At 45.5% G+C, this 51667-nt stretch carries 50 protein-coding genes, 1 tRNA gene, 2 other RNA genes, 4 pseudogenes and 1 other annotated feature; of the genes and pseudogenes, 5 read left to right on the top strand and 52 right to left on the bottom strand.

The features are described from left to right. Window positions 1-168: 168 nt before the first annotated feature. From CI597_RS14445 to CI597_RS14420, 6 genes are all read right to left on the bottom strand, one after another. Window positions 169-606: an RrF2 family transcriptional regulator gene (locus tag CI597_RS14445; RefSeq protein WP_024727866.1), complete on the bottom strand. Its 438-nt coding sequence runs from the start codon at window positions 604-606 to the stop codon at window positions 169-171. Window positions 607-939: 333 nt separating this feature from the next. Continuing rightward, window positions 940-1023, bottom strand: a tRNA-Leu gene (locus CI597_RS14440). 79 nt (window positions 1024-1102) lie between these two features. Then, window positions 1103-2827 (bottom strand): biosynthetic-type acetolactate synthase large subunit, encoded by a 1725-nt coding sequence (ilvB, locus tag CI597_RS14435; RefSeq protein ID WP_024727867.1) that lies wholly within the window; start codon window positions 2825-2827, stop codon window positions 1103-1105. 91 nt (window positions 2828-2918) lie between these two features. Next, entirely contained in the window at window positions 2919-3497 is a 579-nt protein-coding gene (locus tag CI597_RS14430) for a TetR/AcrR family transcriptional regulator (RefSeq protein ID WP_024727868.1), read from the bottom strand. 185 nt (window positions 3498-3682) lie between these two features. Continuing rightward, a complete protein-coding gene (locus CI597_RS14425) occupies window positions 3683-3862 on the bottom strand; it encodes a (2Fe-2S)-binding protein (RefSeq protein ID WP_024727869.1) in 180 nt (59 codons plus the stop codon). 60 nt (window positions 3863-3922) lie between these two features. Continuing rightward, window positions 3923-5062, bottom strand: coding sequence for an AI-2E family transporter (locus tag CI597_RS14420; protein WP_024727870.1), 1140 nt, complete (start codon window positions 5060-5062; stop codon window positions 3923-3925). A 156-nt stretch (window positions 5063-5218) separates the two neighbouring features. Here CI597_RS14420 and CI597_RS14415 point away from each other — a divergent pair, with 156 nt between their 5' ends. Together CI597_RS14415 and CI597_RS14410 are read left to right on the top strand one after the other, a co-directional pair. Beyond that, complete coding sequence (locus tag CI597_RS14415; RefSeq protein ID WP_024727871.1) at window positions 5219-5947, top strand: LytR/AlgR family response regulator transcription factor; 729 nt, start codon at window positions 5219-5221, stop codon at window positions 5945-5947. A gap of 19 nt (window positions 5948-5966) precedes the next feature. Beyond that, window positions 5967-6710, top strand: a complete 744-nt coding sequence (locus tag CI597_RS14410; RefSeq protein WP_024727872.1) for a LytR/AlgR family response regulator transcription factor — start codon at window positions 5967-5969, stop codon at window positions 6708-6710. A gap of 129 nt (window positions 6711-6839) precedes the next feature. On the opposite strand, the pseudogene CI597_RS14405 reads toward CI597_RS14410, so the two are convergent. The 18 genes and pseudogenes from CI597_RS14405 to CI597_RS14325 all read right to left on the bottom strand — a co-directional run. Further along, window positions 6840-7079: pseudogene (locus CI597_RS14405) on the bottom strand (group II intron reverse transcriptase/maturase); the annotation flags it as partial. Window positions 7080-7727: 648 nt separating this feature from the next. Then, window positions 7728-7906: non-coding RNA, 6S RNA (ssrS, locus tag CI597_RS14400), on the bottom strand. Between the two features lie 69 nt (window positions 7907-7975). Continuing rightward, on the bottom strand, window positions 7976-8566 hold the full coding sequence (locus CI597_RS14395; protein ID WP_024727874.1) for a DUF5662 family protein: 591 nt from the start codon (window positions 8564-8566) through the stop codon (window positions 7976-7978). A gap of 2 nt (window positions 8567-8568) precedes the next feature. After that, the gene (locus CI597_RS14390; protein WP_024727875.1) at window positions 8569-9147 is read right to left on the bottom strand and encodes a chromate transporter; all 579 of its coding nucleotides are present in this window, start codon (window positions 9145-9147) and stop codon (window positions 8569-8571) included. Beyond that, the gene (locus tag CI597_RS14385; RefSeq protein WP_024727876.1) at window positions 9144-9695 is read right to left on the bottom strand and encodes a chromate transporter; all 552 of its coding nucleotides are present in this window, start codon (window positions 9693-9695) and stop codon (window positions 9144-9146) included. Before CI597_RS14385 ends, CI597_RS14390 begins: the two co-directional genes overlap by 4 nt. Window positions 9696-9804: 109 nt before the next feature. Beyond that, window positions 9805-11289, bottom strand: coding sequence for a glutamate synthase subunit beta (locus CI597_RS14380; protein WP_024727877.1), 1485 nt, complete (start codon window positions 11287-11289; stop codon window positions 9805-9807). Between the two features lie 12 nt (window positions 11290-11301). Then, window positions 11302-15834 (bottom strand): glutamate synthase large subunit, encoded by a 4533-nt coding sequence (gene gltB, locus CI597_RS14375; RefSeq protein WP_024727878.1) that lies wholly within the window; start codon window positions 15832-15834, stop codon window positions 11302-11304. A gap of 253 nt (window positions 15835-16087) precedes the next feature. Next, on the bottom strand, window positions 16088-16315 hold the full coding sequence (locus tag CI597_RS19775; protein WP_328514493.1) for an NAD(P)H-dependent oxidoreductase: 228 nt from the start codon (window positions 16313-16315) through the stop codon (window positions 16088-16090). Window positions 16316-16396: 81 nt separating this feature from the next. Then, window positions 16397-17572, bottom strand: a complete 1176-nt coding sequence (locus CI597_RS14365) for an iron-containing alcohol dehydrogenase (RefSeq protein ID WP_024727879.1) — start codon at window positions 17570-17572, stop codon at window positions 16397-16399. A 163-nt stretch (window positions 17573-17735) separates the two neighbouring features. After that, on the bottom strand, window positions 17736-18398 hold the full coding sequence (gene queC, locus CI597_RS14360) for a 7-cyano-7-deazaguanine synthase QueC (RefSeq protein ID WP_024727880.1): 663 nt from the start codon (window positions 18396-18398) through the stop codon (window positions 17736-17738). A 17-nt stretch (window positions 18399-18415) separates the two neighbouring features. After that, window positions 18416-19003 (bottom strand): GTP cyclohydrolase I FolE, encoded by a 588-nt coding sequence (gene folE / locus CI597_RS14355; protein ID WP_024727881.1) that lies wholly within the window; start codon window positions 19001-19003, stop codon window positions 18416-18418. A 6-nt stretch (window positions 19004-19009) separates the two neighbouring features. Next, window positions 19010-19678: a putative 7-carboxy-7-deazaguanine synthase QueE gene (queE, locus tag CI597_RS14350; RefSeq protein ID WP_024727882.1), complete on the bottom strand. Its 669-nt coding sequence runs from the start codon at window positions 19676-19678 to the stop codon at window positions 19010-19012. A 2-nt stretch (window positions 19679-19680) separates the two neighbouring features. After that, window positions 19681-20100, bottom strand: coding sequence for a 6-carboxytetrahydropterin synthase QueD (gene queD, locus CI597_RS14345; RefSeq protein ID WP_024727883.1), 420 nt, complete (start codon window positions 20098-20100; stop codon window positions 19681-19683). Between the two features lie 287 nt (window positions 20101-20387). Then, window positions 20388-20681, bottom strand: a complete 294-nt coding sequence (locus CI597_RS14340; RefSeq protein ID WP_051405227.1) for a hypothetical protein — start codon at window positions 20679-20681, stop codon at window positions 20388-20390. A gap of 167 nt (window positions 20682-20848) precedes the next feature. Beyond that, a pseudogene (locus CI597_RS14335) lies at window positions 20849-21061 on the bottom strand (DUF4368 domain-containing protein); the annotation flags it as partial. Beyond that, window positions 21052-21195 (bottom strand): annotated as a pseudogene (locus tag CI597_RS14330) (replication initiation factor domain-containing protein); the annotation flags it as partial. The pseudogenes CI597_RS14330 and CI597_RS14335, both read right to left, overlap by 10 nt. Window positions 21196-21350: 155 nt before the next feature. Next, window positions 21351-21518 (bottom strand): hypothetical protein, encoded by a 168-nt coding sequence (locus CI597_RS18010; protein WP_158221722.1) that lies wholly within the window; start codon window positions 21516-21518, stop codon window positions 21351-21353. A 266-nt stretch (window positions 21519-21784) separates the two neighbouring features. Beyond that, a complete protein-coding gene (locus CI597_RS14325) occupies window positions 21785-22312 on the bottom strand; it encodes a GNAT family N-acetyltransferase (RefSeq protein ID WP_024727885.1) in 528 nt (175 codons plus the stop codon). Between the two features lie 374 nt (window positions 22313-22686). Between CI597_RS14325 and CI597_RS14320 the strand changes: the two genes are divergently transcribed. Both CI597_RS14320 and CI597_RS14315 read left to right on the top strand, forming a co-directional pair. Next, window positions 22687-23538, top strand: coding sequence for a tyrosine-type recombinase/integrase (locus tag CI597_RS14320; RefSeq protein WP_095142995.1), 852 nt, complete (start codon window positions 22687-22689; stop codon window positions 23536-23538). Then, window positions 23531-24682: an IS91 family transposase gene (locus CI597_RS14315; RefSeq protein ID WP_024727887.1), complete on the top strand. Its 1152-nt coding sequence runs from the start codon at window positions 23531-23533 to the stop codon at window positions 24680-24682. The genes CI597_RS14320 and CI597_RS14315 overlap by 8 nt, the downstream gene beginning before the upstream one ends. A 563-nt stretch (window positions 24683-25245) precedes the next feature. On the opposite strand, the pseudogene CI597_RS18740 reads toward CI597_RS14315, so the two are convergent. Beyond that, window positions 25246-25347, bottom strand: a pseudogene (locus CI597_RS18740) (helix-turn-helix transcriptional regulator); the annotation flags it as partial. Between the two features lie 140 nt (window positions 25348-25487). Between CI597_RS18740 and CI597_RS19550 the strand changes: the two are divergent. After that, window positions 25488-25652: an EamA family transporter gene (locus CI597_RS19550; RefSeq protein WP_334293353.1), complete on the top strand. Its 165-nt coding sequence runs from the start codon at window positions 25488-25490 to the stop codon at window positions 25650-25652. A 71-nt stretch (window positions 25653-25723) separates the two neighbouring features. On the opposite strand, the gene CI597_RS14300 is transcribed toward CI597_RS19550, so the two are convergent. From CI597_RS14300 to CI597_RS14160, 27 genes are all read right to left on the bottom strand, one after another. Continuing rightward, a complete protein-coding gene (locus tag CI597_RS14300) occupies window positions 25724-26497 on the bottom strand; it encodes an ABC transporter ATP-binding protein (RefSeq protein ID WP_024727888.1) in 774 nt (257 codons plus the stop codon). After that, window positions 26494-27375 carry an ABC transporter permease gene (locus tag CI597_RS14295; RefSeq protein WP_024727889.1) on the bottom strand — a complete coding sequence of 294 codons (882 nt, stop codon included), beginning with the start codon at window positions 27373-27375 and terminating at the stop codon, window positions 26494-26496. Before CI597_RS14295 ends, CI597_RS14300 begins: the two co-directional genes overlap by 4 nt. Window positions 27376-27388: 13 nt before the next feature. After that, window positions 27389-28396, bottom strand: coding sequence for an ABC transporter substrate-binding protein (locus CI597_RS14290; RefSeq protein ID WP_024727890.1), 1008 nt, complete (start codon window positions 28394-28396; stop codon window positions 27389-27391). Between the two features lie 135 nt (window positions 28397-28531). Next, window positions 28532-28769 (bottom strand) — a binding site (T-box leader). A gap of 58 nt (window positions 28770-28827) precedes the next feature. Beyond that, a complete protein-coding gene (locus CI597_RS14285; protein ID WP_024727891.1) occupies window positions 28828-29463 on the bottom strand; it encodes a cell wall hydrolase in 636 nt (211 codons plus the stop codon). Between the two features lie 479 nt (window positions 29464-29942). After that, window positions 29943-30280: RNase P RNA component class A (gene rnpB, locus CI597_RS14270), an RNA gene on the bottom strand. 47 nt (window positions 30281-30327) lie between these two features. Beyond that, on the bottom strand, window positions 30328-30528 hold the full coding sequence (locus tag CI597_RS17820) for a hypothetical protein (RefSeq protein ID WP_024727893.1): 201 nt from the start codon (window positions 30526-30528) through the stop codon (window positions 30328-30330). Window positions 30529-31066: 538 nt separating this feature from the next. Beyond that, window positions 31067-32722 carry a nucleoside kinase gene (locus tag CI597_RS14260; protein ID WP_024727894.1) on the bottom strand — a complete coding sequence of 552 codons (1656 nt, stop codon included), beginning with the start codon at window positions 32720-32722 and terminating at the stop codon, window positions 31067-31069. A 25-nt stretch (window positions 32723-32747) separates the two neighbouring features. Next, entirely contained in the window at window positions 32748-33530 is a 783-nt protein-coding gene (locus CI597_RS14255; RefSeq protein WP_024727895.1) for a Nif3-like dinuclear metal center hexameric protein, read from the bottom strand. Further along, window positions 33517-34212, bottom strand: coding sequence for a tRNA (adenine(22)-N(1))-methyltransferase (locus tag CI597_RS14250; RefSeq protein ID WP_024727896.1), 696 nt, complete (start codon window positions 34210-34212; stop codon window positions 33517-33519). Before CI597_RS14250 ends, CI597_RS14255 begins: the two co-directional genes overlap by 14 nt. A gap of 11 nt (window positions 34213-34223) precedes the next feature. Further along, window positions 34224-35318, bottom strand: a complete 1095-nt coding sequence (gene rpoD, locus CI597_RS14245; RefSeq protein WP_009291195.1) for an RNA polymerase sigma factor RpoD — start codon at window positions 35316-35318, stop codon at window positions 34224-34226. Between the two features lie 34 nt (window positions 35319-35352). Further along, window positions 35353-37110 carry a DNA primase gene (dnaG, locus tag CI597_RS14240; RefSeq protein ID WP_024727897.1) on the bottom strand — a complete coding sequence of 586 codons (1758 nt, stop codon included), beginning with the start codon at window positions 37108-37110 and terminating at the stop codon, window positions 35353-35355. Window positions 37111-37191: 81 nt separating this feature from the next. Then, window positions 37192-38199, bottom strand: coding sequence for a deoxyguanosinetriphosphate triphosphohydrolase (locus tag CI597_RS14235; RefSeq protein WP_024727898.1), 1008 nt, complete (start codon window positions 38197-38199; stop codon window positions 37192-37194). A gap of 42 nt (window positions 38200-38241) precedes the next feature. Beyond that, window positions 38242-38991, bottom strand: a complete 750-nt coding sequence (locus CI597_RS14230; protein WP_024727899.1) for a sigma-70 domain-containing protein — start codon at window positions 38989-38991, stop codon at window positions 38242-38244. A gap of 9 nt (window positions 38992-39000) precedes the next feature. Further along, entirely contained in the window at window positions 39001-39828 is an 828-nt protein-coding gene (locus CI597_RS14225) for an undecaprenyl-diphosphate phosphatase (protein WP_024727900.1), read from the bottom strand. A 70-nt stretch (window positions 39829-39898) separates the two neighbouring features. Beyond that, on the bottom strand, window positions 39899-40138 hold the full coding sequence (rpoZ, locus tag CI597_RS14220; RefSeq protein ID WP_009291193.1) for a DNA-directed RNA polymerase subunit omega: 240 nt from the start codon (window positions 40136-40138) through the stop codon (window positions 39899-39901). Between the two features lie 14 nt (window positions 40139-40152). Next, window positions 40153-40767 (bottom strand): guanylate kinase, encoded by a 615-nt coding sequence (gene gmk / locus CI597_RS14215; RefSeq protein ID WP_024727901.1) that lies wholly within the window; start codon window positions 40765-40767, stop codon window positions 40153-40155. Between the two features lie 13 nt (window positions 40768-40780). Further along, window positions 40781-41662, bottom strand: a complete 882-nt coding sequence (locus CI597_RS14210; RefSeq protein WP_024727902.1) for a YicC/YloC family endoribonuclease — start codon at window positions 41660-41662, stop codon at window positions 40781-40783. 83 nt (window positions 41663-41745) lie between these two features. Then, window positions 41746-42279: a Holliday junction resolvase RecU gene (locus CI597_RS14205; protein ID WP_024727903.1), complete on the bottom strand. Its 534-nt coding sequence runs from the start codon at window positions 42277-42279 to the stop codon at window positions 41746-41748. Continuing rightward, a complete protein-coding gene (locus CI597_RS14200; protein WP_024727904.1) occupies window positions 42261-43250 on the bottom strand; it encodes an RluA family pseudouridine synthase in 990 nt (329 codons plus the stop codon). The genes CI597_RS14205 and CI597_RS14200 overlap by 19 nt, the downstream gene beginning before the upstream one ends. Before the next feature lie 12 nt (window positions 43251-43262). Continuing rightward, entirely contained in the window at window positions 43263-44021 is a 759-nt protein-coding gene (locus CI597_RS14195) for an SDR family NAD(P)-dependent oxidoreductase (RefSeq protein ID WP_095142994.1), read from the bottom strand. Between the two features lie 20 nt (window positions 44022-44041). Next, window positions 44042-44707, bottom strand: a complete 666-nt coding sequence (locus CI597_RS14190; protein ID WP_095142993.1) for an HAD family hydrolase — start codon at window positions 44705-44707, stop codon at window positions 44042-44044. Next, entirely contained in the window at window positions 44701-45423 is a 723-nt protein-coding gene (locus tag CI597_RS14185; protein WP_186992535.1) for a pseudouridine synthase, read from the bottom strand. Before CI597_RS14185 ends, CI597_RS14190 begins: the two co-directional genes overlap by 7 nt. Then, window positions 45423-46784, bottom strand: a complete 1362-nt coding sequence (locus CI597_RS14180) for an RsmF rRNA methyltransferase first C-terminal domain-containing protein (protein WP_095142992.1) — start codon at window positions 46782-46784, stop codon at window positions 45423-45425. The genes CI597_RS14185 and CI597_RS14180 overlap by 1 nt, the downstream gene beginning before the upstream one ends. 8 nt (window positions 46785-46792) lie before the next feature. Beyond that, window positions 46793-47596: a GTP pyrophosphokinase gene (locus CI597_RS14175; protein WP_006567368.1), complete on the bottom strand. Its 804-nt coding sequence runs from the start codon at window positions 47594-47596 to the stop codon at window positions 46793-46795. A gap of 205 nt (window positions 47597-47801) precedes the next feature. After that, the gene (locus CI597_RS14170) at window positions 47802-48764 is read right to left on the bottom strand and encodes a beta-ketoacyl-ACP synthase III (protein WP_095142991.1); all 963 of its coding nucleotides are present in this window, start codon (window positions 48762-48764) and stop codon (window positions 47802-47804) included. An 87-nt stretch (window positions 48765-48851) separates the two neighbouring features. Next, entirely contained in the window at window positions 48852-50324 is a 1473-nt protein-coding gene (gene spoIVA, locus CI597_RS14165; protein WP_095142990.1) for a stage IV sporulation protein A, read from the bottom strand. A gap of 128 nt (window positions 50325-50452) precedes the next feature. Continuing rightward, window positions 50453-51322, bottom strand: a complete 870-nt coding sequence (locus CI597_RS14160; protein ID WP_095142989.1) for a shikimate dehydrogenase — start codon at window positions 51320-51322, stop codon at window positions 50453-50455. Between the last annotated feature and the right edge of the window lie 345 nt (window positions 51323-51667).

Genomic DNA, 51667 nt, shown 5'->3' with positions numbered 1-51667 from the left:
TATTGGCTTGAACAACCTCATTATAACGGAAAGGTGATTTTTTTGTATAACTATCACCGCGCACCCGCATAGCGGGTGGTTTCTATTTCGCACGCTTTGCGTGCTCAACAGGGTCACGACCCATAATTGAAAGGCTTCCCGAAATTCCGGGAAGCCTGCTGAATCTATCTATATTACAAAATCATTTCCGCCTTTTGAAGCGGCACGGTCCAAAATATCCTGTATCGTCACACTGCCCAGATAATCCCTCACAACTTTATCCAGTCCTTCCCATACAAAAATTGTCGGACAATCATAATAACGTTCGCACTGATTGGTCTCATCGTCCAGACACGCAACCGGGGCAATGCTACCTTCTGTAATCTCCAGTACATCTCCGATCGTATATTCCGAAGGTTTTTTAGAAAGCTGATATCCTCCTCTCGGACCTCTCAGGCTTTTTAAATATCCGCATATACTCAGCTGTCTTACGATCTGCTCCAGATATTTTATGGAAATACCCTGTCTCTTTGACACATCCTTCAGTGAAATCCATTCTCCCGTATTGTGCTGTGCCAGATCATATAATAAGCGGACCGCATATCTCCCTTTGGTTGAAATCTTCACGGGTTCCCTCCTCATTCCTACTTTTTCACTATGTTATATCACTATTGTAAAGAATCCGGCTCTTTCTGTCAAACCCCTTTAACAGGAATATAAAAAACAAACTATTTAAGCAAGGAACAAAGTGGGCAAGCCCACTTCAACGCCCCAACCCCTCCCTCACTCTTTGAGGGGCTTGACAACTTTGCGTGCCTGATGCAATTTGCCGCAGGCAAATAATTTCCTTACGCATCTGTGCACAACCCGCGGAGCGTTTTTATTTCATAGGGAAGGTCGTGAACTTTCCTATGAAATAAAAAAACAGCTGAATTTATTGGTTTCAGCTGTTCTTTACTATGCCGGCAATGGGACTCGAACCCATACGCCCGTAAGGACAACAGATTTTGAGTCTGTCTCGTCTGCCAATTCCGACACGCCGGCTTGTCTTGACGACCTTGAATATAATATCATCTCTGTCATGGAATGTCAACAAGAAAACCCAAGTTTTTCATCTCTCCCCTTATTCTCCGCCGATCATATTTTCCAGTGAATTTCCCGGAGGTACAATTGGAAGTACATTCTGTTCTCTGCCTATTATAAACTCAATAACCGTAGGGACATTCTTGCTCTCTTTGGCTTTCAGGAGAGCGCTCCGAATGTCTTTCACTTCCCGGACACGAATCCCTTCTGCCCCGTAACTCTGTGCCAAATGGACAAAATCAGGGATATAACCGGATAGACAGTGTGCAGACGCACTTTTGCATTCTTTCATACAGCTTTCTCTGCGGCAGGTACATGTGGCAGAATAACGCCTGTCATAAAACATCTCCTGCCACTGCCGGACATTGCCCAGATAACCGTTGTTGAAGATGCAGATGATAATGGGGAGTTCATAGAGCGCTGCCGTGGCAAGTTCCTGAATATTCATCTGAAATCCGCCGTCTCCGCAGATGGCTATAACATCTTTTCGGGGTACTCCTAATTTAGCACCTATGGCAGCAGGGAAACCATAGCCCATTGTTCCCATACCTCCGGAGGTGAGCATTTTTCTCTTCTCCGACAGTTTCAAAAACTGTGACGCCCACATCTGATTTTGTCCCACATCCGTTGTGATCACGGCACTGTCAAACAGATCATTGATGTATTCTATCACATTCTGTGCGCTCATTTCTCCAGATGTGCTTTTCTTTAAAGTGACCGGATGCCGCTGTTTCCACAGTTTCAGACGGCTGACCCACTCCCCGGCCGCAGACGGCTTTGCTCTTTCAAGAAGAATTCTGATCAGTTTCCCTGCATCTGCGGCAACCGATATATCTGCCGGTACATTTCGCGAGATCACATCCGGCTCGATGTCTGCATGGATAATAACTGCCTTGTCTGCAAAGCTGTCCGTTTTTCCTGTTATGCGGTCGTTAAACCGGGTGCCGATGGCAAACAGAACATCACACTCACTGGTGGCCATATTTGCAGCGAAACTTCCGTGAATACCCAGATTCCCCATATACAGCGGATGATCTGAGGGAAGGACCCCTTTCCCCATAATGGTCGTGACAACCGGTATCCCGGTCTTTTCTGCCAGACTGGCCATTTCTTTTTCCGCCCCTGCAATATGTACACCTCCTCCCAGCAAAAAAAGAGGTTTTCGGGCTGCCCTTAAAGCTTCCAGACAGCGGTCTATTACTTCCTGTGGCACAGGCACTTCAGGTTTATCGTCTGTGCACAGCGGATAAAAGTCAGAACCCATTTCCTGCTGAATGTCTTTCGGCAGATCAACGACTGCCGCTCCGGGCCTTCCTGACCGGACTGCCTGAAAGGCACTGCGGATCGCTTTCCCCAGTTCACTGCGGTCACGTACAGTCACTACATATTTACATATACTCTTCATGATCTTAATCGTATTTACTTCCTGAAAAGATTCTCTCCCGATCAGCCCTGAAGAAACCTGTCCCGTAAAACAAACAAGTGGAACACTGTCTATATTTGCAGTGGCAATGCCGGTCACAAGATTGGTCGTCCCAGGTCCGCTGGTCACAATACAGACTCCTGTTTTTCCCGAAGCCCTGGCATATCCGTCTGCCGCATGCACTAGTCCCTGTTCATGGCGCGGCGTAATGACTCTGATCTCCTTCTCATCATAAAGCTCGTTAAATAAATCAATTACCTGACCTCCCGGATACGCAAACAAAGTATCTGTTTTTTCCGCCTTTAACGCTTTCACAACCAGCTGTGCTCCTGTAATCTCCATGTAATATTCCTCCATTCACTTCATAAAGCAAGTAAATACTTGCATATTAGTTATATTTATACGGCACCGTCAAAAGACAATGCCGCCTTCTTCACTCTGCCGTAATTCCATACAGGAATGCGGCAACTGTTTTTTTAATAAAGTCTTCTCTCCCAACCTCCGTAAGCTTTTCTTCAAACGACGCATTTAAAAACGTATAACCAAAAGCGCTGGAAAAAAGCGTCATAGCCAAAATCTCAAAATCCGACCTGGGAAGCTTACCTCTCTGCGCCATCTGTTCAAAGTAAGAAATCAACGATGAGAGGAACGCCTGAGGGATTTTCATAATAAACGGCGCTGTTTCCTCATAAATCTGCGGAGCCCGCAGGCCGATGGAGAGTCTCACAAAGTCAGGGGTAATCCTCTTCATATACTCTCTCATATACATTTCCAGATCATACTGCAGCTCCCACCGGACATCCTGAAATACATCCGGCGTAAAATCCGCCCGCCACTTTTCCTGCTCGATACCGCTCATAACGATACTTTTCTTATTCTGAAACTTCCGAAACAGGGTGCATTCATTCACCCCTGCGGAATTTGCGATATCTTTTGTAGTCGTTGCCACGTAGCCTTTATCCCTTACCAGAGACATAGTCGCATCTATAATTTTTTGACCGGTCTCGTCCATATGTATCATCCCTCTCTGTAATGCAAGTATTTACTTTCATTTTAGAATCTCCCATAAAAAAAGTCAAGGCCGGAGAAGTGATATCTCATCAATTCTCCGGCCTTTTGTTATTTCATAGGAAAGTTCTACGACCTTCCCTATGAAATAAAAACGCTCCGCGGGTTGTACACAGATGCGTAAGGAAATTATTTGGATTTTAACTCTGTAAGTAATTCTTCAATATTGTCAAGACAAGCCCCGCAGATGCTTCCTGCGCCGGTTGCGTCTTTGACTGCATCCACTGTTGTGGCACCTTCTTCATAGGCATCCATAATTTCTCCCACGGTCACATCGACACATGGACAGATAATATCGTCACGGTCCATTCCTTCCACCTCCATAAATAATATAGGAGTATTATGGACCTAAATTCCGCGGAATATACACTATTTATTCTGAACTTTCTCAAGCAGCCCTTTTTTCCTCAGTCTTTCGTTGGCTGCATCCCTTAAAAGCGCATAAATAACGGAACAGGCCGGGATACTGATAAACATTCCGGCTACTCCGGCCAGATTGCCGCCGACGGTCACTGCAACTAAGACCCAGATGGCAGGAAGACCCACTGAATTTCCCACAACATGAGGATAAATAAGATTCCCTTCAATCTGCTGTACTACAACAAACATGATAACAAAAATAACCATCTTAAACGGGCTTACCATAAAAATCAGAACCGCCCCCAGAGTGCTTCCGATGAATCCTCCCAAAATAGGGATCAGCGAAGTCACGCCGATAAACATGGCGATCAGCATGGCATAAGGCAGACCGAGTATATTCATGCAGATAAAAATGATCGTGCCCAGGATTACGGCTTCCGTACACTGGCCGGACAAAAAACTTGAAAATGCCAGATTACACATGTTTCCAATGTATATGATACGGTCCGCATATGCTTCTTTCAGATAAGAGTATAGAAGTTTCTTCGTCTGAAGTACCAGCTTCTCCTTTTTCAGCAGTGCATTAACTGCAAAAACAATGCCAAGCAAAAATGTCACTACGGTCTGTACTGCCGAACTGATGACAGATACCGTGGAGCCCAGAATATTGCTGGCGCCGGACTGGAAAAATCCCATCAGTTCTGTACTGATTTTATTCCAATCTAAGTCGATCTTCATCAGATTCTGTTTGGTGAACAGAGGATTGTTGGATACATTCTGTAAAAATTCTTTGATCTCGTTCACAAATCCCGGAATGCTGGATGCCAGGCTGTAAAGTGTATTGGCAAGTTCCGGAAGAATGAGAAAACTGATCAGCGCCAGAACACTGATAATACATACGACAGCCAGGATCAGGCTCAGTGCCCGCTTTCCTTTTTTCACTTTTGAAAACAGCTTTGTTTCAAAAAATCTCATTGGCACATTGATAATAAATGCCATACATCCTCCGATAATAAACGGGAAAATCACTGAGACTAAATAGGAGAATGCCTTCAATATGTAGCTTATATTGCTGACACCCAAATAGAGAAGTACTCCAAACGCCACAAGTCCAAAGAATCCCTGTGTGTTTTTATTATAAAATTTCATATGATACTGCTCCTTTTAAAAGATATTAAATAATTATACCGAAAATAAAAACAGATATCCAGACATATTTAAAAAGATTCGGTTTCTTGTTGTGCTTCTAACTTTTTCCATGGTAAAATAGAGAAGTACAAAATGCGAAATGGAGAGTATATGCCAATGAACATTTACACTTTTAACAATAATCGGAACTCCTCCGAAGATCATATAAAAACATTGAAAGACATTGCTTCAGAGCACCACTTTAACATCCATATATTTAAATACACCAATAAAGACGAATTATTATTTGATCTGTCATCTCATCCGGAACGGGCAGATATTATTTTCCTGAGAATATCAAAAAGCAAAGACGATGAGATTGTCGGTCTTGAAGCGGCCAAAAGTCTCCGCAAGCTTTGCTGTCATGCCCTGCTTATTTTTATCTCTGCCAATAAACAGCTTGCTGCAAATACTTTCCCTACGTTTCCTTTTTACTTTTTCTATCTCAAATATCTGACTCTGGAACAATTCAAACCTGTATATTTAAAAGCTCTTTCACTGGCCGAAAGGAGGCGGAACAACCTGTTCCAGTGCGGCAGCGGCGCGCATGAACATTACATACCTCTGGGTGATATTTACTACTTTGAAATCTTTCAGAGGATTACAACTGTATACCACAGCAACACCAGCTTTTCGTTTTATATGTCCATGTCCAGGCTGGAAAAAGAATTAACACCGAAAGGATTTCTGCGCATTCACAGATCCTTTCTCATCAACATGCGCCATATTGACCAGATTACTGACCGCACGGTACGGCTGACGAATGGATTTACTCTGCCCATAGGAACCACCTATTTAAGTCAGGTACGAAAAATGTTGTCACAGCTTAAAATCTACACCCTATAAGAATTAAGAAGGTGATATTATGTTTTCAATCTGCTTTTGTGATGATACTCCCGCAACACTGCATAAGTACATAGAACTTTTTGAGTTGATCGCCGAGAGACATCAGATCCCTGTCAGTATTCGGGCATTTTCTTCGGGTGAGGAGTTTCTTGTTTACTTAGAGAACCCAAACCACTTTTTTGATCTTTATTTTGTTGAAGCCGGACTGAAAGACATAAGCGGGATTGACACGGTTCTCCGTATCCACGAGTATGATCCGTGGGGACTCGTGATCTTTCTCGGAGTCCGCGCGGAATGTGCCAGTGACTGCTTTGCCGCTTACCCTTTCAATTACATCATCAAGTCAAAGCTGAACTTTATCAGGGGCGAATCTGTCTTTCTCAATGCTTACTCGGTTTTCAAGCAAAAAAAGAAGCCGTATATCGTCTGTAAAAACCGGACCACGTTCCAGTGCATTCAGCTTTCCGATATTTCTCATTTTGAGACTCTCGGACGCCTCGTGGTTGTACATTTTAAAGACCGGAGTTTTGAATTCTATTCCAAACTCAATATCATAGAACAGTCTGTTAAAAACAAAGGTTTTATCCGTGTCCACCGTTCTTACATCGTAAACCTCTCCTATATTTTAGATGCGGATAAGGAAAATATCTTCCTGACAGGCCACGAAACTCCCGTCCCCATCGGCCAGATTTATCTTGACCATGTTCGCAGGGAGACTTATCCGTTTTTTTCCATCAATTCTTCCAGTCTGTCTGTCAAATAAAACAAGGACTTTTGCACCCTTATCTTAACAATGTACAAAAGTCCTGTTTATATGATGACGCCCTGTTTTAAGTCTTATGATCATCAATATTGCCGCCTGCGCGGATCACGATATGTCAGGACTCTCTGCATTGAGCTTCTTCACCTTATAGGAATTGCTTACTCCCCAACTACGGCAAGTCAGTTTCTTCATGCTCGCCTTGAACTTTGCTATCGATTTTGCGTGTGGTTTTGCCTTGAATTGATGTGCCCTGCTGTCAAAGCAGAACCCAAAGCCGAGGTATTTAAGCCCTAGTTTCTCTTCAATAAACTTTGTGAGATTTCTCATTACTCGCTTTGCCGACATTTCACTTCCTACCATAACAATACAGTAAGTAGACCCAGGGAACCTCCCCCTAAGTCCCTCTCAGAACTGTACGTGAACCTCTCAGCTCATACAGCTCCCATTATCCGGCCGATGGCAGTATTCCAAACTTCCAGTGCGCAAACAGATTCCCGTCTCGCTTGAATTGACCACCCTTTCCCCGATTGGTTACGGCAGATGTTGTCTCTTCTGCAATCCAGACTCTACTAAAACTGATTGACTGTTCACCCCTTCGCTCCATTTCCGTTACAGAAACTTCTTCACTACTATGGGCTCTGCTGACTTCTCACAGTTCGTTGTTATTAGGCTAATGAAACCTCTGTGAGACCTCCATGCTTAAGGTGCATGCTCTTTCCCTCCATATATCCGCCGCATTTACTTTACTCCTACAAATGTGATAGTTATTAGACTTTGTTGCTTTGAGCCAACTTATCTCTCAGAGTCCAGCCTTATATGCGATTTCTGTCCGTCGAACCGGAGGTTTGCTTTCAGCTTCCTTCAGATTCCATCTCACGATGGACACCCTTGCTGTTCGGCTATACATTTCCCACTACCCGGGCATGTTCGGGACTTTCACCCGTTAGAGTGCGCCCATGGCGCGCAAACTCAAAAGAGACTGCCGGCTCAGCCTGCAGTCTCTTTAACTTATCTTTTGTTATGCCCAAGATGCCGTTCCCCGCAATTTTGACTCCTAGCCACAGCTAGGTGGGTTTCCTCATCCTGCCTTCTACCTTCCACCGTGTTGTGGCTTGATATCCAGCCGGATATTCGGAATCCCGTTCAAATAGTTGTAGGTTCAAAATAGCAGGCGTTATCGAACACCCCAGGCCGTTTATTCCGTTTCTTTACAAGTTATTATACATGAAGTATGTGAGAGTTTCAAGAAGTACATACATGAAATTCTAGCCAATCGGCACCGGGCCTGTTTTCTCAAAAGGAGAAATGCGGTCATAGCCGCTGATGTCCTCTTTCAAGTCTCTTTTCAAATAGCGAAATGTCTCCTTCTCTCCTTTTTCAGCATACATTGTCAACAGCATCATCAGATAATCTTTGGAAGCCTCATGCATGATCAATGCCCCGATTCCGTTATTAAAATACTCCAGAGGACTCTCTTTCGTAAAATCATTCTTTTTGTAGATTTTCCCGGCGCTGATTCTGTCCACTAACATTTCCGCCATATATTTTTTCGGAATTTTCATTCCTACCAGGCCCTTAGCGTCAGGATTCAGGCTGTAATCGATCCAATACTCAAAATGATGCCTGTTCCTCCCTTTATGGTGCAGCCATGCCCTGGATATCCCATATTTTCTTCTTTCGATGTTGTTAGGGCTTTGATTTCCCTGGTAGTATTTCGCCCCCGGAATAAATTCCGTCGGAGAATACTTTGACATATCGTGCATGATACCCTGGTAGTAAAGTCCCACCTTAAAACAGCCTTTGGCCACAAGGATTTTATGTTTTGTAATTGTCTTAAAGTGTCCTAAAATATGCATAATCAAGCTCCCAGCACGGCAATCCCGATACATCCCGACAACACGATCAGGAAAATCGGATGTATGGATTTCCCACGTTTCTCTGCTACTTTATTTATCATATATAATATAACAAAAAGAATCACAGATTTAAAGTCAATGGAAGAAACTATTTTATGAAGATCCAGTTCACCATCTTTTAAAAACGCCACCTGAAACACAGACAGAGTCGCCGCGCAGATTAATCCGGCCACCACCGGACGGATGCCGTAAAATCCTGCCTCCACAAGACGGTTGTTTTTAAAACTTTCCAGCACTCTGGCAACGAGGATGATAATGACCACCGACGGCAGCACAAGGCCGAATGTGGCGATCAGGCTTCCGGGGATACCTGCGATATGAAATCCCGAATAAGTCGACATGTTGACGCCGATGGCTCCCGGCGTAGACTCGGAAATTGCCAGCATATTTACAATATCTGCGTGGGTAAACCAGTGAAAACGGTCCGCCATGCTGTAAAGGAACGGAAGTGTGGCAAGCCCGCCCCCAAGCGCAAAGAGTCCGGTCTTAAAAAATTCAATGAACAGCTTTAGAAGGATCATTTTCTATCTCCTCCTCTCCGCACTTTCCCGCAGAGCAAAAGTCCTAAAACAGCGCCGATGATTACATAAATCACAGGATTACTCATGAAAAATACCATGCCGAAAAATGTGGCCGCAAATATCATACCCGTCAGCCAGTCCACGACTCCGCCTTTTACCATCTTCTTGATACTGTTGATCATCAGAACACAGACACAGACCCGAATGCCCCAAAATGCACTCTGCACCGCTTTTAGGTCACTGAAATTGGTCATAAAAGCTGCGATGAGCATGATAATAATCAATGATGGGGCTGTAAACCCTAATGTCGCCGTGATACCTCCTCTGATACCCTTCAGTTTGTATCCAATAAACGTGGAGGTATTGACAGCGATGACTCCGGGCGTACACTGTCCTACCGCAAAATAATCCATGACTTCTTCACTCGTCGCCCAGCCTTTATTTTGAACAACCTCCCGTTCGATCATCGGGAGCATGGCGTAGCCTCCGCCGAATGTAAATGCACCCATTTTAAAAAAGGTTAAAAACAGTTCTTTATATTCTTTCAACTCGCTGATCCGTCCTTCCCATTAAGTTTTCTTTTTATTATACGGAAAAAATGCGAAAAAAACCAGAGACAAAACCAAACTGGCTTCGTCTCCGGAAATGTAAAACATATTACAGGTTTGTATATCCCATCATCTGAAGGTCGACTTCTCTCGCCGCTTCCCGTCCTTCGCGGATTGCCCACACGACCAGTGACTGGCCCCGGTGCATATCTCCCGCGGTAAATACATTTTTAACATTGGTGCAAAAAGAGTCCGGCTCTGTGGCTACATTGGTACGTTCATTGAGTTTTACGCCGAATGCGTCGGTCACATAGGATTCACTTCCGAGGAACCCGGCAGCGATCAGCACAAGATCCACCGAAATTTCTTTCTCTGTTCCAGGGACCTCCGCCATTGTCATCCGACCGGTTTTCTCATCCTTTTTACTTTCAAGCTTTACGATAACGGCTTTCGATACATCACCCTTTTTGTTTTTCTTAAATTCTTTCACTGTTGTCTGATAAGTTCTCGGATCATGGCCGAATAAAGCGATGGCTTCCTCCTGACCGTAGTCTGTCTTGCAGACTCTCGGCCACTCCGGCCACGGATTGTTCTCTGTGCGCTCATCCGGGAGTTTCGGCATCATCTCCAGCTGGATGACACTCTTGGCCCCGTGGCGGATGGATGTTCCCACACAGTCATTTCCCGTGTCGCCGCCTCCGATGACCATGACGTTCTTCCCTTTGGCACTGATGTAAGTGTTGTCTTTCAGTCCGCTGTCCAGCAGTGCTTTCGTGGTGGATTTCAGGAAGTCTACGGCGAAATAAATGCCTTTGGCATCCCTTCCCGGAACTTCGATGTCTCTCGGATGGGAGGAACCGCATGCCAGGATAATGCTGTCGTATTCTTTTTTCAGCTGTTCCGCCTTGACATCCTTTCCCACATCCGTATTCGTCTTAAATATAATGCCTTCTTCCTCCATGATTTTGATCTTCCGGTCCACGATCTGCTTTTCCAGCTTCATATTTGGAATACCGTACATCATCAGTCCGCCGACCCTGTCTGAACGTTCATAGACCGTAACCTGATGTCCTCTCTTGTTCAGCGAATTGGCCGCCGAAAGCCCGGCGGGTCCGGAACCGATTACAGCAACCTTTTTCCCGGTCCTGCTCTTTGGCAGTTTTGCATCCGCAAGTCCGTTGGCATAGCCGTATTCAATAATGCTCAGCTCATTCTGCTTGGAGCAGACTGGCTCCCCGTTGAGGCCGCAGGTACAGGCCGCCTCACAGAGAGCAGGACAGACCCTGCCTGTAAACTCCGGAAACGGATTGGTCTTCTTAAGCCTCTCAAATGCCTGTTCCCAGTTTCCTGTATAAATCAGGTCGTTCCACTCCGGCACCAGATTATTCAGCGGACACCCGGACGCCATGCCGCCAAGCATCAGTCCTGACTGACAGAACGGTACACCGCAGTCCATGCATCTGGCTCCCTGTCTCTGCTGCTCTTCAGTCGGGAGAGGAATGTGGAATTCATTATAATGTTTGATTCTCTCTCTGGGCTCCTCCGCCCTCGCGTCTTTTCTCTCGTAATCTATAAATCCAGTTGGTTTTCCCATTCGTCTGTCCTCCTACTTAGCGTTCTCATAAAATGCTTCGATCTGCGCCTGCTCACTGCTGAGTCCCCGCTCTTCCATCTGTACGATCAGATTCAGCATCCGTTTATAGTCTACCGGCATGATCTTTTTAAACTTCGGCAGGAATTCTTCAAAGTTTCTGAGGATCTTCTTTCCTTTTTCGGAATTGGTATAAGCCACATGTTCTTTCAGCATTTCTTTGACTTCAAGCACATCGTATTTGGAGGTGATATTTTCGATGGTCACCATCTCCTTGTTGACATTCATATAAAGGGAACTGTCCTCATCTAAGACATAGGCGATACCACCGCTCATGCCTGCCGCAAAATTCTTTCCTGTCTCACCCAGGACTAAGACACGGCCTCCGGTCATATATTCACATCCGTGATCACCCACGCCTTCCACTACGGCAGCAGCCCCGGAATTTCTGACACAGAACCGCTCTCCCGCGACTCCATTGATAAATGCTTTGCCGCTGGTAGCCCCGTAGAGGGCCACATTTCCGACAATGATGTTTTCTTCCGGTTTAAACTTGACGCCGGCCGGCGGATATACCACCAGCTTTCCTCCGGACAGCCCTTTTCCAAAGTAGTCGTTGCTGTCCCCGACAAGTTCCAGTGTGAGGCCTTTCGGGATAAATGCCCCGAAGCTCTGTCCGCCCGCACCACTGCATTTTACCGTGTACATGTCGTCAGGCAGCGTGTTTTCTCCCCATCGCCTGGTGATCTCGGACCCGAAGATCGTACCAAACGTACGGTCGATGTTTGTGACATCCAGTTCGATGCTCTTTCTCTGTTTTTTCTCAAGTGCGGGTTTCAGTTTTTTCAGAAGAACCGTCTCGTCCGCCACTTTATCCAGCTTAAAATCATAGACTTTCTTATGGGTGTAATCAATCTTTTCTGCCTTGGCATAGGAAGTATCCAGGATTCTTGACAGATCAATGTGTCTGTCTTGTGTCTCTTTTGTCGGCTTTAACAAATCTGTGCGTCCAACCAGCTCATCGATGGTGGCCACGCCCAGTTTCGCCATATATTCTCTCAGCTCCTGTGCTATAAACCGCATGAAATTGACCACATATTCCGGTTTACCGGCAAACCGCTTACGGAGCTCCGGATTCTGTGTCGCAACACCCACAGGGCAGGTATCCAGATTGCAGACACGCATCATTACGCATCCCAGCGTCACAAGCGGCGCCGTTGCGAACCCAAACTCTTCTGCCCCAAGCATGGCGGCGATGGCCACATCCCTTCCGCTCATAAGCTTTCCATCTGTTTCCAGTACAACCTTGTTCCTTAAATTGTTCATGATCAGGTTCTGGTGCGCCTCAGCAAGCCCCAGCTCCCACGGAAGCCCGGCGTTGTAAATAGAGTTTCTCGGTGCGGCTCCCGTACCTCCGTCATAACCGGAGATCAGAATAACCTGGGCCCCGGCCTTTGCGACACCAGATGCGACCGTACCGACTCCCGCTTCGGAAACAAGCTTCACGGAAATCCTTGCATCTCTGTTGGCATTTTTGCAGTCATAGATCAGCTGTGCCAAGTCCTCGATAGAATAAATATCGTGATGCGGCGGAGGTGAAATCAGCCCCACTCCCGCCGTTGAATGACGGGTCTTTGCAATCCACGGGTAAACCTTCTTTCCGGGGAGGTGCCCCCCTTCTCCCGGTTTTGCTCCCTGGGCCATCTTGATCTGGATTTCCTTCGCACTTACAAGGTACTCGCTGGTCACTCCGAACCTTCCGGATGCCACCTGTTTGATGGCAGAACAGCGGTTCTTTCCGTCTCTTCCCACAGCCAGCCGTTCCGGGCGTTCACCACCCTCTCCGCTGTTGGACTTGCCGCCCAGCATATTCATGGCGATAGCCAGTGTCTCATGGGCCTCTCCTGAGATAGAACCGTAAGACATGGCTCCTGTCTTAAATCTCTTTACAATGGAATCCACACTCTCAACCTTATCCATAGGTATTCCCTTTGAGGGATAGTTAAACTCCATCAGGCCTCTTAAATTTCCGGGCTCTAATTCCTCATCGATCATGTGGGTATACTTTTTAAAGGTCTCGTAATTTCCTGTTCTCGCCGCCATCTGGAGCGTGTGGATCGTCTGCGGATTATAAAGATGCTGTTCCTTTCCGCTTCTGAATTTATGGCTGCCTGTGCTCTCCAGCATCAGGTCATTTTCCAGTCCCAGCGGGTCAAATGCAGATGAATGTCTGATGTCTACATCTTCTTCGATATCCTTTAGGGTGATTCCTTCCACGCGGCTGACTGTATTGGTAAAATACTTATCAATCACTTTAGAGTCAATGCCGATGGCCTCAAAAATCTGAGATCCCTGATAAGACTGGATCGTGGAGATCCCCATCTTGGATGCAATCTTTACGATTCCGTGAAGGACTGCGTTTGTATAGTCTTCCACAGCCGCATAATAATCCTTGTGAAGCAGGTCATCGTCGATCAGCTTCCGGATGGCCTGCAGTGCCAGATATGGATTCACCGCACAAGCTCCATATCCGAGCAGCGTGGCAAAATGATGAACCTCTCTCGGCTCTCCGCTCTCAAGGATCAGAGCCACGGAAGTCCGTTTTTTTGTCTTGATCAGATGCTGGTGCATGGCAGATACAGCAAGCAGGGATGGGATCGCCACATGGTTTTCATCTACTCCCCTGTCAGACAGGATAATGATATTTGCTCCGTCCCTGTAAGCACGGTCTGCCTCAACAAACAAGCGGTCCAGAGCCTTCTCCAGGGATGTATTTTTATAATAAACGATCGGAAGCTCCGCTACCTGAAAGCCTTCTCTCTTCATATATTTGATCTTCAGCAGATCTGTGTCCGTAAGAATTGGATTGTGGACTTTCAGCACCTGGCAGTTATCCGGTTTCTCTTCCAGGATATTTCCGTCTTTTCCGACATAAATAGTGGTGGAAGTCACAAGTTCTTCTCTGATCGCGTCGATCGGCGGATTGGTTACCTGTGCAAACAGCTGTTTAAAATAGTTAAACAGAGGCTGATGCTTCTTTGAGAGAACCGCCAGCGGAGAATCCGTACCCATGGCCGCGATAGCCTCTGAGCCGCTTAACGCCATAGGCTGAATGGCAGTTTTTACTTCCTCATAAGAATATCCGAATGCCTTTAAAAGTTTTTCTCTCTGCTCTGTCTCATAAGACGGCACCGGAAGATTTGGGATCTTTAAATCCTTGAGTTCTGTGAGGTTACTGTCAAGCCATTCTCCGTACGGCTCTTTTCCCGCATAAGATTCCTTAACCACATCATCATCGATGACTTCGCCCCTGACCGTATCCACCAGGAGCATCTTTCCGGGACGAAGCCGTTCTTTCACGAGGATCTTGGTAGGGTCGATATCCAGGACTCCGATCTCAGAAGATAAGATCAGCTGATCATCATCTGTGATGTAGTATCTGGAAGGGCGCAGGCCGTTTCGGTCGAGCACGGCTCCTACCTGGTCACCGTCGGTGAACAGAATGGAGGCCGGTCCGTCCCACGGCTCCATCATCGTCGCATAATACTGGTAAAAATCCCTTTTCTTCTGGCTGATGACTTTATTGTTTTCCCAAGGTTCCGGTATCGTGATCATGATCGCGTGCGGCAGGGCCATTCCGCTCATCACAAGGAATTCCAGGGTATTATCAAGCCGTGCGGAGTCGGACCCGTTTGGATTGACCACCGGGATTACCTTATGCATCTGGCCCTTCAGGAACTTAGACTCCATATTTTCCTCTCTGGCCAGCATCTTATCTGCATTTCCGCGGATCGTATTGATCTCACCGTTATGTACGATGAACCGGTACGGATGCGCTTTCTCCCAGCTCGGAGTCGTGTTCGTACTGAAACGTGAATGAACGAGGGCGATTGCAGATTCATAGCCCGGGTCCTGAAGGTCTTTAAAAAATGTTCTGAGCTGTCCCACAAGGAACATTCCCTTATATACGATAGTCCTGCTGGACAGGGAAATCACAAAGGTCTCTTCATTACTCTGTTCAAATACTTTCCGGACAATGTACAGCCTGCGGTCAAACTCTAATCCTTTCTCCACATCCTCCGGCTTTTCGATAAATGCCTGGAGAATCTTCGGCATACATTCAATGGCTTTTTTGCCCAAAACCGTGCTGTCGGTCGGCACTTCTCTCCATCCGAGGAACTTCATGCCTTCCTTTTCCACGATGATCTCAAACATCTTTTTGGCCTGCTGTACTTTCAGTTCATCATTGGGAAAAAAGAACATTCCAACTCCATATTCCCTCTCTCCTCCGATTCCGATGCCGGACTCTTTACATGCCTTTTCAAAAAACTTATGGGAAATCTGGAGCATAATGCCGACACCATCTCCGGTCTCCCCTGCCGCATCTTTTCCGGCCCGGTGTTCCAGTGTCTCAACAATCTTTAATGCATTGTCGACTGTAGTATGACTTTTGATTCCCTTGATATTGACACAGGCACCGATCCCGCAGTTGTCATGCTCAAAGCTGGAATCGTATAACCCGGGTGTGTTGTCTCTTTTGATCGTCATAAATCTCTTCCTTTCATTCAGCAGTTTCGAAATGTTATTTTTTGTAGAATTTCTTTGTTGGAATCTATCATACAAAAATATATCTAACTTGTAAAGCATTTTTTTCTTAAGTTTTCTGATTATTTGAAAATTTAAATTACAATCTATAATTATCAGATTATTCTACAAAATAAAATCTCCAGTTCAAGACTGAAAAGAAGGTCTGTTCAGTAAACAATCGCAGCACAGCGCCGTTTTGCTGCAATAAGAATCACTAACATCTATTCAATAAATTTTTGGCAAATGCTCTTGCTCTATCAGTTTTATTATCACTGATAAATCCACTATTGTATCCCAAATCACGTTCTGACAGCATACCTTCGTATACAAGCCGATCAAGCAAGGCTTTCACAGGTGCTGGACACGACCAACTATAAATGGGCGCAGCCAATATTATTTTATCAGATGCAAGAATAGAATTGACTGATTCTCCATCACAAATTATGTTTGCTGCCCAGCTTCTTCTTACAAGGAAAGGAACAGCCGGGACATAAACTGTCCCGGCCTCGATTATGTATATTTATTAAAATGTTACATCTTTTCCGTAGTAGATGCATTCCAAAACTTTTTCCATGTCATCTGTGGAAGTCTCTCTCGGATTAGATCCCGTACATGCGTCTGCCACGGCGCGCTCTGCGATCATCCTCTTCTTCTGATTAAATTCTTCTTCATTAATTCCAAAATCTTTCAGATTGGAAACAATGTTTAATTTCTTATTCATCTCGCGGATGGCCTCGATCAGTGAAAGAGTCAATGCCTTATCGGAATTTCCAGGAAGGCCGATCCTTCTTGCGATAGCTGCATAGCGTTCCTCACAAACCTTCGCGTTAAACTGGATCACATACGGCAGGTAGATGGCATTTGCACATCCATGTGTGATATGTCCGGTGTCAAAGACGGCTCCTGTCTTATGAGCCAAAGAGTGTACGATTCCCAAAAGTGCATTGGAGAATGCCATTCCTGCGAGGCACTGTGCATAGTGCATATTCTCACGGGCTGTCATATCCCCTTCGTAGGAAGCTTTTAAGTTGTCAAACACCATCTCAATAGCTTCTAATGCCAGCGGATCTGAGAACGGAGAATGAAGTCCTGCCACATATGCTTCAATGGCATGAGTCAGTGCATCCATTCCTGTATAGGAAGTCAGTTTCGGAGGCATCGTCTCCGCCAATGCAGGATCTACGATTGCAATATCCGGTGTGATCTCAAAGTCTGCCAGCGGATATTTGATTCCTGAACTGTAATCTGTGATAACAGAAAATGCCGTCACTTCGGTAGCTGTTCCTGATGTTGACGGGATCGCAAGGAATTTGGCTTTATTCCTGAGCGGAGGAACTGTAAACGGATCTTTTACATCGTCAAATGTAGTTTCCGGATGCTCATAGAAGATCCACATTGCCTTCGCAGCATCGATCGGAGATCCTCCTCCCATCGCAATAATCCAGTCCGGCTCAAAGTCTCTCATGACCTCTGCGCCTTTAAACACAGTCTCTACAGAAGGGTCCGGTTCTACACCTTCAATTAATTTTGTCTCAACTCCTGCTTCTTTTAAATAATCGACAACCTGGTCTACAAATCCAAAACGTTTCATAGAACCGCCGCCGAGTACCAAAACAGCTTTTTTTCCATCCAATGTCTTCAGTGACTCAAGTGATCCTTTTCCAAAGTATAAATCTCTAGGTAGTGTAAATCTTCCCATACGTTATCTCCTTTGCTGCAGAGGATTGAAATGTTGACAACCCTGACCAATGGTTACATTCTTATTGTACTGCTTTGTTAATGTTTTATCAATAAAAATCTGCAACAAAAACACACTCACACAAATGTTCTAATATTGACTATATGACATTGACATTTGTTCTTTATTTCTTTCGCTCCGAAAGATAGGCTTCCATCCCCCGCCTTCTGAGTCTGCACGCAGGACATTCTCCGCATCCGTCCCCCCTGACTCCATTATAGCAGGTCAGTGTTTCATGTCTTATCACATCAAATACTCCCAGATCATCGGCCATTTTCCATGTTTCTTTTTTGTCGATCCACATGAGAGGCGTAATCACTTCAAACTCGTAATCCATCGCCAGAGTCAGCGTCGTTTCCAGAGACGTAATAAATACATGTCTGCAGTCCGGATATCCGCTGAAATCGCTCTGGGACACGCCGGTCACCAGTACATGGATATCTCTCTGCTTTGCAAATACTGCCGCAAAGGTAAGAAACAGCATATTCCTTCCGTCTACAAAGGAATTCGGCGTACCCGTTTCAGGCGCCTCTTTGTCCACCTCAATATCTGCCCTCGTCAATGAGTTGGGCGCCAGCTGGTTTAAGAGGGCCATATCCAGAATATGATGCTCTACGCCATATTTTTTGCAGATTTCTTTGGCACAAATCAATTCATCCGAATGCTTCTGTCCGTAATTAAAAGAAAGCGCGATAACTTCTTCATATTTTTTCTTTGCCCAGAACAGACAGGTGGTACTGTCCTGTCCCCCACTGAATACTACAACTGCTTTTGTCGGTTTTGACATAGTTTTCTTTCCTCCTCTTATCTTTCTGCGAGCATATAAAAGCGGTTCTCCATGGCAGAGTCATTTTCAAACTTCCCTCTCAACGTAGATGTAATGGTCTTTGCCTGATTTTTCTTAATGCCCCTGGCGCTCATACAGCTGTGATTTCCTTCGATGAGCACAGCTACATCCTCTGTCCCTGCCACTTTGGAGATGATCTCTGCGATATCTGACCCGATCCGTTCCTGGAGCTGAAGCCTTTTGCCGACCATGTCACAGATCCTTGCGATCTTGCTCAGTCCCAGAATCTTTTCTTTCGGCTGATATGCCACAGTGACTTTCATATTGTACATAAGGGCCAGATGGTGTTCACAGTAGCTGAATATATCGATGTCTTTTACAACGACCATATCCTTATGATTTTTTACAGACAGATCGTCCTCAAAGGTTTTAGAGTACATTTCTGCAATCTGGTCATTGCTGTAATTCATCCCCTCAAACACTTCTTCATACATCCTGGCTACACGGTCCGGCGTCTCCTTAAGACCCTCCCGGTCCGGATTATCCCCCAGCGCTTCCAGGATACCTCTGATATGTTTTTTGACTGCTTCTTTATCGATTGCCATAGCTTCTTAGACTCCCTTCCGCTCCGGATTCCAGACAACTTTATGGATCTGGATCTGAAACCTGACTTTATTCATCCTGTGTTCTTTCATAAACTCCACGATCTCATCCGGAGGTATGGCACCGAAAACCGGACTGAAATACACGATCGCCTTTTCACAGAGAGAAAACCGTTCGATAACTTCTTTTGCCTTCTCCAGATCTTCTCTTGTCCCTATCACAAACTTTACGACATCCCACGGCTTTAATTCTTCCATATTTTCAAGGTACATGGACTCCTCCATGCCGCTGGAGGGCAGTTTATAGTCCATCGTCATCGAAAATCTCGCATCCCGCTCTCTCCATGGGCGGATGGGAATACTTCCGTTCGTTTCAATTTCCAGTTCTGTCTTTGGAAGTGACAAAATACTTCCAATCAATTCGCTGATATTTTCATCCAGCAGAGGTTCTCCCCCGGTCAATGTTACCAGATCTGCTTCTGACTCCTTTACCATCTGCGCCACTTCCGCAGCCGTCATGAGATCCGCCTCACCTTTTTTGCTGATGGCCCATTTGGTATCGCAGTAGGAACAGTTTAAATTACATCCCCGAAGGCGAATAAACATAGAAAGCCGGCCCGCCTTCTTCCCCTCGCCGTTGATACTCACAAAGCTTTCTGCTATTTTAAAAACTTCCATCGCTATTCTCCGTAAATGGCACAGTTATTCGGCGTCTCATATACTTCCACATAAGAAACGTCATAGCCGTCCTGTTTGATCCGGTCATAAAAATATCTGGCAAAATTCTCTGCCGTAGGGCGGAATTTAACTTCAATAATCCGGAAATCTTCTTCTCTCAGTGCTTCTATCGTCTTGGTCTTCAGTGTGTCTTTTTCCACGATCAGAGCATGGTCAAACTCGTCTGCGATTTCTTTTACCTTGTCCTTTAATTCGCCGAAGTCTACGACCATCCCCCTGGTCTGGCCCTGTTCTTCTACTTTTTCCTTTTGGATCGTCACCGATAGTTTCCACCGGTGTCCGTGCAGATTTCTGCACTTGCCCTCGTATCCCGCCAGAAAATGTGCGGAGTCAAAAGACGCATGTGTATTTAACTGGTACATGTTTATCCCTTTCTCTCGTTTTCTATTTCCCGCTGTTTCAGGCCTTCTTCCGAAAAGAACCCCATGAAACAGTAAAAGACACGCCACCCGCGGTGTCCGTGTCTCTAAGCATTCATCTAAGACATAAGAAATATGTCTGATCATATCCTCTTATTTTGTCCTAGTTTTGTTTAAAGACAGGATGGTACGAATGAACTGTCTGACATATTTACAATAACTAAATGAGTATAACACACTTTTCATTAATAGGGAATAAAAATTCCAAGTTTTCTTCTCTATCTTCTGTTTCACCTCATGGCTGCTGAAAATAACCGGATCAAGAATTTCCATATACGGGGATATTCCCTCAGGATCGTTTGTCTGATTTCTTCGCAGGCTGCCGTCCCTTTTTCTGTGAAAGTAAATGTTCCGTCAGCAGCTCCTCCGATGACTATGTGTGCATTGACATAACCTCCCACAGCAATGTGGGTGGCTAAAGCACATTCTCCTATGGAAATCAGCCCCGCAGAGAGCAGACCCACGGAGAAAAGACCAGCAGCAAAGTTTCCAATGGCTATGATTCCTTTTGCTTTATTATTCATAGTGGAGATTCACAGTCACATAGACTGCTTCCTTTTCTCCCGATGCACCAGAATTTCCAACCAACTCATCCATGCTGATATGAAAAATTCTGCTCAATTCCATCAGTTTCTTCATCTCCGGTGTTGTAGTCCCGCTTTCCCTTAGTTAAAGATATGAACCCTCATTATCAGTCTACTTTTCCAATAAATCGGTAATATATCTCTATTTCCTGTATTCTTTCGTTATCCTCATTCGTTGTTGCGTCATGAATAAGGATTTTTTCTATCATTGCATTTAATAATGGTGCTGTCAGTTCCTTTGGTACGGAATATTCCTTGATTAACTCAATCCACTTTTCAGCACCTACCATGTCCTGTTCCATTTTACTTAGTGCTTGTCTTTCAGTTCTGCCTGTTCTATCATATCTTTCAGTGTCGTTGTATGGTTTTCCTTGTCCAGTTCCTGTACCATTTTTATGGTTGGTGCTACCTGTCGTTGCAGCCAATTTAAAGCCTTTTGTAAGGTATAATGCTCTTAGCGATGGCAGTGGCTTATATGCCCTGTTCTTCAGCCGCTCTACAAGATTTGTAATGTTTTCTTCCAGATGTTCCCCATACTCTTCTTTCGTCACTTTGTCTATGCCTACTGCCTTGTTTCCATCCAATTATTTATGACACTGTTTTAACATTTCAGCATTTATCAAGTGATATAGAGACGTGAACTCCGGCTTCGGCGTTGTCTCCGATATTTCTGCTATTCTCTCTAATTTCGTTCCCATCAATACCTCCGTTCCTGGGCACGGTTGATGTGTCCTCAGAAAGACCGTTACTATGTAGCCCCCTTCCCTCCACCGGCATTACCCGGTCTCCCCGGTACTATGAAGCTATCCGACTGCCTGCCGCCCATCCGTCCATCTCCATCTTCTAGTTGATAGGACGTACTTGTCTCCAAGAAGTGTCAGGCTCTCCCCAGTTGACAACTAACCACAATGTCAAGCATGACTGGCTCTTTGACCCCGCAGTGCCGAACAGTTCTGGCTACTGCTGGTTGGCTGGACCTTCGCAGACAGGATTTGCACCTGCTGGGTTAATTGCCCTTTGCTGGGCGCACAACTGGAAGTTGTCTATTTCATTATCTTCTCAAATCTGAAAAAATCATATCCTCTTTCTTCCGGCATTCCGCCGGCAGGCTCTCCGTTTTGATGAGGGTCTTTGTGATATTGATTATAAAATTCTACGATATGAAATCCTAATCTGTTCACATAAAAGTGGATGTTTCTTTTTTCAAAATAAGGCGTATGTGTTTCCCAAACCTCCGTCTCAGGATGAAGTTCTTCGATTGTCTTCCAAAGGGCTTGTCCCGTGCCTTTGCTCTGACAACCAACCTTTACATATAACAAATCCAGATAGTTTTTTCTCGTCTCAGTATTGATTACAATTACAGCTCCACCTACAATTTCGCCGTCAATCAAAGCAAAGTATGTCTCTGCTCCTTTCGCTGTGAAAGATTCTTCAATATCTTTTTCCGGAAGAATTATGTCATCGCATAAGCCATATTCAGACTCATATCCAACTTGGAATGCTTCTTGGACTTGTTTAATAAAGAGCGGCTTTTCTTGCTCTGCAACAGGAAATAAAATCAATTTACTCATACTTCATTGTTCTCCTTAAATATTCATAGTCTGTTAAATCGAAGAAGTATGTGTTTATTCTCTTCCACCCCAGTTAAATAATTTCATTGTTTATCACTCCAAATTCTAATTGAACAAAATCGCTGCGCGATGGCCTACCAAGGCTGTGACATAGCGATTTTCTGTTTTCTGTAATAAAAACAGTGGAAAGCAAGTCCTAAAAGTAGTATTGTTAAGTTACCACACCAAACAATCAAACAGGATCGACCTTCCCACTGCCTATGAAAAGAATAACACCCTTCCGCTTGGTTGGCAAGCGGTTTTATGACCCAAATGCGCCTCCGTGTAAAGCAGTGACTTTTTGATACTACTGATTTTACATGGAGGATTTTATTATGTACGAAAAATACTTAGAAAAACTTGAGGAAGCCGCAAAAATCCGGAATCTTAAAGAACGTTCCATCAACTGTTATAAAAACTATGTCTCTTACTTTCTGAAATATCAGGGTAAGAATCCGGAGGAACTTACCTGTCAGGATGTCAGGACTTTTTTGCTTGCTAAAATAGATGAAGGGCTGAAAGCCACAACCCTGAATCTTTATAATTCTGCCATCCGTTTTTTCTATCGGAATGTCCTGCACATCCTTTGGGATGACATCATGGTCCCACGGATGATTCTGGAACACAAGCTTCCAATAGTACTGACTATTGATGAAATCGACCGTCAATTAGAAACTGTCGATGATATCAAATATAAGGCTATGTTTGCAATAATGTATTCTTCCGGAATGCGGGTTTCCGAAGTGATTCACCTGCATTATGATGACATTTCCCGCTCAAATATGCAGATCCATGTCCGGGATACAAAGAACCGGATGGATCGCTATACAATCCTTTCCAAGCGGTGCCTGGATATCCTTACACAATACTGGTTTGAGAAAGGACGTCCCCGCGGAATCCTGTTTCCTAATAAATTCACTGGCAATTACCTGACAGTCAGTACACTGGAGCAGGTGATGCGTCGGGCAGTATCTGATGCTGGACTTCCCAAGAAGGCAACTCCCCACTGTCTTCGCCATAGCTTTGCAACTCATCTGATGGAGCAGGGGATAGAACGGCAAAATATTCAGGCACTGCTTGGACACCGTGATCCAAAATCCACGGAAGTTTATCTTCATGTCAGCAATAAATCCCTGATGGGAATCCAAAGTCCATTTGACAGGAAAGAAGGTGCTGTCCATGAATAAACCAACCGTGCAGGATATCTTTCTTCGTTTTTATCCAGCATATCTTGAAAAGCATTCTCCTTCTCCGGAACAGGCAAAAGTTGCCCGAAACATCTTGAACTGCAAAACAGGGGCTTACGGTGCGAATGTCAGTGTATACGAAGACTGTGGTGCTGTTCAGATTCATTATAATTCCTGCCGTAACCGTTGTTGCCCTATGTGTCAGGCTGTTCCAAAGGAAATGTGGATGGATGCCCGCAGAGAGGATGTCCTTGATGCCCCGTACTTCCACATAGTATTTACAGTGCCGGATGTTCTGAATCCAATCATTTACAGTAATCAGAAACTATTATATGATACCCTGTATCATGCTACTTCTGCTACAATCAGTGAACTGGCTACTGATCCAAAGTATCTGGGAGCTACTGTTGGATATATCTGTATCTTACATACATGGGGTTCTGAAATGAACTTTCATCCTCATATCCATACAATACTGCTTGGTGATGGTCTGACACCTAAAAACGAATGGAAAGACAATGGTACTGAGTTTTTTCTTCCCATATGGGTCATCTCCAAGGTTTTTCGTGAAAAATATATGGAGGAGTTGAAAAATCTCTGGAATACGAACCAGCTTAAGTTTCATAGAACTGCCGAAAAATACCGTAACCATTATGCATTCAAGGAACTGATTGATTCCTGTTATGATGCGGAATGGGTTCCTTATTGCAAGAAAACTTTTAATGGAGCACAGTCTGTGATTGATTACCTTGGAAAGTATACCCACAGAATTGCTATCAGCAATCACCGCATCATCTGCATGGATGATGAAAACGTCACTTTTTCTATAAAAGATTACCGGAACAAAGGACAATGGAAAGAACTGACCCTTTCCGGAGTTGAATTCATACGGCGGTTTCTAATGCATGTACCGCCAAAACGTTTTGTCAGGATTCGGCATTACGGACTTCTTTGTTCCCGCAGCAAACGAAAGAAGCTTACTTTATGCCGGAATATCCTTGGATGCAAAAAGTATCTCTCAAAACTCCGGGACAAGGAGATGCCTGAGATACTAAAGCAGCTTTATGGGATAAATGTCTGTGTATGTAAAGCCTGTGGCGGCCATCTTGGAAAACCACAGTTCCGAAAACCACAAAGATGTTAAAGCCTTATTCTTCCATATTTTTTCTGAAGCCTCAAAGTTTGAGGTTTTGTTGTCGTACCTATTTATCTGAAAATATTTGATTTCTGTAGCTTCTGTACAGAAAATCCTGTATAATCACGGGTAAGGGCAAAAGATTGAAAGTCCATAGGTAGTGGTTATCTGGACACTCACTTTGTTCAATTAGGCCAAATCGAAAATGGTGTAAACGAAGGGGCAGTTCACTGGAATGCCAAAACTGCTTTTTCGTTTACCCCATCATCGATTCTAACCTAAAGAATTTGTCTTTGTGTACATTATAGCATGATACTTCAATATCGTCATTTCTTTTCTGTTTTTGAAAAGTTACTTATCAGCCTGTGCTTTGTAAAGGGTGCTATTCAGCATTACTCATGCAACAAGCCCTTGACAAACTATAGACCAATAAGCTTTAGGATAATCAAGTGGAAATGAAATAGTCTGCTGTTTTACCGCAACGAAAAAGAGATACTAACACGCTTATGTAGTATCTCTAAGCTTAGTAACAATATTTTTTTATTTACAAGCAGGTAAACACAGGCTATTTCTCAATATCTTTTTGTTTGGGAAACTCCCAGTTCCCACTTGGATACGGTCTGCCTGGATACATACAGCTGGTTTCCCAATTCTTCCTGTGACCAGTCTTTCTCTTTTCTTAAACGATTTAAATTTTTATAGAATTTTCATAGGCTATCTCCTCTGTCTGTTTATATATATCATAAGAACTGTGGCTCTTTTTTCCACCAAATGCCGTTGGAAATATGTCAACTAAAGTTAACATCCACGGTTTTTGGCCATTTTATGTGGATATCTCGAACCACTGTCGGCACTCATATTCTCAGCATTCTTTCTCAGAGAGCGCCTGTCGGCTGTACAGCTTCTGGGTGCTGTTCTTATTTTGGGAGGTGCTGTTGCAAGTGAATTATTACAAAAGAAAAATCGGCATAGCCGATAATCACGACTATGCCGATTTTTTCTGGGTTATATATCCCTGTTAAACATCACCAAACATCTGTATATATTCACTCAATTCCCGGTCTCTATGCTGATCTCATTAAACTGATCCAGCAAATCTTCTATAGCTAAAGTTTCTTTTTCTTTTCCTGCCTTGTCTAAAATTGCCTGTCCCTGGTGCATCATGATCAGACGGTTTCCATATTCCACGGCAAACCTGAGATTGTGCGTGACCATAACAGTCGTTAAGTTTTTCTCCCTGACGATCTTATCCGTCAGTTGCATGATCAGTTCCGCCGTCTTTGGGTCCAGCGCCGCCGTGTGTTCATCCAGGATCAAAAACTCAATCGGCGTCATTGTGGTCATCAGAAGTGCCATTGCCTGCCGCTGTCCCCCTGACAGGGCGCCGACCTTTGTTCCCATCATATCTTCGAGCCCTAACCCCAGCTGGGAAAGCATTTCACGGTAATGGCTGATCCTTCTCTTATTTGTGCCCAGTCCGAGTCCATACGCCCTGCCTTTATTGTCTGCCAGAGACATATTTTCAAGAATTGTCATGGAAGGACATGTTCCCATGGCCGGGTCCTGATATACCCTTCCGATCTTTCTCTGACGGACAAACTCCTTCTGCTTTGTGATATCCTCACCGCCAAGGCTGATTGATCCGTTCTCGGGCTGGAGACTTCCGCAGATCAGGTTCAGCATTGATGTCTTCCCTGATCCGTTGCTGCCGATCACAGAAACGAAATCACCGTTCTGAATCTTTAAATTAAAATCTTTAAACAGACAGATTTCATTCACCGTTCCGATGTTATAATATTTGTCAATATTTTTAAGTTCAATCATGCTTTCACCTTCTTTTTCCGGTCCATACTGATGATCAGGATCACAAGAAACAGGATCGCAGTGATCAGTTTAAGGTCCTGGGAATCCAGTCCGATCTCGATGGCTGCTGCCACGCATGCCTTATAAATGACAGATCCGATGATAACAGCCGTTGTAGCCTTCAGAATATTTCCTTTAAAAATGTTCGTCCCGATGATAACGCTGGCAAGGCCAATGACGATAGTCCCGGTACCCATCGAGATTTCAAAAAATCTCTGCTGCTGGCACATGACACTGCCTGCCAAAGCTACCAGCCCGTTAGCGATGGAAAGTCCGACTATTTTTACAGACCCGCTGTCCTTAGCCAGTGACGTAACAATTTTTTCATTGTCCCCCACGGCTCTGAGCAGAAATCCGGATTTTGTCTTTAAGTACAAGTCCAGGAGGAGTTTTGCGATCAGCATGATCAGTGTAATGATGATCAGTGTCTTATACGGCTCAAGCGCCTCCGGAAATAATTTGTTGATAAAATCATTGTTAAAAATCGTATTGTAATTGAACAGAGGCACATTGGCACTTCCCCCGGTAATCCGCAGATTGATCGTATAAAGTCCCGTCATCATAATGATACCTGAAAGCAGATCCCTGACTCTGAACTTCACGTGGATGATCCCGGTCAAAGCCCCTGCTGCCGCTCCCGCCGCTGTTGAAAGGATCAGCGAAAGTATCGGATTGAACCCATTCATCAACAGTACCGTGGTGATGGCAGCACCTAACGGAAAGGTACTGTCCACAGACAAATCCGGAAAGTCCAGTATTTTATAAGTAATGTATACGCCCAGAGCCATCACCGCATAGATGAATCCCTGCTCGAAGACGCCAATGATCAGTTGTTCCATTTTTTGCTCCTATTTATTTGCTTGCTTTAATTTCTGTAAATGTTTCTACAGCCTCTTTCTTTACATCTGACGGTAATTTAATTCCAAGGTCTTTTGCCGTTTTTTCATTGAGGTAGATGTCTCCCTGATTAAACGTCTCAAACGGAATTTCGGATGCTTTCTTCTCTCCCTTTAATACTTTGGCAGCCATTTTTCCTGTCTGTTCTCCAAGTTTTACGAAGTCAATTCCCACGCATCCAATACATCCTAATTTCACCTGTTCGATCTCTGAACCGAATACCGGGATCTTTGCCTTGTTAGCTTTTTCCAGGTAAGTCGGCATTGAGCTTACGACCAGATTATCTGTAAGGTTTGTAATACAGTCTACTTTTTTAATCAGGCTATCCGCCGCCATCGGCATATCTGCCGCCGCACTGATTCCCTGAGTAACAATCTTGAAACCGTTCTTCTCAGCTACTTTCTCATAAGCTTCAATTCCGGCTTTAGAGTTAACCTCATTTGTGCTGTACAGGATTCCTACATTTTTTGCCTTAGGAAGCACTTTACGGATCAGCTTCAGCTGTTTATCTGCAAGGATCAGATCAGAAGTTCCTGTAACTTCCCCTACATTTTTTCCGTCCTTGTCTACGAATCCTGCCAGTTCCGGTGATGTAACCGCAGTGTAGATAACCGGTGTCTTAGAATCAGAAGCTGCATTGTATGCGCTCTGGGCACTTGGTGTCGCAATGGCACAGATCAGGTCCATCTTCTTGGAAGCAAAGTTTGAAGCGATCTGGTTATCGGCAGCGGTATCAGCCTGAGCATTTTTATAAGTAATCTTTAAATTTTTTCCTTCCTTGATTCCTTCTTTTTCTAACCCCTGGATAAAACCTTTGCGGCAGTTATTTAAAGATTCATGCTCTGCAAACTGCTGAATCCCGATCTGATAGCTTTTGTCCTCACTTTTTTTTGAACATCCGGCAAATAATAATGTTGCTGCCAATACTGCGCTGCATCCTGCTGCTAATAATCTCTTTTTCATAACTTCTTCTCCTTTTCTCTACAATTGATTTTTTGCACTTATAGAGATAAACATTCATAGTAGTGGCAGGAGCGAATCTCTCCGCAGAAAGGTTCTCAGAACTTTCCTGTGGAATAAAAAACGCCCCAAGCTAATGCTTGAGGCGGATATCCGCGGTACCACTCAAATTGACATCATAAAAAATGCCCACTCTTTTCATATACCATCATATATGCCCTGTTGTGTAACGGGTCGGGTGCCCGGCAACTCCTACTGTGGTTCAGAACTGCCCTCGAAAGTCCATTCATCAGGGAATTCATGCTGCAATCCCACCATCTGCAGCTCTCTTAAAATCCTTCTGATCCTGACTACTACTCTTTCTCATCGGTTTATCACTATATGATAGAATGATAATACTTTTCTTTTTTCGTGTCAACCCCGAATTTTAACTCTTATTTATAAAAAGAATGTCCCTGATAAGTGAATAGTTTCGTCAGAGCCCTGTCAAACCAGGACACATTTCTTGGATTCGCCATTGTCTTTTCCACAAAATACAACGCGCCCTCTGAGTAGTCTTCTCCTTCCAGCGCCCGCTCCACACTTTCTCGTGTAGACGCTTTGATCGTCACCGAATTATACCGTCCGTCGGCTGTCGGAGAAAACTGTACGCTGCCATTGGTCCTCTGGAACACGACCTGTTCGATGGTGTTTGGAAATTCCTTGGAACGGACCCTGTTTATTATCACATTTGCGACTAAGATTTTACTCTTCATGTCTTTGTCAGTAGCTTCTGCTTCCACGATCCTAGTAAGGATTGCTTTCTCTCTTGTAGATATTTTTCCTTTGAGGCCTTTGACATCCTGTACTTTTTCAATCTGACGTTCTATATTTAACTTTTTAATCAGTGCTTTTCGCTCTTTAAACTGCTTCTGTTCTTCCAACAGTTTCCTCTGGATAAGCTGATCAACGCCATTTTCGCCCTGCGGCGGCTGAAATAAAGTATCACTTGCAAAGACCTGCTGCCCTACGCTGCATAAGCCAATCGCACAAGATATGGCTGCTACTTTCCATTTTTTCTTCAATGTCATATACACTCCTTTAATATAGTGTATGACATTTTTGAAACATTATTCACACTTTTGTAAAATTTAAGTCCAATTTCAGATACATCTACATTCTTTTACATAGCAGCATTTATATCGTCATAACATATATGTCATTTTCTGTATTTAAATCAAATCCACAGGACAGCAGCAAACCGCAGGACGCTACATTCTCCTGTTCAGGCTGTACAACAATCCTCTCAGCATCATCCATACAGCTTTAGAGTCTTCTCCTTTCTTCGCTGTCTGTCCATTTTTCTTGATCTCTTTATATTTCTAATTCTTATTTTTTCTGTCTTTGGATCTTTCGTAAGGTGTTTTAACTGCTTATATGTAAATCCGTTTCCTCCAGTTTTACTTATAATATGATTTGCTCCAATCTGTTCGTTCGTCTTAGGCTCCACTGTGTTTTCATCCCTGGATTCTGATGTCTTGTCTGAAAAATTTCTATTTCAATAAAAATGGAATTTAGTTAATCTGTAAGCCGGGTTCTGTCTTAAATGATCATCTATCTCGACTTGCTGTTGCCAGCAAGCTCCAGCGGCACACCGAAAAGCGGACCGGGCAAGCCCATAGCTTTTCTCCTGCCTTGCTTCGGATGGGGTTTACATGTGCCTTGCCTGTTACCAGCCAAGCGGTGGGCTCTTACCCCGCCTTTCCATCCTTACCGGCGATCGCCGGCGGTTTATTTCTGTTGCACTGGCCTGAGGGTCACCCCTACCGGACGTTATCCGGCATCCTGCCCTGCGAAGCCCGGACTTTCCTCACCAAAATACTTTGGCGCGATCATTCGGTTAACTAAATTCCGAGTGGAATTATACCATGTTCTTGTATGTTCCGTCAAACGATTTAGGGATTCCTTTTCTTCGTCTTAATATCAATTATGATCCCTGAGGCACCCAGAAGGCTTATAAGTACCCAGCCAAATTTCGATACCTGCCCTGTTTTCGCCGATGCTGCTGAAGCCTCGCCTGTTTTTTTTCCGCCGCAGCTGATCCTCTCCTCTCTGGATCTCCTGATAATTCCATTTCGTTTCTTCTCCATTTTCATTTATGTTTCCTCCTTTGACACACAAGGTAAGCTCTGTTCTTACCTCTTTTTCGACCACAATGTTGTGTTCCGTCGTCGTTCCGGTAATTCAATAGCCTTTAGGATGCAGAATGCCGCCGTCTTTAGATACTCCTCCGACTGTGGCACCTGTCTTTTTAATCCGAATATCTCCCTCTCTGACATCTAAAAGAGTCTGTTCTTTTTCTGCGGTGGACTGTACTCTTCCCTCCGCGTTTTTTCTTCCCCTTGAACTGCCTTGGGTCTGCTTGTCAGAGACGATTTGATCTAACTCAAATCCCTTTAATTTCTATTAATTTCCTGTTCCGTATCAAAGGTCATTAACATTTCTGAGCCAGAGCCAGCAGCCAAGTATGCTCTGCCGTATATGAGCCCTGCAGCTGTGCCGCCTTTTTTCTGTTCTTATCTGTCTGCGGCTGCAGCAAAGCCGAATATATTCTATAATTCTTCGTAAAAAAATTCTCTCTCATTAATTAAGATAGGGGTTCATCCCGATTAGTTAGATAAAAAAACTGATCCGTCAAGTCTCAAAGCAGCTTCCCCCGATGAACTCTCTGATAAGAGACGTCTTCGGTATATCCTCGCTTTTAACACTCAGGAAGTAGTCCAAAAACTTCAGCAGGCGCTTGGATTCCTGATATTCCGGACAGCCCGGGCTGATCTGGAACAGAAGTGGCTCTGCATACTGTTTTAACACGGCCAGCTCATAAATCTGGGCAGAATTAAACATGATATCTGCCTCCTCCTGATAAGGGAAAATATTCAGTTCCTCACCCCTGCGCACAGATTCCCACCGTCCGATGGTCGTCTTTGCATCCGTTCCCCTGTGCCTTGCATCCCTCACGATCCTTCTCAACAGACGGCCGTCGGAGCTGGGTATCCGGTTGTGTTCATCTATATTGATCTGACTCAGCGCGCTGACATAAATCTTATATTTGTCTTCTTCCGAAATCTCACTGGACAGCATCCCGTTCAAGCCATGGATTCCCTCGATGACCAGCACATCATCCGGTCCGATCTTTTTATAATTCCCTTTGTATTCCCGTTTTCCTGAAACGAAATTATAGGTTGGGAGCTGTACCTGCTTCCCGGCCAAAAGACAGTTGATATCTTCGTTGAACAATTCCAGATCAAGAGATGCGATCGTCTCGAAATTATAGTTGCCCTCCTCGTCCCTGGGAGACAGCTCTCTGTCTAAGAAATAATCATCCAGAGAAATTGGGTGCGGAGTGAGCCCGTCGATCTGAAGCTGAATGGCAAGGCGGTGGGAGAATGTCGTCTTCCCGGAAGAAGACGGACCTGCGATCAGGACAACCTTTTTCCCGTCGTCCACGATCTTTGAAGCAATATCAGCCAGAAGCTTCTCCTGAAGGGCCTCCTGCACGAGAATCAGGTTATTGATATCGCCGTTGGTGATCTCTTCGTTGAGAGCCCCGACCGTGTCCACTCTCATAAGCTTGCTCCAGGATCTGGACCTCTGCATCACATGAAACAGCTTTGGCTGAGGCGTAAATCTTGAGACGGAATGGAGATGATCCCGTCTCGGGATCTGAAGAACAATTCCTCCCTGATACGCATCTACATAAAAATCCTGGATATATCCCGTACTGGGCGCCATATAGCCATAAAAATAATTTTCATATCCGTCCAGCGAATAGACATTGGTCCTCGAAACCCTGCGGAACCGAAAGAGTCTCACTTTTTCTTTCATCCCCTGCCCCGCAAACCTTTTCCTTGCCTCGAACGTATTGTAGGAAATTTTTTTGATCTTTAAATCCTGTCTCACCAATTCCCGCATTTTTCTCTGGATTTTTTTTGCCAGCTCATCGTCCACTTCCAGATCATCGAGAGAAAATTCACAGAAGGTACTGTTGCCGATGGAGTAATTCATCGTAATTCGGTTGGTGCACCCTTCTCCCAGCACTTCCTCACAGGCTTTTAAAAACACGAAATTAACCGTCCTCTTATAAGTCATATATCCAGTCTGCTCCTCATTCGTCACAAACCGAATATCACAGTCTTCATCAATCGTATGGTGAAGCTCTCTCAGCTTCTCTCCCGTATAGGCGAGCAAAATAACAGGGGCGCCCGGCCTCTGAAACCTTTTCGCAAGTTCCTCCAGGGCCGTGCCCTCTTTTACACTGATCTTTGCTCCTTCTACTGATACATGCAGCATATTCAGCCATCAACTCCTCTCTGCTCTATTTTACGTCAAACGGACATTTTGTATGACTCAGGATGATCTCACACTCCGGCACTTTTTGTTCGAGAAATTTACCCATAAAATCTACGAAGATCTTTTCCAGTCCGTGATGGCCTGCGTCGATGACCGTAAGCCCCAGTTCCATGGCGTCCAGCCCTTCATGATGTCCGATATCTCCGGTTAAAAATAAGTCTGCTCCCGTCTCGGCCGCCTGCTGTTCCATATGTCTTCCGGACCCCGGAACAACAGCAACCTTATGGATTTCTTTTCTTTCATCTCCAAAAAGCAGGACATGTTCAATATCAAACGTATTTTTTACCAGTTCTGCAAAATCCCCTGCTGTCATAGAACACTCAAGTTCTGATACTGTACCGATCCCTTTCGGAATCCCGTCTTCTGTACACGTCGTTTCTGCCGGAGCCAGACTCTTAAGTCCCAGCGCCTCACAGACGATTCTTCCCATATGCACCACGTCGAAATTCGTATGCATGGCAAAACAATTAATGCCGTTTTCTATCAGCTTCAGAAGCTTTTTTTGTGTGCCCGACTCATCGGTGATACTCTTTTGCGGAGAAAAAATAAGAGGGTGGTGAGTCAGCAGAAATTCCACCTTTTGTCTGACTGCTTCTTCCACCACCCCGTTGTCCGCATCCAATGCGACCATGATCTTATGGATCTTCCTGTCTCTTCTCCCTGTAAGAAGTCCCACATTATCCCACTCCATGGCATAACGTGCCGGCACATAATCTTCTAATATCTCCGTCAGTTCACTGCATTTCATAGTTCTTCAGTGCCTCCTTTATCTCTCTGAGGATACAGGACAGTTCTCCTGCCCTGCGCCTTAGATGTTCTGAATCCTTTCCCTCAAAAGAGTCAAGGATCTTCTGTTTGTCCTTCAGCTCTTTTTTCAGATACTCCTTCATCAGAGGATTTTTTAATCCCGTAAGATAAGTACCGTAAGAATACTGCCACGACTCACGGTAAGATTCCCGGCCCCTGACAGCTTTTATGACAATATAATATTTCCCGTCTTCTTTTATCAGTGCTTCTTTTTCGATGGCAAATCCATGGCTGTGCAGGAATCTCCTGACCTTCTCCCAGTGGGACTGTGGTGAGAGGACCAGCTCTGAGAGCCGAAAAAGCCTGTCCTCTCCCCCCATTAAGATCTGTTCCATCAGGTCTCCGCCCATTCCGGCGATCACCACACTGTCCGCATCTATCGGAAGTTTTTCCATGCCGTCCGAAAGGATGCACTCGATCCTGCCGTCAAGACCTTCTTTTCTTATGTTCTCCCCGGCCCTTTCAAGCGGTCCCCGATTGACATCCATGGCATATGCTTTGTCCGTCATCCCTTCGGAGGTCAGATAAATGGGTATGTATCCATGATCTGTTCCTATATCGGCGACACACATCCCTTCGGACACAAAAGAAGCAATTGTTTTTAACCGTGATGACAGTTCCATATCTCACCCGATCAATCTAAATAGTCTTTTAATTTTCTGCTGCGGCTCGGATGTCTCAGCTTTCTCAAGGCCTTGGCCTCGATCTGGCGGATTCTCTCCCTGGTGACGTTGAACTCTTTTCCTACCTCTTCCAATGTCCTTGCACGGCTGTCATCCAGTCCGAAGCGCAGCCTTAACACCTTCTGCTCTCTCTCCGTCAATGTTCCGAGCACTTCGCTCAGCTGTTCTTTCAGCAGCGTAAATGCCGCCGCATCCGCCGGCACCGGCACATTGTCATCCTGGATAAAGTCTCCGAGGTGGCTGTCTTCTTCCTCTCCGATCGGTGTCTCTAAAGATACCGGTTCCTGGGAAATTTTTAAAATCTCCCGCACACGGTCCACCGGAATATCCATCTCCTCGGCGATCTCTTCCGGAAGCGGCTCTCTTCCGAGTTCCTGCAGGAGCTGTCTGGATACACGGATCAGCTTGTTGATCGTCTCCACCATATGGACAGGGATACGGATTGTCCTTGCCTGGTCGGCAATGGCCCTGGTGATGGCCTGGCGGATCCACCATGTGGCATACGTACTGAACTTATAACCCTTCCTGTAATCGAATTTTTCTACTGCCTTAATAAGACCCAGATTTCCCTCCTGGATCAGATCCAGAAACAGCATCCCCCGTCCCACATAGCGCTTGGCGATGCTGACTACGAGACGCAGGTTGGCTTCCGCAAGTTTTTTCTTGGCTTCCTCGTCGCCTTCCTCCATCCTCTGGGCCAGACGGATCTCCTCATCCGCACTCAGCAGAGGTACCTTTCCGATTTCCTTTAAATACATGCGCACCGGGTCCTCGATGCTGACTCCGTCCGGGATCGTCAGGTCCGCTTCTTCTTCGATCTCTTCCTTGATCTCCAGATCTTCGTCGTCCTCTCCCTCAGGAATCGTAAGCACATCGACTCCGTTTTGTTCCAGGTAATCAAAAATTGCCTCCATCATATCCGACGTCAGCTTAAAATCTTTAAAATATGTCTCGATCTGGGCATACTCCAGAAAATTTTTATTTTTCTTCCCCAGTTCTACTAAACCTGCCAGCTTCTCGCTGAATTGTAACATTGTTTCGTCCATTAATTTCCTTCCTCTCATACCTATTTTAACCAACCTAAATCGAAATATGCAGCTTTGCCAGTCTGCCTTTCTCCTGGATCAGCTCCTGCCATTTCATGATGTCGTTGGATTCATTCATCTTGTGTTCAATGCTGTCTTCCTTTACTTTCCGGACAATATCGGTCAAAGCCTTGTCATTGTCCTCGGGCAGAGGCTTTAATTTCAGCGTCGTGTTGAACAGCTCCGCAATTTTCTTCTGGTCTTCCATGTCCGTATACTGATTCAGTATCTTAGCCGGCGTCACTTTGCCGTCCCTCTCGTATTCTTCAAAGAGCAGCATGGCAGCGCCGTGATAGATCGGTTCGATAAAATCGTCCGGTCCGATGATCCCGGCAAGCTTCTGAAAAAGAACCGGCTCATTGACCAGCCACGTGAGCAGCAGTTTCTGAGGCTCCTGCCTTTTTTCTTCTTTTTTAACTTCCGCCGGTCTTCGTTCCTGTTCCTTTGGTTTCTCCTGAACATATCCGCTGGTGCCGTAATACTCCACCAGATCTTTCAGTTCCTTTACGCCCATAAAAAATTCCCTGGATACGGCTTCACAGTAGTTATTCCTCTCCAGAGGTTCCCTTATACCGGACAAGAGTTTTGCCGCCTCGTGCTGGAACTTGGTTTTTTCCTCCGGGTCATCCTGATTGTACTTTCCTGCCGCCACCGATACCTGGAACATGAAGCTGCTCCTGGCTTTCTGTATACGGTTTCTAAGTTCTTCGCTTCCCAGTTCTTTTATAAATTCATCCGGATCTTTGTACGGAGTCAGGTTAAGGACTCTGACCGTGAGACCTGCACCTTTGAGGATGGGAATCGCCCTTAAAATCGCCCTCTGACCGGCCTCGTCGCTGTCGAAGGAAAGTATCACTTCGTTCGTATAACGTTTGAGAAGCATCCCGTGCCCTTCAGTAAACGCCGTTCCCAGAGCCGCCACCGCATTGGTGAATCCGGCCTGATGCATGGAAATGACATCCATATATCCTTCACATAAAATGATAAATTTCTCTCTGGAACTCCGGGCAAAATTCAGCCCGTAAAGATTCCTGCTCTTGTCAAACAGCTTCGTCTCCCTGGAATTTAAATACTTAGGGCTTCCGTCTCCCATGACCCGTCCCCCGAATCCTATAACACGGCTGTTGGCATCCTGAATCGGAAACATGACCCTGTTCCAGAACTTATCACTGCCTCCCCTGGCCTCATCAATGGTGACCAGTGCGGAATCCTTCAGTTCTTCGTCGGAAAAGCCCTTGCTCTTTAAAAACCGATAGAGGTCATCCTGATAGATATCTGCGTATCCAAGGCCGAACTTTTTGATCGTCTCCTCGGTAATCCCGCGTCTTGTAAGATATGCAAGTCCTTTTTCCCCTCTTTTGCTGTGAAGGAGGATATAAAAATAATTGGCTGCCATCTTATTCATCTCTTTTAATTTTACCTTGGCGTCTGCCTGCTGCTTTGCTTCTGCGCTGAGTTCCTGTTCCGGAAGTTCCATCCCGGCCCGCTCTGCCAGATACCGCACGGCTTCCGGAAATGTAAAGTTCTCATATTCCATAATAAAAGTAAAGACATTGCCGCCGGCCCCGCATCCGAAACAGTAATACATCTGCTTGTCCCTGCTGACAGAAAACGACGGTGATTTTTCATTATGGAAAGGACAGAGTCCGAAATAAGAACTGCCCTTCCGCTTGAGCGGTACATAGGAAGAAATCAAATCCACGATGTCATTGCGGCTTCTGACCTCTTCAATAATGTCATCTCCGTATAACAACAGCCTGTCCTCCTATCTGTGTGATAAATGTCCTCTATATATATTATTCTACATAAACTGATTCATTCCTTTTTATTTTTCTCACTTTTCCAGCCAGAACTTCGGAATGAAGATTTCTTTGTATGTCTCGATGGCAAAATGGTCCGTCATTCCCGCAATATAGTCACAGGCAGCCTGTTCTTTGGACTCGGTCACCCCGATTCTCTCTTTAGAGTAAGCAGGAAGCAGGTCGGTGTGGCGGACATAATATTCAAACAGCGGTTCAATGATGTGGTGCACTTTTCTTTCTTCTTTTTTCGTCTGAGGATTGAAGTACACATGGTCAAACATAAATCTCCTGAGCCCAAACATGGCCTTGTGCACTTCCTCGGACATCAGGATATCACTCCGGTTCTCGCTGTGCTTTACAATATCCCGGATGATCGTGTTGATTCTCTCCCTCACCGTATGTCCGAGCACATCCGTATATTCAGCCGGAATGTCTGATTCCCTCATGACTCCTGCCCGTATAGAATCGTCGATATCGTGGTTGATGTAGGCGGTCTTGTCGGCCAGACGCACGATCTTTCCTTCCAGAGTGGAGGAAATGCTGTGGGTGGAATGATTTTTCATTCCCTCCCGGACTTCCCATGTGAGGTTCAGCCCCCTTCCGTCCTTTTCCAGACACTCTACCACCCTGACGCTCTGAAGATTGTGGCGGAAGCCTTCGGGATTTAATTCGTTCAGCGTCCTCTCCCCCGCATGGCCGAACGGCGTGTGTCCCAGGTCATGCCCCAGGGCAATAGCTTCCGTCAGCAGTTCATTTAAGTTCAGCGCCCTGGCTATGGTCCTGGCATTCTGCGCCACCTCCAGGGTGTGCGTAAGTCTCGTCCGGTAGTGGTCCCCTTTCGGAGACAAAAACACCTGCGTTTTGTCCTTTAAACGCCGAAAAGCCTTGCAGTGGACGATCCGGTCCCTGTCCCTCTGGAAACAGGTCCGAAGTTCGCACTCCACTTCAGGCTTTTCTCTCCCCTTTGAACGGCTGCTCTGCGTCGCATATGGACTCAGCAGCTTAAGCTCTGTCTGTTCCTGCTTTTCTCTGATGTTCATTGCCCCACCTCTTCCTGCATATGGGCGGCCGGAAATTCCGGCCTATTTCCGGGTAATGTCTGTCTCAACGACAGAGATCGCATCAAGCGACATCTTCATGATCTCCTTTACTTCTTCTTCTGTCATCTTAAGGTGATCCGCAAGCTCTTTGGCAGTTGCCTCTCTTCCAAGGTTTTCTGCCAGAAATCTGGCTGCCTCGTCCAGACGGTTGGCCTGCCTTGCCATCTGTTCTCCCACCGAGTCCGTATTCATCTGCTCGGAAACGGCCTTCTTCATTGCCGACTCCGCTGCTTCCCGTAAAAATATCTCGGCTTCCTCCGGCTCTTTGTCTCCAAGTTCAAATACAGCTTCTATAAGGCCCATATTGCCCTCCTGGATCAGATCTCCGAGCAAAACACCGTGCCCCGTGTAATTCTTGGCAGCCAGCGCCACATCGGCGAGCATACTCTCGATCAGTTCATTTTGGACGTCTTCCCCGTCTGCCAGCCGGACAATGAATTCTCGTACTTTTTCGGGATCAGAGCCTCCCAGCTCTGCAAGTTCCTCCTCATAAAACCGGATCACTCCCGGATCTGTATCTTCTTTCTGCGTATTCTTTTTCGGGCTTTTTTCATACCCCTCCACCTGCACTCCAGCTTCCACAAAATAGTCGCAGAGCATGGTCTCGATCTCATCTGTAATGTTCATTCCTCCGAAATACGATAAAATATCTTCCTTCCGGATCTTGTCGCCCCCGGCCTTTGCGACCTCTAAAAGCTCCTGCATCCCTTTTAAAAATAATTCTTTCTCCATGTAATTCTCCTATTTTAAAAACATAAAATATCCGATGACCAGGATACCAAGTATGATCCTGTACACTCCAAACGCCTTAAAATCATGCCGTTTTACGTATCCCATCAAAAATTTAATCGAAACAATGGATACAAGGAACGAAACGATCATCCCTATGGCCAGCACCACAAGCTCTGTGCCGGTAAAGGAAAGACCGAATTTTAAGATTTTTAAAAGACTGGCTCCGAACATGACCGGTATTCCGAGGAAAAACGAAAATTCTGCCGACACGGTCCTGGAACATCCGATCAGGATTCCGCCCACAATGGTAGCTCCGGAACGGGACGTACCCGGAATCAGAGACAATACCTGAAACACTCCTATGATAAAGGCCATCCGGTATGTAAGGCCCGAGAGAGAATCCATCCCTCTTCTCCGGCTTCTCTCGTTATGATTTTCAATGACGATAAATAAGACACCGTAGATGATCAGGGTAGCCGCAACTACCACCGGATTAAAAAATCTGTCATGAATGGCATCGTCAAACAGTATGCCGATGACGGCTGCCGGAAGGACCGCAAAGATTACTTTGTACCAGAGTACCATAGTCTCATGTTTCTGCTTCCGGTTCTTTTTTGGCGAGAGCGGGTTCAGCTTGTGAAAATAGAGCACGACCACTGCCATGATGGCGCCCAGCTGGATCACCACGTCAAACATCTCTTTAAATGCTGCCGAGACATTTAAGTTTATGAACTCATCTACTAAAATCAGGTGACCGGTGCTGCTGATGGGAAGCCACTCCGTAATGCCCTCCACAATTCCTAAAATAACGGTTTTTAAGATTAATATAAGATCCATTTCTGTTCCTTTCAAGATGATATTTTAAAAGGGTGACTAGAAAAAATCCTATTCACCCTTCGTGCTTTCTCTATTCTTCGTCTTCTCCATCCTGAAGAATCTTTACTTTATTACTCCGTATCTCCTCAACCGCCGTGGAAAGAGGCTTCTGTTCGTCTGCGTCTTCCGTAAGGGGCATATCTCCACCGATCAGCTGTCTCGCTCTCTTGGCACTGGCAATGACAAGTGAGTAGCGGCTGGTGATGATATTCTTGTCTTCGTCATCTCCGTTGATGACCTGCATTAATTCTGAATATGATGGGTGTAGCATAAATATGATTCCTCCTATAAGGTTTTTAATCCTTCCATTGTTTCTTTTACCAGATCCATGTTGTGTCTGCGCTCACAGGACTGTGCAGTGACCACCGCATGCACCTGGCCGACGCACACTTCCAGATCGTCATTGACGATAATATAATCATACTGACACATGTCCTCGGACTCTTCCACCGCCCTTGAAAGCCGCTTCGCTATGACTTCCTCAGACTCGGTTCCCCTTCCGATCAGGCGGTTTTTGATCTCCCTGGCACTGGGAGCCGTGATGAAGATCAAAAGAGCATCTTCATACTGTTCCCTAATGGCAAACGCCCCCTGTACTTCAATCTCCAGAATGACATTGTGCCCCGCATTGAGCTCATCTTCCACGAACTTCCGCGGCGTGCCGTAAAAATTTTCAACATATCTAGCATATTCTATAAATCCGTTGTAGTCAATCAGGTTTCGGAACTCTTCTTCCGTCTTGAAAAAATAGTCTCTTCCGTCCACCTCCCCTTCCCGGGGCTGCCTGGTCGTTGCGGAAACCGACAGACTGTATCCGTATTTCTCCACCAGGCGCTTTGCGACTGTACCTTTTCCAACGCCGGAAAAGCCGGATAAGATGACCAACGCACCTTTTTTCATCGTTTTATCCTCCCTACTCGATATTCTGAACCTGTTCCCTGACCTTTTCCACGTTAGTCTTCAGCTCAATGGCGTGGTTGGAAAGTTCCACGTCACTGGACTTGGACAGGATCGTGTTGGCCTCCCGGTTCATTTCCTGGGCAAGGAAATCCAGTTTTCTTCCAACGCTTTCTTTCTCATAGAGTTCTTCCTGCATCGCCTTGATATGGCTCTTAAAGCGGACGATCTCTTCATCCACAGATATTTTGTCTGCGTATAAGGTTACCTCTGCCGCAATCCTGTTTTCGTCGATTCCGGCGTTATTTAGAAATTCTTTTACCTTATCTTCCAGTTTCGTGCGGTATTCCTGAATAATAGACGGAGAACGCTCGGCAATAAACTCAATGTCTTCTTCCATCCGGGCTAGCTTTCCTTCCATATCCTCCAAAAGTCTTTTCCCTTCCACTGTTCTGGACTCGACGAATTTCCCGCCGGCTTCCCTGACAGCTGCTTCGATCAGGCTCCACCACCGGCTCTCGTCAAAAGTCTCTTCTGTGAGAGAGAGCACCTCAGGAAACTGAGCCAGGCGTTCTGCCGTGACCGACACCGGAATTCCAAACTCTTCTTCCATCTGATGAAAGGCATCCATGTACTCTTTTGCCATCGCTCGGTTATAGTGGAGACCTACGCTGGTCTCGGACAAGTCTTCGTATGATATGGACAGATCGATCTTTCCCCTGTTCGCATACTGTTTAAACAGGTTCCGGACATCCGCCTCAAACATAGTAAACTTTTTCGGTATCTTTAATGAGATATCACAGTATCTGTGATTGACTGATTTCACCTCAACGGTGATCGTCTGATTGTTGTCATTGGATACGACGCTGCGCCCAAATCCTGTCATACTTCTAATCATTGGTCTATCTTCTTTCTGTGTATTCACTTGCCGGACGTAACGGCTGTTTCAATGTTTTATTATACGAAAAACAGCAGGCTAAGTCAACGCCTCCCGGCCAATAGTTTATTCAGGCACTCTAAATAATGCAGGATCATACCTTTTTTCATGGGAACAAAGAATCCTGCATCCAGTTCCTCAAATTTAAAATGCTTCGGACCGCCGTTTAACTGCCTGTTCCAGTATTTCATCGTCTCCTCAAAAGACATGAAATAACAGGCCTGCCTGTGGGTAAAATAAATCAGCAGAAAGCTTATGCCCCCCTGTTTTTCAAACCTCTCCATAAATTCTATTTGGTGTTCATGGATATTATGTACGGGAAATACGTCGTTTCCGCACTCTTTTGCGTCAAAACAGACGGGATATCCCTGGACAGCCCCCACATAGTCCACCGTACTTTTCTGGTCAAAATATGCTAAAGTGATCTGCCGGGTGGTCTTGTCAAACCGGACCGGCTTTATGGAGGTGGGGATCTTCTGGATCAGTGCCAGCCCCTGTTCCTTATATTTTTCATTTGTGTGGTTGATCAATTCCTCCAGAACCGATCCCCTCAGTCCTTTTAAATTCCAGGTTCCCATACGACTCTCCCAAACAATTCATTTGCTGTCCTCAAAAATATTTCCGGAGGCTCTGCGGCAACGGTCCTGCCGGACAGTTTCCTGCACCTTTCCATCTTTTCGGGAAACTTAAGACAGCCGCAGTGCAGCAGCTGGTGCTTTACGCCGAACTTCTGCTTCATCCACAGATTGACATCCCTGTCTCCGTACTTGGTATCCCCTGCCAGAGGGAATCCCATCCCGGCCAAATGGGCCCGGATCTGATGCGTCTTTCCGGTAATCAGTTCCACCCTCAGGAGCGTAAAGCCGTGCCCGGCTGCCATCGGCTCATAGGCCGTCTCGATTCTGCTGCCTTCGCCGAGCTTCTGCTCCGAAAAAGAAACCTTGTTTTCTCTGCAGTCCTTATATATATATCCGGAAATTCTTGCTTTTTCGTTCACCGTGCCCTTTACAACACAATAGTAATATTTTTTCACAAAACGGTCTCTCAGCACTTCCGCCATCGTCTGAAGCCCTTCCAGAGAGATTCCCGCGATCAGCAGCCCCGTCGTATTCCTGTCTAAGCGGTTGCAGACAGACGGACGGATTAATTCCAGGTCAGATTCCTTTAAAATGCCGTGTTCCAGACAATAGGGGACGATCAGCTCATTCACTGACACATCCGACGGCTTTGCTTTCTGTGACAGCATCCCGTAAGGCTTATTAATGATGAGCACATTGGAGTCCTGATAAATTACAGAAAGATCCGCCTTTCTCCTCTCCGCCCTCGGTTCTTTCCGGAAGGAGGCAATGGTTGCGTCCGCCATATAAATACACACCACATCGCCGGATTTCAGCTTTTCATTTCCTGATGCTTTTTTTCCGTTCAGTTTAATATTCTTTTTCCGGAGCATTTTATATAGAAAACTTTTCGGAGCCTTGTTCAGATATTTTGCTAGCAGTTTATCCAGCCGCTGTTCTTCTTCCCTGGCTGAGATTCTGATTTCTTTCATACAGGTTCCCTTCTAGCCTATCAGCCTGACGATCAGACCGCTCGGCAGCAGCTTGCAGAGGACTCTCACCGCCTTCATGGAAAGCCCGTAGACAGAGACCGCCCTGCCTCTTTTTACATCCCTCAGAGCCTTTTTTACTACTTTTTCCGGCTTTGACATTGCAAGCTTTTTATATAGTTTCATTTCTTTTTTTTGATAGGCCGTATCAAAGAATTCGGTCTTTACCGGTCCCGGACAGACAGCCGTCACAATAATTCCTCTCTTTTTCAGTTCCTGTCTCAATGCCAGGCTCAGATTCAAAACATAGGACTTTGTTGCCGCATAGACTGCAAATCCCGGCTGAGGTACAAACGCCGCAGAGGACGCCACTTGTACGATACAGGCCTTTCTGGGCATATACGGCAGCACGGCTCTGGTGATCCTTGTGAGTGCCAGACAGTTTACTTTCACCATCTGATCCAGCATCTCTTCCTCCTGCCGGTCAAACTTCCCGGCCAGTCCAAGTCCGGAACAGTTTACCAGCCCATAGACTCTCGGCTTTTCTTTTGCCAGGATATTTCTGATCCGTTCGGCACTGTCTTTTTTCGCAAGATCCAGTGGAATCGGCCGGATCACGATGTTGGAAACCAGCACCCCAAGTTCAAATAAACGGTCCGCCCTTCGCGCCACCACCCAGATCTCATCTAAAAATCCATGGCTCTTTGCCGTCTGAATGACGAACTGTCTTCCCAGACCTGAGGAAGCACCTGTAATAATCGCTACTTTCTTCATGTTATCACCTCTCGTATCGCTTAAACTGATTGATAGGTTCCGTTTATGATATCAAAGTAAGTTTCAATGTAATAGTCCGCCAATTCCTTTTTCTTTTCCGTTACCGCCTGGGAGTAGGAATCCCTGACCGCACAGGTCGTCATATTCGCTCTGTTTCCGGCCATAATGCCGTATGGAATATCTTCAAACACTAAAATATGTTCCGGAGACACGGAAAGCTTCTCCGCGGTCTTCAGATACACATCCGGCGCCGGTTTTCCTTTCGGCACTTCATTGGAAGTACAGATATACTGAAAATATTCCCCGATCCCATGAGCATCGAGACATGCCTTCGTCAGCTCCCTGGAATTGCTTGTAGCGATGCCAAGCGGAAGATTTTTCTCCTTCAGGATATCCAGGAACTCCTTTGCCCCTTCCTTGAGAGGGATCTCATTCATATACATCTCAAAAGCCATACGGTTCCATGTATCCTTGATCTCCTGTATGGAGAGCGGCAGCGGGAAATTATTTTTAAAATACTCCGCCGTCTCATTAAAACTGAAACCTTCCAGGAGATCATTCAGTCCATCCGGAACCTGAAGGCCATACTGTCCTAAAAACCGTTCGTCGATCTCCCGCCAGATCCACATGGAATCCACAAGAGTTCCGTCCAGATCAAAAATAACTGCTTTTTTATCTTTTAGCATTGGTTCTCCTTTAAACATCTGATTTCTTCTTCTGTCAGCTCTCTTACCTGTCCGGGGAGAAGTTTTGGGTCAAGGACAAGGCTTCCCATGGAAAGTCTTTTGAGTTCTAAAACTTTGCTGCCCACCGCCTCAAACATTCGTTTGATCTGATGGAATCTGCCTTCCGTGATCCATACTTCCGCCTCTGATACTTCTCCTGATCTGTGTATGACAAGTCTCGCCGGCTTTAAAGGCTTATCATCTCCGATATCCATGCCTGACTCAAAGACCTCCTGCTGCTCTCTGCCGATTTCCCCTGTTACAGTGACAGAGTAGCGTTTCGTGACATGATGCTTCGGAGACAGCAGACGGTGAGCCAGTTCTCCGTCATCTGTGATGAGAAGCAGGCCTTCTGTGTCCTTATCCAGCCTGCCTGCCGGGAACAGTCCCTTTCTGTGTGTTCCGGTAATCAGATCCATGACCGTCTTATCTCTTCCATCTTTTGTTGCCGTCACCACACCTTTTGGCTTGTTCATCATTAAATACTCATATTCCCGGAAGTTCAGTTTTTGTCCGTCGGCTGTGATCTCGTCTTCTTCTGGGTTTACTTTATGCTCTGGTTTCTTTATAATCTCGTCTCCTGCCAGGACTCTGCCCTGGCGGATCATTTTCCTGGCCTCGCTCCTGGTGCAGCCCAGGGCATCGCACAAAAACTTGTCCAAACGCAGTGTCTTCATCACATCCATCTCCATGACGGCGCATATTTATTTTTCATCCGTCCCTTTGACAGTTTCCCCCATCCGAGAGGATAACCGCAGACGGTGATCAGATACATACCGTCTTCTTTTTCGTCTGCAAGTATCGTTTCACATTTCAAATATTTCATGAGCCTGTCATCTGAAAGGCTTAGATCCAGGGTCCTCACATATCCGCTGTCGGATAGTGCCATAGCCAGCACCTGGCTTGGCTCAAATCTTTTCTTCTTCATCTCTCCCAGAAGCAGCCCGTGTCTTAAAACCCGGAGCCTGCCAAGGTCAGGCAGGTCTTTCGGCATAAGGATCAGTCTCCCCTTATGTTCTTTGATCCGGTCTCTGTCGAGGTCCAGCCTGCACTCGGACAAAAAGGCTTCTGCCTCCTCAGAGATCACTGCACGGGCAGGTCTGGATTCCTTCCTGCCCGAAGCCGGAGAGCCGTCCTTTTTCAAAAGAGCCAGAAAGTGGCCTTCCCCTTTGATCCTGTGCGGCCAGAGCCGGATGCATTTATTTACCTCCTGAAGTCCTGACACCGTCCACTCGGCGTGTCCTCTGTCAAACCCTTCACAGTCCGGCATATCCGCCAGGGACAGTCCGGGCTCCTGTTCCAGCAGATACTCTATCAGCTGCTCGTCCTCCTCCGGAGAGAAGGTGCAGGTAGAATATAAAAGGTATCCCCCAGGCTTCAGCATCTTTACTGCATCCAGGATGATTTCCCTCTGGATCTTTACATAAGGTTCAATGCCGTATTCGGCCCAGTTTTTAATCTCACTGCTGCCTTTGCGGAACATCCCTTCTCCCGAACAGGGCGCGTCCACAAGCACTTTATCAAAATATTCATAAAAGACCGGAACAAGATTTTTAGGTTCCTCGCTTACGATCACGCTGTTGCTGATGCCGAACATCTCCAGATTTTTCAAAAGGGCTTTTGTCCTTGTAATGCTGATGTCATTGGACACCAGAATCCCCTCTCCCCGGAGTCTTGCCCCAAGTTCTGTGGACTTGCCTCCGGGCGCCGCACAGAGGTCCAGTACCTTGTCCCCGGGCTCTACCGGAAGAAATGCCGCAGGTGCCATGGCGCTCGGTTCCTGAATATAGTACAGACCCGCATGGTAAAACGGATGCTTCGCAGGCTGCTCTTTTGGTCCGACAAAAAACCCGTTTTCCGTCCACGGCACCGGCTCGGTCTCAAATGGTGCAATCTTTTGAAATTCTTCCACCGATATCTTTGATGTATTGACACGGATGCCATTCTGCTTCGGCCGCTTTAAACACGCCTCATAATCGCTGTATTCTTCTCCCAGAAAGGATTTCATCTTCTCAACGAATAATTGTGGTAATTCCATAACTTCTCCTATGACAGGCTCTGTGCGCGGTAGCCTTCCGCAATGATGTCCAGCTGCTTATTGAAATGGATCAGCTGCTCCATATCTCCTGTCTCATATATTTTGTAAAACTCATCCTGTATTTTGATGACTTCCTGTTTGTTGGCAACTTTATATAAATTCTGCATCGTTGATAAAATCTCAGAAACGATATTCGCTTTCTTCCTGAAAGAGTTCTGTGCATCCATGATCTCGTCTCTGACAATCGACATCTCTTTGTCCAGGACCACAATGGCATCCGCTGCATTCATGAGCTTTTCCGTGATATGCTCCGGTATATTTTCCTTGTACTTGTACTGAAGGGAATGCTCCACTGTTGCCCAGAAATTCATGGCCAGCGTGCGTATCTGTATCTCCGCCTGGATTCGTTTTTTTCCGTAGATCGTATCGACATCGTAATAAATGATGACGTGAAAACTCCGGTATCCGCTGTCCTTTGCTTTTGTTATATAATCCTTTTTTGTCTTGATCTCCATGTCAGACCGCTGTTCAATAATCTCTACGACACGGTCGATATCTTCAACAAACTGACAAATAACCCTGATGCCCGCAATATCCTCCAGATCTGTCTCTATCTCATTGATATTGATCTTTTTCCTCTGCATCTTGTCAAGAATGCTGGAAATACTCTTTACTCTCCCATCCACCTGTTCGATCGGTGAATAGCGGCCTGCGGTCCTGTACTCATTCATGATGTGTACGAACTTCAGCTTTAATTCTTCCACAGCTAAGTCGTAAGGGCAAAGGATCTCTCTCCACATCTGTAATTCCATTGCCAACACCTCCTTTAATCTATATTCTTATATTATATCATACTTTAACATTTGAAGCACGTTCATCCTCACGCATCTGTGCACAACCCGCGAAGCGTTTTCATTCCATAGGGAAGCTCGTAAAACTTTCCTGAGAAATAAACAAAAAAAGCAGGAAGGCCCTACTTTTTTCTCAGATGAAACCAGAATCATCTCCGGCTGTTTCTTACCATTCTAAATAAATTGTTCCCCAGGTCAGACCTCCTCCAAATCCGCACATGACAATCTTATCTCCTCTCTCAAGCATGCCCTTTTTATTGATCTCATCCAATAAGATCGGGACACTTGCAGAAGATGTATTGCTGCACCGGTCCAGGTTCATCGGAAACTTTTCTATGTCAAGCTTCAGCCGTTTTGCGGCCGAATCGATGATCCGTTTGTTGGCCTGATGCAGGACGTAGTATTTGATCTCATCTTTTGAAACTCCTGCTTTCTCCAATACATTTTCAATCGTCTTGGGAACCGTCTTTACTGCAAACCGGTAAACTTCCTGTCCGTCCATAAAGACTTGTTCCAAAGGCTCATGGTTCTCTACCAATAAGTTATTTAATTTTCTCTCGCCGCAGGTCAATGCTTCACCGAGTTTTCCATTAGAGCCGTAATCAATAAATACTTCTCTGGAATCATCCGCTTCCACCACTGCGCACCCTGCCCCGTCTCCAAACAGGACACAGGAACTGCGGTCGCTCCAATCCACGATCTTTGATAAGGTTTCCACACCGATGACGAGCATCCTTTTCGCCATTCCTGCTTTTGCATATGCGATCGCAGTGGTCAGGGCATAGACAAACCCGGAACACGCCGCATTTAAATCCATACAGACCGCATTCTTGGCGCCGATGGCTTTTTGAACGTCACAGGCCCCGTTGGGAGTGGCCCGGTCACCGGACAATGTCGCAAAAAAGATACAGTCCAGCTCCTCCGGAGCGACTCCGCTTTCCTTCAGGGCTTCTTTCGCAGCTTTCACTGCCATACCGGATGTTGTATCGTCCACAGAAATATGACGTGCCCGGATTCCAGTTCTGCTGGCGATCCACTCATCGCTGGTATCCATCACTTTTGCTAAATCATCATTTGTAACAATCGTCTCCGGAAGATAACTTCCTGTACCTAATATTCTAATCGACATCTTATCATTTATCCTGCGCTTTCCTAATATTTTGTTTACCAAAGTATATTCTTTTTTTCGCAATTTGTCAATGCCGCCCAGCTATTGTCAGATGATGATGCAGACCAGTCCGCCGTTGCTCTCATTGACGATCTTCTCCATAGTATCCTGAAGTTTCTGCTGGCTTTCTTCCGTCATCTTCTGCGCTTTTGACTGCATGCCTTCTCCGACCAGCTGCTCCAGTGTCTTTCCGAAAATATTGATATCCCATATACTTTCCTGAGGATCACTCTTTCCCTTGTCAAAGTACTCCATCAGATCCTTGGCCTGATACTCTTCACCGACGATCGGTGCGATCTCCGTGGAGATGTTGGCCCGTATCATATGAATGGACGGGGCGCTGGCCTTGATCTTCACCCCGTATTTGTTTCCGTGCTTCACGATCTTAGGTTCTTCCAGCACAATATCTCCCTTAGTCGGGGTCACAACACCGTATCCCCGCTGTTTCACTGCGTTCAGGGCATCGGCCACTTCTTCGTATTCCTTTTTCTGTCTTGCAAGATCTCTCATGATAGAGATAAATTCGTACTCATTCTTGATCGGAAGTCCGATCGTATCACTTAAAAATTCATAATAGTAGGAATCATCCATATCCACTGCGATCCGGATCACTCCGGTATCCATGGCGACAGAATCCAGTTTCCACTGTTTTATGTATTGATTTTCGTAATCTTCCTCCTCATAGATGTCTTTCATGGTATCCTTCTCCATGAGCATCCTTCGGGCAGTCTCCATGATTTCCTGTTTGATCTTGTGGTCTTTTGGAAGCACCTCCACCCATTTCGGTACAAAAAAGCCAATAGAAGAAACCGGAAATTCCATCAGTACACTCTTGAGTATATAATAAATATCATCCTTTTTCAGCTGTTCACAGTTCATCGGGAGCACTTTTGCTCCGTATTTGGCTTCTTTTTCTTTGGCAAGATTCACGGTTTCTTCAGAATATGGACGGCTCGTATTTAAAAGTACCACAAATGGTTTATGTAATGCTTTAAGCTGTTTGATTGTCTCTTCTTCAGGCTCCTGATAATTGGCCGCCTCTATGTCACCGAAGGAACCGTCCGTGGTCACTACGATCCCGATCGTGGAATGTTCCGTGATAACTTTTTTTGTCCCTATGCTGGCCGCTTTTGTAAATGGGATCTCATAATCAAACCACGGTGTCTTTACCAGCCGTTCTTCTTCTCCCTCAATGTGACCCACGGCTCCGTTTACCATGTAACCCACACAGTCGATGAGACGGACTTTCATGCTGATGCCGTCATCCACGTTGATCTCCACCGCTTCATTCGGCACAAACTTGGGTTCCGTTGTCATGATGGTTTTTCCGCTGGATGACTGAGGCAGCTCGTCGTTGGCACGGTTTCTTTCATTTTCATTTTCCATATTCGGGAGAACCATCAGATTCATAAACCGCTTGATGAACGTGCTTTTTCCGGTTCTCACCGGACCTACCACACCGATGTAGATCTCTCCGTCGGTCCTGGCCATAATATCCTTATATACATTAAAGTAATCCATAATATCCTCCTACGATAGACTGTTAAAGTATATGCAGACTTCTGGCAGGATATGACTGTAATAAAGAAAAAAGGACTGCCCGGGCAATCCTTTTTCTCTTATATCACTGGTTGATTATGTATTCTGTTTCAAGAAAAGAACTTTTCCTTTACTTCTTTTACCGGCATGTCCTGTCCGGTGAACAGTTTAAATGCAGCCACTCCCTGCCATAAGAGCATTCCGTCCCCCTGGACAGTCTTGCAGCCCGCTGCCTTAGCCTCTTTTAACAGCTTCGTCTCTTTCGGATTATAGACGACATCTGCCACAACCATATCTTTATGGAACAGACTGGTATCCCGGATCACGGAAGTGTCTTCTTTTGGTTTCATCCCGAGAAGAGTTCCGTTGATGAGGATATCGGTTTTTAATACCGCTTCTTTCACAGCAGCTTCGTCATCCAGATCGATCAAAGTTATGTCACAGTCTGAAGTTTCTTCCCGGAGCTTTTTATGCATCTCTTCCGCCCGTCCGAAGAAATCGTCCCTGGGGTTGATGACCGTGACGGATTTTGCTCCATCCAGAGCACACTGTACCAAAATCGCTGTCGCGGCACCTCCGGCGCCAAAAATCACAATATCTTTTTCCTCGATTGAAACCCCATGATCTTTAAGGTTTGCCACAAATCCTTCGCCGTCTGTTATATGTCCGTAAAGTTTTCCGTCCCTGTTTACCACAGTGTTCACCGCACCGATCAGCCTGGCTGCCGGAGACAATTCATCCATATATTTTGCTGCCTCCGTCTTACACGGCATGGTCACATTGATCCCCTGCATATTCAGTGTGCGCACTGCGCTGATGGCATTCTTTACCTGATCTTCTTTGATATCAAAAGCCAGGTAAGCTGCGTCAATCCCGAGTTTCTGAAATCCATAATTGTGCATAGCCGGTGATCCTGAATGTCCCACCGGTGACCCGATCAGTCCCAGTAATCTTGTTGTTCCTTTAATTCTGCTGTCCATAGTTCCTCCTAATTTCCTCCCGGAAAAATCTTATATGCTTCCGGTTTTTATTTTCATTTTATCTGAAAGCAGACGGCAATGTTGAGTCTGCCTTTTTTTCTTTCCTAAGAAGATTAGGGTGTCAAAAGACACATTAATAAATATCTGATTTTGTTTGTACCTTGAAAATTTAACACGAATTGGTTTGAGAATATTAAATTTAGAACAATCAACAGAAAGTGAGCTTGATGTTTTGAGTATTAATTATGCTATCTCTTTTTCAGAGGCACAATAAACCAAGCTATTTTCATAATCCAATAGCTTTTGAAAATTCAAAGCTGCGACTTTGAATCCGAAATGCAGACG

It is taken from the genome of Anaerostipes hominis (ex Lee et al. 2021) (assembly GCF_002270485.1).
GTDB classification, from domain to species: domain Bacteria; phylum Bacillota; class Clostridia; order Lachnospirales; family Lachnospiraceae; genus Anaerostipes; species Anaerostipes hominis.
Note: the sequence above shows the minus strand (reverse complement) of the source record. Positions and strands in the feature narration are given on the sequence as shown.

Coding starts and splice junctions, on each gene's coding strand:
- CI597_RS14175 (WP_006567368.1), bottom strand. CDS start 47,596: ATGGAATTACAGATGTGGAGAGAGATCCTTTGCCCTTACGACTTAGCT.
- CI597_RS14430 (WP_024727868.1), bottom strand. CDS start 3,497: ATGGACGAGACCGGTCAAAAAATTATAGATGCGACTATGTCTCTGGTA.
- CI597_RS14160 (WP_095142989.1), bottom strand. CDS start 51,322: ATGGACAGCAGAATTAAAGGAACAACAAGATTACTGGGACTGATCGGG.
- queD (WP_024727883.1), bottom strand. CDS start 20,100: ATGTACCAGTTAAATACACATGCGTCTTTTGACTCCGCACATTTTCTG.
- CI597_RS14315 (WP_024727887.1), top strand. CDS start 23,531: ATGAATAAACCAACCGTGCAGGATATCTTTCTTCGTTTTTATCCAGCA.
- CI597_RS17820 (WP_024727893.1), bottom strand. CDS start 30,528: ATGAAAATGGAGAAGAAACGAAATGGAATTATCAGGAGATCCAGAGAG.
- CI597_RS14190 (WP_095142993.1), bottom strand. CDS start 44,707: ATGCTAAAAGATAAAAAAGCAGTTATTTTTGATCTGGACGGAACTCTT.
- rpoD (WP_009291195.1), bottom strand. CDS start 35,318: ATGGACGAAACAATGTTACAATTCAGCGAGAAGCTGGCAGGTTTAGTA.
- ilvB (WP_024727867.1), bottom strand. CDS start 2,827: ATGGAGATTACAGGAGCACAGCTGGTTGTGAAAGCGTTAAAGGCGGAA.
- CI597_RS14390 (WP_024727875.1), bottom strand. CDS start 9,147: ATGATCCTTCTAAAGCTGTTCATTGAATTTTTTAAGACCGGACTCTTT.
- CI597_RS14420 (WP_024727870.1), bottom strand. CDS start 5,062: ATGAAATTTTATAATAAAAACACACAGGGATTCTTTGGACTTGTGGCG.
- CI597_RS14325 (WP_024727885.1), bottom strand. CDS start 22,312: ATGAGTAAATTGATTTTATTTCCTGTTGCAGAGCAAGAAAAGCCGCTC.
- CI597_RS14300 (WP_024727888.1), bottom strand. CDS start 26,497: ATGATTGAACTTAAAAATATTGACAAATATTATAACATCGGAACGGTG.
- CI597_RS14380 (WP_024727877.1), bottom strand. CDS start 11,289: ATGGGAAAACCAACTGGATTTATAGATTACGAGAGAAAAGACGCGAGG.
- CI597_RS14295 (WP_024727889.1), bottom strand. CDS start 27,375: ATGGAACAACTGATCATTGGCGTCTTCGAGCAGGGATTCATCTATGCG.
- queE (WP_024727882.1), bottom strand. CDS start 19,678: ATGGAAGTTTTTAAAATAGCAGAAAGCTTTGTGAGTATCAACGGCGAG.
- CI597_RS18010 (WP_158221722.1), bottom strand. CDS start 21,518: ATGCCGGTGGAGGGAAGGGGGCTACATAGTAACGGTCTTTCTGAGGAC.
- CI597_RS14210 (WP_024727902.1), bottom strand. CDS start 41,662: ATGATTAGAAGTATGACAGGATTTGGGCGCAGCGTCGTATCCAATGAC.
- CI597_RS14425 (WP_024727869.1), bottom strand. CDS start 3,862: ATGGACCGTGACGATATTATCTGTCCATGTGTCGATGTGACCGTGGGA.
- gltB (WP_024727878.1), bottom strand. CDS start 15,834: ATGACGATCAAAAGAGACAACACACCCGGGTTATACGATTCCAGCTTT.
- CI597_RS14230 (WP_024727899.1), bottom strand. CDS start 38,991: ATGGAGAAAGAATTATTTTTAAAAGGGATGCAGGAGCTTTTAGAGGTC.
- gmk (WP_024727901.1), bottom strand. CDS start 40,767: ATGAAAAAAGGTGCGTTGGTCATCTTATCCGGCTTTTCCGGCGTTGGA.
- CI597_RS14365 (WP_024727879.1), bottom strand. CDS start 17,572: ATGGGAAGATTTACACTACCTAGAGATTTATACTTTGGAAAAGGATCA.
- CI597_RS14340 (WP_051405227.1), bottom strand. CDS start 20,681: ATGAATAATAAAGCAAAAGGAATCATAGCCATTGGAAACTTTGCTGCT.
- CI597_RS14180 (WP_095142992.1), bottom strand. CDS start 46,784: ATGGAATTACCACAATTATTCGTTGAGAAGATGAAATCCTTTCTGGGA.
- CI597_RS14415 (WP_024727871.1), top strand. CDS start 5,219: ATGAACATTTACACTTTTAACAATAATCGGAACTCCTCCGAAGATCAT.
- CI597_RS14320 (WP_095142995.1), top strand. CDS start 22,687: ATGTACGAAAAATACTTAGAAAAACTTGAGGAAGCCGCAAAAATCCGG.
- spoIVA (WP_095142990.1), bottom strand. CDS start 50,324: ATGGATTACTTTAATGTATATAAGGATATTATGGCCAGGACCGACGGA.
- CI597_RS14250 (WP_024727896.1), bottom strand. CDS start 34,212: ATGGAACTGTCATCACGGTTAAAAACAATTGCTTCTTTTGTGTCCGAA.
- CI597_RS14185 (WP_186992535.1), bottom strand. CDS start 45,423: ATGAAGACACTGCGTTTGGACAAGTTTTTGTGCGATGCCCTGGGCTGC.
- CI597_RS14225 (WP_024727900.1), bottom strand. CDS start 39,828: ATGGATCTTATATTAATCTTAAAAACCGTTATTTTAGGAATTGTGGAG.
- CI597_RS14285 (WP_024727891.1), bottom strand. CDS start 29,463: ATGACATTGAAGAAAAAATGGAAAGTAGCAGCCATATCTTGTGCGATT.
- CI597_RS14290 (WP_024727890.1), bottom strand. CDS start 28,396: ATGAAAAAGAGATTATTAGCAGCAGGATGCAGCGCAGTATTGGCAGCA.
- CI597_RS14395 (WP_024727874.1), bottom strand. CDS start 8,566: ATGCATATTTTAGGACACTTTAAGACAATTACAAAACATAAAATCCTT.
- CI597_RS14235 (WP_024727898.1), bottom strand. CDS start 38,199: ATGAACATCAGAGAAAAGCAGGAACAGACAGAGCTTAAGCTGCTGAGT.
- CI597_RS14195 (WP_095142994.1), bottom strand. CDS start 44,021: ATGAAGAAAGTAGCGATTATTACAGGTGCTTCCTCAGGTCTGGGAAGA.
- rpoZ (WP_009291193.1), bottom strand. CDS start 40,138: ATGCTACACCCATCATATTCAGAATTAATGCAGGTCATCAACGGAGAT.
- CI597_RS14410 (WP_024727872.1), top strand. CDS start 5,967: ATGTTTTCAATCTGCTTTTGTGATGATACTCCCGCAACACTGCATAAG.
- CI597_RS14260 (WP_024727894.1), bottom strand. CDS start 32,722: ATGCTGCATGTATCAGTAGAAGGAGCAAAGATCAGTGTAAAAGAGGGC.
- queC (WP_024727880.1), bottom strand. CDS start 18,398: ATGTCAAAACCGACAAAAGCAGTTGTAGTATTCAGTGGGGGACAGGAC.
- CI597_RS14205 (WP_024727903.1), bottom strand. CDS start 42,279: ATGGGAACCTGGAATTTAAAAGGACTGAGGGGATCGGTTCTGGAGGAA.
- CI597_RS14170 (WP_095142991.1), bottom strand. CDS start 48,764: ATGTCGATTAGAATATTAGGTACAGGAAGTTATCTTCCGGAGACGATT.
- CI597_RS14255 (WP_024727895.1), bottom strand. CDS start 33,530: ATGAAATGCAGTGAACTGACGGAGATATTAGAAGATTATGTGCCGGCA.
- CI597_RS14200 (WP_024727904.1), bottom strand. CDS start 43,250: ATGAAAGAAATCAGAATCTCAGCCAGGGAAGAAGAACAGCGGCTGGAT.
- folE (WP_024727881.1), bottom strand. CDS start 19,003: ATGGCAATCGATAAAGAAGCAGTCAAAAAACATATCAGAGGTATCCTG.